Raw genomic sequence first — 56491 nt, 5'->3', positions numbered from 1 at the left:
GACTGACGGGCCTTGGCCACGGTATCGGCCCAGGTGTCGATGACCTTGTCCAGATCATTGCGGTTGTTCTGCATGGACTGGGCGAACTGATCGCGGAACAGCTTGCCGACGTTGATGCCATTGATGATCAGGTTGCGCATCTTCCAGCTATCGTCCTGGCTGACCATGGTGTAGGACAGCGGGTAGACGGTGCCATTGCCGTCCTTGATCTCCATGTTCACCGCCGCACGCTGCGGATCCTGCTTGCCGCTGGGTGGCAGCACGCGAATATCCTGATTGTTGTATTCGAGCAGGGCGTTGCCGTAGAACTGCATCAGGCTGCGCTTGAAGTTCTCCTGGAAGCGCTGCATCTGCTCAGGCGTGGCCTGGCGCGAGTAGCGCACGGTCATCACCCCGCGGGAAATGCCGTCGACATCCACCACCGGACCGAGAATTTCGTTCAATGCGGCGTAGAAGGCCGCTGGTTCCTTGCGGTATTGCTCCTTATTGACCTTCAGATCCTCCAGCAGAGTGGTGGTGGTCTGCTCCACCACCTGGTGGGCACTCGGGGCAGCGACAGCCAGCAGCGGCAAGGCCGCCAGCAGCGCGAACAGGCTGTTACGCAGGGTCTTGAGCATAATGGGGGCCCTCATTATTTGGCTTCGTCTTTATTGACCGAATTGAGCAGGAATTTACCGATCAGGTCTTCCAGCACCAGCGACGACTGGGTGTCATAGATGGTAGCGCCATCGACCAGCACTTCTTCGTCACCGCCAACGCTGATGCCGACGTACTTCTCGCCGAGCAAGCCGGCGGTCAGGATCGATGCAGTCGAATCGATGGGCAGGTTGTTCACGCTGTCATCCAGCGAGAGGGTAACGCGGCCGGTGTAGCTGTCGCGGTCCAGATCGATTGCGGTCACTTTGCCGATGGTCACCCCGGCCATGGTCACCTTGGCCCTTACGGTTAGACCGGCGATATTCTCAAAATGCGCATAAATCTTGTACGTATCGTTGCCGCTGCCCACCGTCAGACCACTGACGCGCAACGCCAGCAGCAGCAGGGCCAATAACCCGGCCAACAGGAACAGGCCGACACCAATCTCCAGTGTGCGGTTTTGCATCAGAAGTCTCCAAACATCAAAGCGGTCAGAATAAAGTCCAGCCCCAACACGGCGAGTGAGGCGTAAACCACTGTTTTTGTGGTGGCGCGGCTGATGCCTTCCGAGGTCGGCTCGCAGTCATAGCCCTGAAAAACGGCAATCCAGGTGACGACAAAGCCGAACACGATGCTTTTGATCAGCCCATTGAGCACGTCTTCACGAAACGAAACACTGTTCTGCATGTTGGCCCAGAACGAACCTTCGTATACGCCGAGCCAGTCGATCGCGACCATCGCCCCGCCCCAGATACCGACCACGCTGAAGATCACGGCGAGCAACGGCATCGAGATGAAGCCGGCCCACAGGCGCGGCGCGACTATGTACTTGAGCGGATCGACACCGATCATTTCCAGGCTGGACAACTGCTCGGTGGATTTCATGTTGCCGATTTCCGCGGTCAACGCAGAACCCGCGCGCCCGGCGAACAACAAGGCGGTGACCACCGGACCGAGCTCGCGCAACAAGGTCAGGGCGACCATCTGCCCGACCGCCTGTTCCGAACCGTAGTCGGACAGGATATTGAACCCCTGCAACGACAAGACCATGCCGATAAAAACCCCCGACACGACGATGATCGCCAGGGACATGACGCCTACCGAGTACAACTGCTTTACCAGCAACTGCAGCGGGTTACCGGCAGAACTGCGGCCAAACAAGGCACGCAGCAGAAACACCGTCGAGCGCCCAAGGGTGGCCACCGCATCGATACCGGCGCGACCAAACAGACGGATCTGCTCGAGCGTAGATGTCTTGCGCATCAGCGCCCCCCCAATAAATCGTCGCGGTAGTCTGCCGCCGAAAAATGGAACGGCACCGGCCCGTCGGGGATGCCTTGCATGAACTGGCGAACGCGCGGGTCATCCGAGTTCATCAATTCGTCCGGCGTGCCTTGGCCGAGCACCTGGGCATCCCCCACCAGGTAGATGTAATCGGCAATGCTGGCGGTTTCCGCCAGGTCGTGGGACACCACGATGCTGGTCATACCCAGGGCATCGCTGAGCAAACGAATCAAGCGCACCAGCACCCCCATGGCAATCGGATCCTGGCCAACGAAAGGTTCGTCGTACATCAGGATCTGTGGGTCGAGGGCAATCGCCCGCGCCAGCGCCACGCGGCGCTTCATGCCGCCGGACAGCTCATCCGGCATCAACTCGAGCGCGCCACGCAAACCCACCGCCTGCAATTTCATCAGGACAATGTCGCGAATCATTTCTTCAGGCAGCTGGGTATGCACGCGCAGCGGAAAGGCGACGTTCTCGAACACATCCAGGTCGGTGAACAGCGCACCGCTCTGGAACAGCACGCCCATCTGCTTGCGCATGTCGAACAGCTCGTTGCGCGAGAGGCTCGGCAGGTTCAACCCATTGACCCACACCTCACCCTTGCTCGGCCTGAGCTGCGCGCCGATCAGGCGCAACAGCGTGGTCTTGCCACAGCCGGAAGGCCCCATGATGCCGGTGACCTTGCCGCGCGGGATGCGAATCTCTATGTCTTTGAAAATGTCCCGGTCGCCGCGCTGAAAACTGAGGTTTTTCAGCTCGACCGCGTAGTGTTGTTCGGCACTCATCTCGACTCCTTGGATGCAGCCTCCCTGACAGACGTCCGCCAGCGCTGCAAAGGCACCGCAGTTGCCAGACCGGCCGAAATAGCCGCGCACTATAACATTGTCGAATTACCCCGCCCAAGACCGAACATTTGCTTACAGAACACCGGTCACACCACTGCACGCGCCCGGCAAAAGCGCTCAAGCCCTGCCGTCGGACGATTCAAAGGTGAGCGCGCGAATCTTTCCCGCTATAATCGCCGCCTTTTACTCGACCTGCCGATTAAAGACGCCATGAGCCAGTCCAACGAGCTGATCAAGTCCGCACAACGCACCATTCGCCTGGAACTCGAGGCGATTGAAGAGCTGTTGCCACGCATCGACAGCAATTTTATTCGCGCCTGCGAACTCATTCTGGCCAGCAAGGGCCGCGTGGTGGTGGTCGGCATGGGCAAATCCGGGCATATCGGCAACAAGATTGCCGCCACCCTGGCCAGCACCGGCACCACCGCCTTCTTCGTCCACCCGGCCGAAGCCAGCCATGGCGACATGGGCATGATCACCCGCGACGACGTAGTGCTGGCCCTGTCCAACTCCGGCTCGACCGCGGAAATCGTCACCCTGCTGCCGCTGATCAAGCGCCTCGGCATCTGCCTGATCAGCATGACCGGCAACCCGGATTCAGCACTGGCCAAGGCTGCCGAAGTCAACCTGGACGCCCGCGTGTCCCAGGAAGCCTGCCCACTCAACCTGGCCCCAACCTCTTCCACCACCGCCTCCCTAGTGCTCGGCGATGCCCTGGCCATTGCCCTACTGGAAGCCCGCGGCTTTACCGCCGAAGACTTTGCCTTCTCCCACCCCGGCGGCGCCCTGGGCCGACGCCTGCTGCTGAAGGTGGAGAACGTCATGCATGCCGGCGCCAGACTGCCGAGCGTGCGGCGCGGCACCTCGTTGCGTGACGCCCTGCTGGAAATGACCCAGAAAGGCCTGGGCATGACCGTAGTGGTCGAGGACGATGGACGCCTGGCCGGGGTCTTCACCGATGGCGACCTGCGCCGCACCCTGGATCGCGGCATCGATGTGCGCCAGTCGAAGATCGATGACGTGATGACCGTGCACGGCAAAACCGCCCGCGCGGAGATGCTCGCCGCCGAGGCACTGAAAATCATGGAAGACCACAAGATCAGCGGACTGGTAGTGATCGACAACGACGACCGCCCGGTCGGCGCGCTGAATATGCACGACCTGCTACGCGCCGGAGTAATGTGATGAGCCCTGATGCGATGAACCCTGACCTGCAACAACGCGCCCAGGCAATCAAACTGGCGATTTTCGACGTCGACGGCGTGCTCACCGACGGCAAGCTCTACTTCCTGGTCGACGGCAGCGAGTTCAAGACCTTCAACACCCTCGACGGCCACGGCATCAAGATGCTGATCGCCTCGGGCGTGCGCACCGCCATAATCACTGGGCGCACGACTCCGGTGGTCGAACGCCGGGCCAAGAACCTGGGCATCCAGCACCTGTACCAGGGCCGCGAAGACAAACTGGCGGTACTCGACGAGCTTCTTGGCGAACTCGGCCTAAGCTATGAGCAAGTCGCCTATCTGGGTGACGACCTGCCCGACCTGCCGGTGATCCGCCGGGCCGGCCTGGGCATGGCAGTTGCCAGTGCCGACCCTTTTGTCCGCCAACATGCCCATGGCGTGACCCGGGCCCGCGGCGGCGAAGGTGCAGCCCGCGAATTTTGCGAACTGATCATGCGCGCCCAAGGCAGCCTCGACGCCGCCCAAGCCGCCTACCTGTAGAGCCCACTATGCTGCGCAAACTGCTGCCCCCCGTCCTTTACGCTTTCGCGGCCGCGCTGCTGGCCGCCGTCGGCTATTGGAACATCAACCCCGACAGCTTTTCCGAGCGTCCGGCACAAGCCGGTGCCGAAAAGGCCATCGACTTCTATGTGGTCAACGCCACCACCGTGCAATACCAGGCCGACGGCAAGCTGCATTATGAGCTGACCTCGAGCAAGCTGGAGCACATCAAGAGCAGCGACATCACCCTGCTGACCAACCCCTTCCTGCACCTGTATCGCGGCACCGAACTGCCCTGGCAGGTCAGCAGCGAGCGCGCCGAGGTGGCCCCCGAGGGCAAGGAAGTCGAGTTGATCGACAACGTGCGCGTCGAACGCACCGATGCCAAGGGCCGCCCGACCATCCTGACCACCAGCCGCCTGACCGCATTCCCGGATAAGGAATATGCGCAGACCGAGCAAGCCGTTAGAATCGTCGCAGCCAATGGAGTGACCACGGCACAAGGAATGAAAGCGTATTTGAATGACGGCAGGATGCTCCTGCTGTCCAACGTAAGAGGCCAGCATGAGGTTCGTTAAAACCTTCCCCTTTCTGCTCAGCTTGAACGTCGCACTCGCAAGCACCGGCGCCTGGGCACTGCCCACCGACCGCGAGCAGCCGATCCGCGTACAGGCCGACAGTGCCGAACTCGATGACCGACAAGGCGTCGCGGTGTACCGCGGCGATGTGATCATCACCCAGGGCACCCTGAAGATCACGGGCGACACCGTAACCATTACCCAGAACACCCAGGGCGACATCGAAGTCTTCACCTCGGTCGGCAAACCCGCCTATTACGAGCAGAAGCCCTCCGCGGACAAACAGATCGTCAAGGCCTATGGCCTGACCATCCAGTATTTCGCCGCCAACGAACGCATCATACTGGTCGACCAGGCCAAGGTCATTCAGGAAGGCAACACCTTCGAGGGCGAGAAAATCGTCTACGACACCCAGCGCCAGATCGTCAACGCCGGCCGTGCCACCGGCACCAACGTCACCACGCCGCGCCCACGCATCGACATGGTGATCCAGCCGAAGAACCCACCAGCCGAACAGCAGGCGCAGTAGCAATGGCCACTTTGAAAGCCCAGCACCTGGCCAAGAGTTACAAAGGCCGCCAAGTCGTGCGCGATGTCAGCCTGAGCATCGACAGCGGACAGATCGTCGGCCTGCTCGGCCCCAACGGCGCTGGCAAGACCACCTGTTTCTACATGATCGTCGGCCTGGTGCAAGCCGACCAGGGCCGCGTACTGATCGACGATCACGACGTCAGCCACCAACCGATGCACGGCCGCGCCCGCGCCGGTATCGGCTACCTGCCACAGGAAGCCTCGATTTTCCGCAAGCTCAGCGTGGCCGACAACATCATGGCCATCCTCGAGACCCGCAAGGAGCTGGATCGGAGCAGCCGGCGCAAGGAACTGGAAAGCCTGCTGCAGGAATTCCATATCAGCCATATCCGCGACAACCTCGGCATGAGCCTGTCCGGCGGCGAACGCCGCCGGGTGGAAATCGCCCGCGCCCTGGCCACCGCGCCAAAATTCATCCTGCTCGACGAACCTTTCGCCGGCGTCGACCCGATCTCGGTCGGCGACATCAAGCAGATCATCCACCACCTCAAGGCCAAGGGCATCGGCGTACTGATCACCGACCACAACGTCCGCGAGACCCTGGACATCTGCGAAACAGCTTATATCGTCAGCGATGGCCAACTGATTGCCGAAGGCGATGCCGCCGCTATTCTGGCCAACCAACTGGTCAAAGACGTTTACCTGGGGCACGAGTTCCGCCTGTAACAGCGGTTTTTCTCAACCGAACAGCAGCCAGAGCTAGGCAAACCACTGCGGATCAGGCATATAATTTGCTTCCTTGTGGCGCTGCGGCGCCCTGTAGTGGATTGCGCACAGACGCCGGCAAATAAGGTCTGCAATGAAACCATCGCTAGTCCTGAAAATGGGCCAGCAGCTGACGATGACCCCGCAGCTGCAACAGGCCATTCGCCTGCTCCAACTGTCCACCCTGGATCTGCAACAAGAGATCCAGGAGGCCCTGGAGTCCAACCCGATGCTCGAGCGCGAAGAAGACGGCGACGACTTCGACAACTCGAACCCCCTGGCCGATGGTGCCGAAAACCCAGCGCCCGCCCCTCAGCAAGAAGAGTCCTACCAGGACAACAGTCACCAGGAAACCCCACAGACCGTGGACAACCTGGAAGAGGGCGAATGGAACGAACGCATTCCCAACGAGCTGCCGGTCGACACCGCCTGGGAAGACGTCTACCAGACCAGCGCTAGCAGCCTGCCGAGCAACGACGATGACGAGTGGGACTTCACCACCCGCACCTCGTCTGGCGAAAGCCTGCAGAGCCATCTGCTCTGGCAACTCAACCTGATACCGATGTCCGACAAGGATCGACTGATCGGCATCACCCTGATCGACTGCATCAACCACCAGGGTTATCTGGAAGAAAGCCTTGAGGAAGTCGTCGAAGCCTTCGACCCCGAACTGGACATCGAACTCGACGAAGTGCAAGCCGTCCTGCACCGCATCCAGCAGTTCGAGCCGGCCGGCATCGCCGCTCGCGACCTGCGCGAATGCCTGCTCCTGCAACTGCGTCAGCTGCCGGCCAAGACGCCCTGGCTGAGCGAGGCCCAGCGCCTGGCAGGCGATTACCTGGAGCTGCTCGGCAGCCGTGACTACGGCCAGCTGATGCGCCGCATGAAGCTCAAGGAAGACGAACTGCGCCAGGTCATCGAACTGATCCAGAGCCTCAACCCGCGCCCCGGTTCGCAGATCGAGTCGAGCGAGCCGGAATACGTGGTGCCCGATGTCATCGTGCGCAAGCACAACGAGCGCTGGCTGGTGGAGCTGAACCAGGAAGCCATGCCGCGCCTACGGGTCAACGCGCAATACGCCGGCTTCGTCAAACGCGCCGACTCCAGCGCCGACAACACCTTCATGCGCAACCAGTTGCAGGAAGCGCGCTGGTTCATCAAGAGCCTGCAAAGCCGCAACGAAACCCTGATGAAGGTCGCCACCCAGATCGTCGAGCACCAGCGCGGCTTTCTCGACTACGGCGACGAGGCGATGAAACCGCTGGTGCTGCACGACATCGCCGAAGCCGTGGGCATGCACGAATCAACCATCTCGCGGGTCACCACGCAGAAATTCATGCACACCCCGCGCGGTATTTACGAGCTGAAATATTTCTTCTCCAGCCATGTCAGCACCTCTGAAGGCGGCGAATGCTCGTCGACGGCGATCCGCGCCATCATCAAAAAACTGGTCGCGGCGGAAAATGCAAAAAAGCCGTTGAGTGACAGCAAGATCGCTGGTTTACTGGAGGCACAGGGCATACAAGTAGCCCGCCGCACAGTCGCAAAATACCGTGAATCGCTTGGTATAGCGCCATCCAGCGAGCGCAAGCGATTGATGTAAGGTGGCACTCAACAAAAGACCAACAGACAAGGCATACAACACACCCGGCCTCACTCTCTCGGCAGCAGCCACAGCGCCAAGCCGCGAAGAGCGAGAGTGGTTTTGCCAGTGCCTTCCACGTCAAAGTGTTTCGGTGGCCGGCCCGATGGCCTGCCTCTCATACACAGCAACAAGGAGAAGCGGTATGCAAGTCAACATCAGTGGACACCAGCTGGATGTGACCGACGCCCTGCGCGGCTATATCGACGAAAAGCTCGGTCGATTGGAGCGCCATTTCGACAAGATCACCAACGTGCAAATCACCATGGAGGTCGAGAAGCTCAAGCAGAAAATCGAAGCGACCCTGCATATTGCTGGCGGCGAAGTGGTAGCCAATGCCGAGCACGACGATATGTATGCCGCCATCGACCTACTGACCGACAAACTCGACCGTCAACTCATCAAGCATAAGGAAAAGCAGATCGACCGCCAGCAGGGCGCTTTGGCCCGCTGAGATCGCCTCCCTTCTATGATCCGACTCGAAAACATCCTGACCCCCGGCCGTTCCTTGGTGAACGTGCCGGGAGGCAGCAAAAAACGCGTACTCGAACAGATCGCCAACCTGGTGGCACGCGAACTGCCCGACCTGGATGGCCAAGACATTTTCGAAAGCCTGATCGCCCGCGAAAAACTCGGCTCGACCGGTTTCGGTAATGGCATCGCCATTCCGCACTGTCGCCTGCCGGGCTGCAACGCACCGATCAGCGCCCTGCTCCGACTGGATGCGCCAGTGGACTTCGACGCCATCGACGGCGCTCCCGTCGACTTGTTATTCGTCCTGCTGGTACCGGAAGCGGCCACCGACGAACACCTGGAACTGCTGCGCCAGATCGCCAGCATGCTCGACCGCAGCGATGTGCGTGAGCGTTTGCGCCAAGCCCAGAACAGCGACGCGCTGTATCAGGTCGTGGTGGACATACAAAGCCAGCTCAACCGGAGCTGACCATGCGTTTGATCATCGTCAGCGGTCGCTCCGGCTCCGGCAAAAGCACCGCCCTCGATGTCCTTGAGGACAATGGCTTCTACTGCATCGACAACCTGCCGGCGGGCCTGCTTCCCGAACTGGCAGAGCGCACCCTGCAGGATACCGAACTGCTGCATCCGCAAGTCGCCGTCTCGATCGACGCGCGCAACCTGCCCAGCCAACTCAAGCGCTTCCCGGAAATACTCGAAGACGTTCGCGCGCGGCACATCAAGTGCGACGTGGTCTACCTGGATGCCGACGAGGAAACCCTGCTCAAACGCTTTTCCGAGACCCGCCGGCGCCATCCGTTGACCAACGAGAATCGCTCGTTGGCCGAGGCCATCGCCGATGAAAGCCTGATCCTTGGTCCGATCACCGACCTCGCCGACCTGAAAATCGACACCACCCATCTCAATCTCTACCAGTTACGCGACAGCCTGAAACTGCGCCTGCTCAATCAACCGGAGCCAGGCACGGCCTTTCTGGTCGAGTCGTTCGGTTTCAAGCGCGGCATGCCGGTGGATGCCGACCTGGTGTTCGATGTGCGCTGCCTGCCCAATCCCTACTGGAAACCGGATCTGCGCGATTTCTCCGGCCTCGATCAGCCGGTGGCCGATTATCTGGCGGCGCAGGCCGATGTCGAAGAAATGTTCCAGGATGTCCTCGCCTACCTGAAGAAATGGCTGCCCCGCTTCGCCGCCAGCAACCGCGCCTATGTCACAGTCGCGATAGGCTGCACGGGCGGTCATCACCGCTCGGTATACCTGGCCAACCGCCTGGGCGAGACCCTGAAACCTGTTCTGAAAAACGTCCAGGTTCGCCACCGCGACCTTAGCTAAGGAACCTGCCGCGATGCCTTCCTGCGAAATCACCATCATCAACAAACTGGGCCTGCACGCACGTGCCGCGGCCAAGTTCGTCGGTGTCGCCGGGCGCTTCCCCTGCCAGGTCAGGGTGGGCCGCGCCCCGGAGAGCCTGGTGGACGGCAAAAGCATCATGGCCGTGATGATGCTCGCGGCCGGCAAAGGCACGCCGATTCACCTGCACACCGAAGGCGAGCAGGGCGATGACGCCCTCAATGCCCTGACCGAACTGATCAACAACTACTTCGACGAAGGCGAATAACCAGTCACGCGTAGGGTGCGCCGCGCGCGCCACTGCTTAAAAACCTGGTGGGCACCGCGCACCAGGCCTGCTGCAAATAGCCCTAGCTACCCGCCACCGTCATCTTCTCGATCAACACCGAGCCGGTGCGGATGTTGCTGCGCAACTCCAGATCGCTGCCCACTGCGACTATCTGCTTGAACATGTCGCGCAGGTTGCCGGCGATGGTCACTTCCTGCACCGGGAACTGGATCTCGCCGTGCTCCACCCAAAAGCCGCCAGCCCCGCGCGAATAGTCGCCGGTGACCATATTCAGCCCCTGCCCCATCAACTCGGTGACCAACAGACCACGGCCCATGCGCTTGAGCAGCGCTTGCTGGTCTTCCACGCCATGGCTGACGAACAGGTTATGCACGCCACCGGCGTTGGCCGTGCTGGGCATGCCCAGCTTGCGCCCCGAATAGGTGCCGAGCACATAGGAAACCAGCTCGCCACCGTCGACGAACGACTTGGCGTAGGTGGCCAGACCGTCGCCATCGAAAGCAGCGCTGCCCAAGGCCCGCGGAATATGCGGCCGCTCATCGAGGCTCAACCACTCGGGGAACAACTGCTGGCCCAGGGTGCCTTCGAGGAAGGATGACTTGCGGTACAGGTTGCCACCGGAAATAGCCGCGAGGAAATGCCCGAACAGCCCGGTGGCCAGTTCGGCGCAGAACAGCACCGGCACTTCGCAGGTCGGCACCGGACGGGCGCCGAGACGACTGACCGCCCGCTGTGCGGCACGCTGGCCGATGCCCGCGGCATCGGCCAACAGCTCGCCCTGGCGATTGACGTCATACCAGTAATCGCGCTGCATCTGCCCGCCATCTTCGGCGATCATCACGCAGCTCAAGCTGTGCCGGGTGCTGGCATAGCCCGCGACAAAACCATGGCTGTTGCCGTACACCCGGCAGCCCTGGTGGGTATTGAGGGTGGTACCGTCGGCGTTCTTGATCCGCTGATCCGCGGCAAAGGCTGCCGCTTCGCAGCGCAACGCCTGCTCGACCGCCTGCTCCGGGCTGATGGCCCAGGCGTGATAGAGATCCAGTTGCGGTAACTCGCGCGCCATCAGCGCGGCATCGGCCAAGCCTGCCGCCTCATCTTCGGAGGCATGCTTGGCAATCGCCAAAGCCGCCGCCACGGTCTCGCGAATAGCCGCGTCGCCACTCGCCGAGGTGCTGGCCGAGCCCTTGCGCTGGCCGACATACAGGGTGATGCCGAAGCCCTGGTCACGATTGAACTCGACCGTCTCGACTTCGCCCTGGCGCACCGAGGTGGACAGGCCCTGCTCCACCGATACGGCCACCTCACAGGCGCTGGCGCCCTGTTTCTTCGCCTCGGCGATGATCTGCTCGACCTGGGCCTGCAACTGCGGCACGGCCTCGGGGCCGACAACGTCTACTGCACTCATAACCACTCCTAAGAATCTGTCCGGGATCTACTGCAGGCTTCGCGCGTGATGCTGCGAGCCGAACGCTTGCAGTTGGATACTTGCTATCATGGCGGCGTTTTCCACTGGATCACCCCCATGCCTGAATATCTTGACGACTTCTCCGGCGAGAAGAGTAAAACCCAGGTCAAGCGCGAGCTGCACGCCCTGCAAGACCTGGGTCAACGCCTGACCACCCTGAAGCCCGACCTGCTCAACAAACTGCCATTGACCGACGAATTGCGCCGCGCCCTCGAAGAGGCGCCCAAGCACACGGCCAACTCCGCAAAAAAACGCCATGTGCAGTTTATCGGCCGGCTGATGCGCGATCAGGACATCGAAGCGATTCTTACCCTGCTCGACCAACTGGATGCCTCAACTCGCCAGTACAACGAACGCTTTCATGGCCTGGAACGTTGGCGCGACCGTCTGATCAACGGCAGCGACGACACCCTGGCAGCCTTTGTTGGCGACTATCCTGAAGCAGACCGACAGCACCTGCGGCAGTTGATTCGCCAGGCTCAGCACGAACTGGCACAGAACAAAGCACCAGCGGCCTCGCGCAAAATCTTCAAATACATCCGCGAACTGGACGAAACCCAGCGCGGGCTGCGCTGATCCTGCCGTGAGGGTGGGTTGCGCCTTCGGCTAACCCACCCGACGTACTAGGAGCCTGTTCCACCGACGGTAATCGCATCGATTTTCAACGTCGGCTGGCCGACGCCGACCGGCACCGACTGGCCGTCCTTGCCGCAGGTGCCGACGCCGCTGTCCAGGGCCAGGTCGTTGCCGACCATCGACACCCGGCGCATGGCCTCGGGGCCATTGCCGATCAGGGTCGCGCCCTTGACCGGCGCGGTGATCCTGCCGTCTTCGATCAAATAGGCCTCGCTGGTGGAGAAGACGAACTTGCCGCTGGTGATGTCGACCTGGCCGCCGCCGAGGTTGGCGCAGTAGATGCCCTTCTTCACCGAACGGATGATTTCTTCCGGGTCGCTCTCTCCGGCCAGCATGTAGGTATTGGTCATGCGCGGCATCGGCAGGTGCGCGTAGGACTCGCGACGACCGTTGCCGGTGCGTGCCGCCCCCATCAGGCGGGCATTCAGCTTGTCCTGCATGTAGCCCTTGAGCACGCCGTTCTCGATCAGCGTGGTGCACTGGGTCGGCGTGCCTTCGTCATCCACACTGAGCGAACCGCGCCGGCCGACCAGGGTGCCGTCATCGACGATGGTGCACAGGCTGGAGGCGACCTGCTCGCCCATGCGCCCGCTGTAGGCGGAGCTGCCCTTGCGATTGAAGTCGCCTTCCAAGCCATGGCCGACCGCCTCGTGCAGCAGCACACCGGACCAGCCGGCGCCCATCACCACCGGCAAGGTGCCGGCCGGCGCGGGAATCGCCTCGAGATTGACCAGAGCCTGGCGCAGCGCCTCGCGGGCGTAGCCCATGGCGCGATCCTCGCTCATGAAATAGCGGTAGTCGCTACGCCCGCCCCCGCCATGCCCGCCACGCTCGCGGCGGCCGTTCTGTTCGACGATCACGCTGACATTGAAACGCACCAGCGGGCGAGTATCGACGCCCAGGCTGCCGTCCTGCGCCGCCACCAGGATGCGATCCCAGACCCCGGCGAGGCTGACCGTGACCTGCTTGATCCGCGGATCGAGGGCACGCGTGGCCACATCGACCTGCTTGAGCAACTCGACCTTCTGCGCCCGGCCGATCACGTCCAGCGGGTTGTCCGGCGCATACAAGGCGCTAACCTGCGGGCTGCTGAAGGCCTGCACCCGCGCGCTCTGCCCGGCCCGGGCAATCGAGCGGGCCGCGCGGGCGGCCTGGCTCAGCGCCTCGGCGGTGATGGCGTTGCTGTAGGCAAAGCCGGTTTTCTCGCCGGACTGGGCACGCACACCGACGCCCTGATCGAGGTTGAAACTGCCCTCCTTGACGATGCCGTCCTCCAGCACCCAGGTCTCGGAGACTTGGCTCTGGAAATACAGGTCGGCCGCATCGATACCGGGGCCGGACAACTCGCCCAGCACCCCGGGCAGATGATCGAGGGTCAAGCCGCCCGGGCCCAACAGGTGCTCACTGACCGATAGCAACATCTCGCTCATAACTGCTTTATCCCGTTCATGACTGCTTCATCTCGTTCATGACTATTTCATCTCGTTCATGACTGTTCATCTCGTTCAAGACTGCTCCAAACCAGGCAGCCGTGGTTCGGCTGCGGCCAAAAATCGTTTATGCCGGCTCACCGGCATGCGTTGGCGAATCGCCGCCTGCTCGGCGGCATCGCGGCTAGCCAGCAAGACCGCCGCGCCTTGCGCCTGCTCGGCCAATACCCGGCCCCAGGGGTCGACGACGGCCGAATGGCCGAAGGTCTCGCGGCCGCCCGGATGAGTGCCGCCCTGGCCGGCGGCCAACAGGTAACACTGGGTCTCGATGGCACGGGCGCGCACTAGTATTTGCCAATGCGCCGCCCCGGTCAGCGCGGTAAAAGCCGCCGGCACGCTGATCAACTCCGCTCCGGCGTCACGCAGGGCGCCATACAACTCAGGAAAACGCAGGTCGTAGCACACCGTCAAACCCAGGCGCCCAACGGGCGTATCGGCCACCACGATTTGGCTGCCGGGAGCGAAATCATCGGACTCGCGGTAACGGCCCTGATTGTCGCCGACCGCCACATCGAACAGGTGCAATTTGTCGTAGCGGGCCACCTGCTCGCCATGCTCGTCGAGCAACAGGCAGCACGCTCGTGCCTTCGCCTCGGGCTGGCCCGCGGGCGGCAAGGGCAAGGTACCGGCCACTAGCCATAACTTGAGGTCGCGGGCGGCCTGCTTCAACCAGGGCAGGATCGGCCCTTCACCACGCGCTTCGCTGCGGCCCAGCGCGGCCAAGTCGCGGCGGCCCATGGCGGCGAAGTTTTCCGGCAATACCGCCAGACGAGCCCCGCCCGCGGCAGCCTGCTCGAGCAGGCGCCGGGCCTGGGTCAGATTGGCCGGCACATCGTCCTGGCTGACCATTTGAATCACCGCGAGGGTCATGCGTTCTCCAACTCGACGGGGGGAACTTCAGCTTACAAGCCATGGCCAGCGACTGCATGGCCTGCTTCAACCGTTTTTCAACGGCCTGTCAGCGCGATTTCTCGAAGGGCTTGTCGAAGCTAATCTGCGGATCCTGCCAGCGCCCCTTGACGCTGTATTGCACGCTGGCAAAGCGTGCCACCCGATCGCCCAGCAGCTTGTCCACCACGAACAATGCCCCGCCAATCGCTGGCGCGCCTACGATTAACGCCGCCAGTGGCAAGTTATTGCTCACCGGCAAGGTTACCCGCAACTTGGCATCGACCAGGTCATCGGCCATGTTCAGGGTGCCGTCCAGCTCCAGATTGCTCGATGGCCCGGTCAGGGTTATGGGTTTGCGGGTGACGTACACCCCATCGGTGGCGACCAGCAAGCCCTTGACCCGGTCGTAGCTCAAGCCCTTGCCGAGCAAGTCGGAAAAATCCAGGCGCAGGCGGCGGCCAATCGAATTGAAGTTGAGCAGACCAAACACCCGTAGCGCCGATGCCGGGCCTTGCACCTCGGTGAACTGACCCTTGCGCAAGCTCGTGTCCATACTGCCGGAAAAGCGCTTCAGGCTGACCCAGGCCGGCGAACCCGGCCAACGACCATCGACATCCAGATGAAAGCTTTCACTGCTGGCCGTCGGCGCAAAATTCCAGGCCAGCAGCACATCGGCCAGATCCTTGCCCTGCATGCGCCCCTTGTACCAGCTGCTGCTGGCCTCTGCCGTGCCCTGCCAACCGGCGCTACCGCTCAGCTGCAAGCCTTTCAAGTCCAGATCAAGGTCGTGGAACTGCACCCCGGTGGCGTTCGGCCGCGCTTTCAGCGACCAGGCCCCCAGCGGCTCGGTACCTTGCAGCACCTGGGCGATGTGCAGGTCGAGGGCCGGTATCTGCCGCGGGTCGACGCCAAGCAACGGATCCGGCTTGTCCTCGACCATGGCATCCTTGGCGGCGGCCGCCGGCAAACGCAGGTACGCCAGATTGACGGCGATTGGCGCCGCATCGGCATCCGGCAAGTCGACCCGACCTTTCAACAACGGGCTATCCAGGCTCAGCAACCAGACCGCAGGCGCACGCTTGAGCTGTATCGCGAGGTTGTCGAGCGTGCTGCCAAAACCGCTGAAGCGGCCGATGCGCAGCTGCGCGTCCTTGAACAACTGCTGCGCATCGTCGGGCGCCACACGGGCATAGGGTTTCAGCGCCGCCTGCCAGGTCGACCAATCCAGCTCGCTGACTTGCCCGCGCAGCCGCACACCCTTGGCTGCCGGCAACAGCGCCGGGCCGTCGCCCAGGCGCAGCTCGCCACGGCCCTCGGCAAACCGCCCGGGCGGCGCGGCGAAGGCCAGGCTCGCCAGTGCGGCATAATCCAGCCAATAGCGCCGCTCGTCGCCACTCAAGGTCATACGCCAATCGGCATAGCTTTCCTCGCTGGCGCTTTTGCCAAATGGCGCCGGCAGCGCGACCGTCAGCCCCCGGAGATTGGAGTCCACGCGCAGCTGGCTGTCGGCACCGTCCAGATTCAGACGCAGGCGATAGGGCAAGGTACCGCTCAGAGGCAGCGGTGCGGTCACGCCCAGCCAGGCAGTCAAACGATCCAATGGCACCTGGCCGAGGGCTTCGATGCGCGTACGAGCACGGCCGCGGACACCTTCCGCCATGGCCTTGCCCCGTAGCGCATGGCCGAGTGCCTGGGCGCGGATATCCGGGGCACTCAAGCCGCTGGCCGTGTTGTAGCGAAAAGCCCCCTGCAGTTGGCTGAGTTCCAGCTCGGGATTACTCAGCTTGAGCCGGGCACCTGCGGTGGCGAAGTCGACTATCACGTCCGCCGGCTGCCCCTTGCGCAGCGGCAGATCGAGCTTGAGCTTGCCCGATAGCGGCCCCTCGCCCTGCCAGCCGGCGAACGTCTCGGCCGTGCCCATGGGCGCCTCCTGGAGAATCTTCAGGGCATCGACGACGCTGCTCTCCAGCTCGCTATTCAGCAGCAGCCGCGGAACCTGCTCCGGCGCGACGTGGGCAATGTCCGCCGCGGCGTTGCGCACTCGGCTGTCGAGTATGCGCCCCTCGACCACCCGCACCCGCACCCCGCTGTCTTCGATAAACACATCGCCACGCGCCGCGCGCAGTGCCGGCCAACCCGGCTGGTAGGCCAGTTCCGCGTCCTCCACGGCGAAGAACAGGCTGAGGCTGCGCGCCGCATCGGCGGCGCCCTTGTTCAGCGAACCCTGATATTGAAAATAGCCTTCGTTGACTTTGCCGCCGCGAATCGCGGTTTTCAGCCAGTCAGCCAGTTCCGCGCTAAACCCTGGCGCGCGGGTCGGCAGGTATTTCTCGGTATAACGCGCATCGCCGTTGCGCAGCCCGACGCGCAGATCCATGTAGTCCTCGGCCGCGGCATCGAACATCAGGCGGATCAGGAAGTCGCCGGCAACCGGCCCCTCGTCGCCGACCACCTGCAGATAGGGGCTGCGCAGGGTGAAGGCCTGCTCATCCAGGCGCCAGGTCAGCCGGGCATTGGCCTGACTATAGCGCCAGGGTTTGGGAAACAAGGTGGCCAGGTGCAGGGAGAAATTCTCGCTGGCCAAACGCAGCTCGCCCTGGCCCAGGTCACCGGTCAGGCTGCCGCTGATATTTTCTGCCGCGGGTGAGGCCAGGTAGGCGGCAAAGCCGATGCGCTCGAGATTGGCGGCGAACTGCAGACGCTGGTCGCCCGCAGCCCGGGGCCGGTAATCCAACTGGAGGTTGCGCAAGGCACCCTGCGGTTGCAGGCTTTCGAGCAGTGCCAGGCTCTTGTCCGGCAAGGGCGCCAGGGCCTTGACCAGCGGCAGCAACGGCGCCAGATCGAGGTGGTCGGCGCCGAGCGACCACTGCTCTTCGGCTTCGCGACTGTCCTGACGATGACGGATACCCAGCTGCACCTCGCCCCAGCGGGTCTCGCCCTGACTCAGCGCCAGATCGTCCAGGCGCAGTTCGAAGCCCTGCTCGGTGCGCTCGAAATAGGCATTGAGGGCGAGGTTCTGCACCTGCACCGCCTCACGCTCGCGGTAGGCACCCACCACTTGCGGCGCATGCAGGCGACTGACCGCACGCTGCAAGGCGCCGTCCGCCCAGGCTAGCCAGAGCTCGCCGCCGGCCTGCAACTGCTCGAGGCGCCACTCGCGCGTCACGCTCGGCGGCAGCCAGCGCGCCCAATCGCTTTGCGGCAGGCTCAGGTACAAGTCGGCCCGCACCTCGCGCCAGCGCTCGGCCTGCATGCGGGTGCGCACTTGCAGCGCCACGGGCTGGCCATCGGGGAGCAGCAGGCGCGCATCCAGACGCTGGCGACTGGCGCCATTGCGCAGGGTCAGGTTGACGTAGGTCAGGGTCACGGCCGGCCGCTCACGGGCCTCCAGGGTCACCTGACTGTTAAGCAGCGACAGACGGTTCACCGCTTGCAACTGCTGCAATACCTGCGCGACATCCAAGGCTGCAGGCGCACTGCGCTGCGGCAGCCCCTTCAAGACCCAGGCGCCCTGCTCGTCCTGCTGCAGGCCGAACTGCAAGCCATCCAGCTCCAGCTTGGCCAGCCGGGGTTCGCGCGCGGACAAGCTGGCCAGCACGTCCGGCACCAACCGCACCTGATCCAGACGCAGCGCGCTGGCACCTTCGCCCAGTTGCACGTCATGGGCGATCAACAGTGGCGCGAAGCCCTGCCAGCGCCCTTCCAGCCGACCGATGCGCAACGGCATGCCGAGCGCCGCGCTGGCCCGGTCTTCGGCATCCAGACGATACTCGGCGACCCACGGCACCAGCTCGCGGCCGAGGCTGACATACAGCGCCGCCAGCACCAGGCCCAGCGCGCACAAGCCCAGCCCCAAGCGCAACGCCACCACCGACCAGCGAGCCAGAAACGCCATTCAGTTCATACCTTGAACACGGCCGACGGATTCACAGCAGCACCACATCGTATTGCTCCTGGGAGTAAATCGTCTCGACCTGAAACTTGATGGTGCGGCCGATAAAGGCTTCCAGGTCGGCGACATTGCCCGACTCTTCGTCGAGCAGGCGATCCACCACCTTCTGGTTGGCCAGCACCCGATAGCCCTCGGCCTGGTAGGCCCGAGCCTCGCGCAGGATCTCGCGAAAGATCTCGTAGCAGGTGGTTTCCGGGGTCTTCAGCTTACCGCGCCCATCGCAGCAGCTGCAGGGTTCGCAGAGTATCTGCTCGAGGCTCTCGCGGGTGCGCTTGCGGGTCATCTGCACCAGGCCCAGTTCGGTGATGCCGATGATATTAGTCTTGGCGTGATCGCGCTCCAGCTGTTTCTCCAGGGTCCGCAACACCTGGCGCTGGTGCTCTTCGTCTTCCATGTCGATGAAATCGATGATGATGATGCCGCCGAGGTTGCGCAGGCGCAGCTGACGGGCGATGGCGGTGGCCGCTTCGAGGTTGGTCTTGAAGATGGTTTCTTCGAGGGTGCGGTGACCGACGAAGGCACCGGTATTGACGTCGATGGTGCTCATCGCCTCGGCCGGGTCGATGATCAGGTAACCGCCGGACTTCAACGACACCTTGCGCTCCAGTGCCCGCTGGATCTCGTCTTCGACGCCGTACAGGTCGAAAATCGGCCGTTCGCCCGGGTAGTGTTCCAGACGATCGGCGATTTCCGGCATCAGTTCGGCGACGAACTGGGTGATTTTCTGAAAGGTTTCCCGCGAGTCGATGCGGATCTTCTCGGTACGCAGGCTGACCAGGTCGCGCAGGGTACGCAGGGCCAGGCTGAGGTCTTCGTAGATCACCGAAGGCGCCGGCGCACTCTGCTTCTGCGCCGCGATCTGATCCCATAGGCGGCGCAGGTAGCGGATATCGACCAGGATCTCGTCGGCGCCCACGCCGTCGGCGGCGGTGCGCAGGATAAAGCCGCCGGCCTCGGCGATGCCTTCGGCCGCGACGCAATCGGCCACCACTTGCTTGAGCCGTTCGCGCTCGGCTTCGTCCTCGATCTTCAAGGAGATGCCGACATGGCTGGTGCGCGGCATGTACACCAGGTAGCGCGAGGGGATCGACAGCTGGGTGGTCAGGCGTGCGCCCTTGCTGCCGATCGGATCCTTGGTCACCTGCACCACCAGGGCCTGGCCTTCGTGCACCAGGGCGCTGATGCTTTCCACCGCGCTGCCTTCGCGACTGGAAATTTCCGAGGCATGGATAAAGGCGGCGCGATCCAGGCCGATGTCGACAAACGCCGCCTGCATGCCCGGCAGCACCCGCACCACCTTGCCCTTGTAGATGTTGCCGACGATCCCGCGCTTCTGCGTGCGCTCGACATGCACCTCTTGCAATACGCCGTTTTCCACCACCGCCACGCGCGATTCCATCGGCGTGATATTGATCAGAATCTCTTCACTCATGGGTCTATCTCTGGTCCGACGAAGCGGCAAGCCGGGGAACACAAGCCTTCAGCGAAAGCCTCCACTCACCCGCGGCCGGCACCCTCTTGACTGTGGACTGGCAACGGCTGCCAGCACGGAATAGCAAACTCGGTGAGCAACTCGGCGGTTTCGCACAGGGGCAAGCCCACCACTGCCGAATAACTGCCCTGCAACTGGCTGACGAACACTGCCGCCAACCCTTGAATAGCATAACTGCCCGCCTTGTCCCGGGGCTCGCCAGTGGCCCAATAGGCCTCGATCTCGTCACGGCTCAACAGGCGGAAGCTGACCCGGCTGCTGACCACCCGCGCGGATATTTTCACGCTCGACGCCAGGGCCACCGCCGTCAACACCTGATGCTCGCGACCGGACAACGCGCTCAGGGTGGCCAGCGCCTCGTCGCGATCCAGCGGCTTGCCGAGAATGCGCCCATCGAGAATCACCGCGGTATCGGCGCCGAGCACCACCGCATCCCGCCGATCCGCCAAGGCGGCCAGGCCAGCCTGCGCTTTGGCACGGGCCAGACGCTCTACATAGGCGCAGGGAGACTCTTCTGGCAATGGATTTTCATCGACGGGGACGCTTTGCGTGATGAAGGGCACGCCGATCTGAGTCAGTAGCTCGCTCCGGCGCGGCGACCCGGAGGCCAGATAAAGCGTGCTCATGCAGACGTCTCCCTGTCGAGTTCGTGCAGGGCCAGCCCCGCTCAATTGACGCTGAGGCGTTTGTGCACACCACGCAGGATGACACAGACCCACGGCCACAGCAGTGCGCTGACCAGTGCCGGCAAAACGAATGCCAGGGTCGGCGGACGGCTACCGGTCAAGGCATTGAGCCACAGCTGAACCAGTTGAGCCAGACCGAACACCACCAACAGCACCATGCTCTGCTGCCACATGGGGAACATGCGCAAGCGCTGCTGCAGGTTCAGCACCAGGAAGGTCACCAGGGTCAGGATCAGGGCATTCTGCCCCAGCAGCGTACCGTTCAGCACATCGGCCAGCAAACCGACGCACCAGGCGCTGGCCATGCCCACCCGATGGGGCAAGGCCAGCACCCAGTAGGTCAGGAACAACGCCAACCACAGTGGCCGGCCGACCTCCATGAACTTGGGCAAGGTAGCCACGCTGAGTAATAGGGCCAGGGCCAGGCTGAGCCAGATCACCCAGACGTTGCGCGCACGCAGAGCGATCATTGGCGAGGTTCCGCTGCAGGGGAAGGGGAAGTAACTGGCGCATCACTCGCGGCAGCAGAGGTTGCAGGGGCCAGTGGCGACGCACCAGCCGCTTGCTCGCGGGCCTGACGATCCGCCGCCTCCTGCGCCTCGGCCGAATCGCTGGCGCGCTGCTCGGGGGTACGCGGGTCGGTGAACACCAGCAGCATGTAGCGGCTGCGATTCAGGTTGGCGGTCGGCATGGCGCGGACAATCGCAAACGGCTGGCCGGAGTCGTGAATCACCTCGGTGACGACGGCCACCGGGTAGCCCGCGGGAAAACGCTGGCCCAGCCCGGAGCTGAGCAGCAGGTCGCCTTCCTTGACGTCCGCGGTATCGGCCACATGACGCAACTCCAGACGTTCCGGGTTGCCGGTGCCGCTAGCGATGGCGCGCAGGCCGTTGCGGTTGACCTGCACCGGAATGCTGTGGGTGGTGTCGGTGAGCAACAGCACCCGCGAGGTATAGGGCATCACCTCGACCACCTGGCCCATCAGGCCGCGCGCATCGAGCACCGGCTGACCGAGCAACACGCCATCTTTGGCGCCCTTGTCGATCAGGATGCGGTGGGTAAAGGGATTGGGGTCGATGCCGATCAGCTCGGTGGCCAGCACATCGTCATCGACCAGTGCCGAGGAATTGAGCAGCTCGCGCAAGCGCACGTTCTGCTCGGTCAGTGCCGCCAGCTTCTGCAGGCGCCGCTGCAGCATCAGGCTTTCGGCCTTGAGCTTCTCATTCTCGGCGGTCAGCTCGCTGCGCGAGCTGAGCCCCTGGGTGGCGCTGTCCCACAGGGTCACCGGCAAACGGCCGAGCCAGTAGACCGGTTCGACAATCAGCCCCAGCTGGCTGCGCAGCGGCTGCAACACGGTGAGTCGCGCATCCACCAGCATCAGCGCAGCCGATAGCACAGTGAACACCAGCAGGCGCACACCGAGCGAAGGACCTTTGGCAAATAGCGGCTTTATGGCGAGCTCCTCGCAACGTCTGGCAAACAAAAAGCTGCAAGCGAGTGAAAACCCGGCTTGCAGCTCGAGGCTTGGAGCCGATGGGTTACTCCGTGGACAGCAGATCCATGGTGTGACGATCCATCATGTCCAGAGCCTTACCGCCGCCGCGGGCGACGCAGGTCAGCGGGTCTTCGGCAACGATCACCGGCAGGCCGGTTTCCTGGGCCAGCAACTTGTCCAGATCACGCAACAAGGCGCCGCCGCCGGTCAACACCAGACCGCGCTCGGCGATATCCGAAGCCAGCTCCGGTGGCGACTGCTCCAGCGCGCTCTTGACCGCCTGCACGATGGTGGCCAGGGACTCCTGCAGGGCTTCCAGCACTTCATTGGAGTTGAGGGTGAAGGCGCGCGGCACGCCTTCGGCCAGGTTGCGCCCGCGCACGTCGACTTCGCGAACTTCGCCGCCCGGGTAGGCGGTGCCGATTTCCTGCTTGATCCGCTCGGCGGTGGACTCGCCGATCAGGCTGCCGTAGTTGCGCCGCACGTAGGTGATGATGGCTTCGTCGAAACGATCGCCGCCAACCCGCACGGATTCGGCGTAGACCACGCCGTTCAGCGAAATCAGGGCAATTTCCGTGGTGCCGCCGCCGATATCGACGACCATCGAGCCACGTGCCTCCTCCACCGGCAGGCCGGCACCGATAGCCGCCGCCATCGGCTCTTCGATCAGGAACACTTCGCGGGCACCGGCGCCCAGGGCCGACTCACGAATGGCGCGGCGCTCCACCTGGGTGGATTTGCACGGCACGCAGATCAGTACGCGCGGCGAAGGCTGCAGAAAGCTGTTCTCGTGCACTTTATTGATGAAGTACTGCAACATCTTCTCGCACACGCTGAAGTCGGCGATCACGCCATCCTTCATCGGCCGGATAGCCGCGATATTGCCAGGGGTGCGACCGAGCATGCGCTTGGCTTCGGTACCGACCGCAACAACGCTCTTCTGGTTGCCGTGGGTACGGATGGCTACGACCGAAGGCTCGTTCAAAACGATACCGCGCTCGCGCACATAGATCAGGGTATTGGCAGTGCCCAGGTCGATCGACAGATCGCTGGAAAACATGCCACGCAGTTTTTTGAACATGGGATAGGGACCCTAGGCAACGCGTGGGTAAAAGCAACGCGCGGGTAACGCGCAGGTAATGTGTGCATAAAGCACGCGCGAGTAACGCGCAGGTAATGCATGCATAAAGCAAGCGCGAGTAACACGCAGGTAAAAAGTGCGGCAAACTCTAACAACGACAGGGATTTTGAGCAAGGCGCCAATATGTTAGATTGCCTGTTTTTCGGGGCTTTACAGCCCATCATCGCGGCCTTTGACCACCCGCTCATAGAATCCGTTCCCTGCCCAACTCGGCAGACCGTTGAAAAATGTTGCGCGCGACGGCCAGACCAGCTGAAGTCAGCCGAAAAAGCGCAGTGGACGAGTTGTACATGGGCGTTTTGAGGCTAACTTCAATGCCGCATAGCCGAGCACAGTAGCTATTCCACGGCCTGTTAGGCATGGCGACCCACGCACATTTCAATTGGCTGCCCTCTACTGGAGAACCTCAATGGCGCTTGAACGCTCCGAGGTGGAAAAAATCGCCCATCTGGCCCGACTGGGCCTGAATGAAAGCGAAATTCCACGTACCACCGAGACCCTCAACAACATTCTCGGCCTGATCGATCAGATGCAAGCGGTCGACACCACGGGGATCGAGCCGCTGGCGCACCCCCTGGAAGCGACCCAGCGCCTGCGCGCCGACCTGGCGACCGAAGAAAACCACCGCGACGCCTACCAGGCGATCGCCCCGGCCGTCGAGAACGGCCTGTACCTGGTTCCCAAGGTGATTGAGTGATGCATCGACTGACCCTGGCTGAAATCGCCCGCGCCCTGGCGGCCAAACAATTCTCCGCCGAGGAGCTGACCCGCGACCTGCTGCAACGCATTGCGCAACTCGACCCGCAGCTCAACAGCTTCATCAGCGTCACCGAAGAGCTGGCCCTGGGGCAGGCCAAGGCCGCCGACGCCCGCCGCGCCGAGGGCGAAAGCGGCGCCCTGCTCGGCGCGCCGATCGGCCACAAGGATCTGTTCTGCACCCAAGATGTGCTGACCAGCTGCGGCTCGAAAATCCTCCAGGGCTTCAAGGCGCCGTACAACGCCACCGTGGTGGAAAACCTCGCCGCCGCCGGCTGCGTGACCCTGGGCAAGCTGAACATGGACGAGTTCGCCATGGGCTCGGCCAACGAATCCAGCCATTACGGCCCGGTGAAGAACCCGTGGAACCTTGAACACGTGCCCGGCGGCTCTTCCGGCGGCTCGGCCGCGGCGATCGCCGCACGCCTGCTGCCGGCCGCCACCGGCACCGACACCGGCGGCTCGATCCGCCAGCCGGCGGCGCTGACCAACCTCACCGGGATCAAGCCGACCTACGGGCGGGTATCCCGCTGGGGCATGATCGCCTACGCCTCCAGCCTCGACCAGGGCGGCCCGCTGGCGCGCACTGCCGAAGACTGCGCGCTGATGCTGCAGGCCATGGCCGGCTTCGACCCGAAAGATTCCACCAGCGTCGACCAGCCGGTCGATGACTACCTCGCGGCATTGGCCAAACCGCTGAATGGCCTGCGCATCGGCCTGCCCAAGGAGTACTTCGGTGCCGGCCTCGACAGCCGTATCGCCGAGGCGGTGCTGACCGTGGTCGAGGAGCTGAAAAAGCTCGGCGCCACCATCAAAGAAATCAGCCTGCCAAATATGCAGCACGCGATCCCCGCCTATTACGTGATCGCCCCGGCCGAAGCCAGCTCCAACCTGTCGCGCTTCGACGGCGTGCGCTTCGGCTACCGCTGCGAAAACCCGGTCAACCTCGAAGACCTGTACAAGCGCTCGCGCGGCGAAGGCTTCGGTGCGGAAGTGAAACGGCGCATCATGGTCGGCACCTACGCACTGTCGGCCGGTTACTACGATGCCTATTACCTGAAAGCGCAGAAGATCCGTCGGTTGATCAAGAACGATTTCGTCAGTGCCTTCAACGAAGTGGACGTGATTCTCGGCCCGACCACGCCGAACCTGGCCTGGAAACTCGGCGAGAAGAACCACGACCCGGTCGCCGCCTACCTGGAAGACATCTACACCATCACCGCCAACCTCGCCGGCATTCCCGGCCTGTCGATGCCCGCCGGCTTCGTCGACGGCTTGCCGGTGGGGGTGCAACTGCTCGCACCGTATTTCCAGGAAGGACGCCTGCTCAACGTGGCGCACCAATATCAACAGGTCACTGATTGGCACACTCGCGCGCCAAGCGGATTTTGAGGACGACTCACATGCAATGGGAAACCGTGAACCGTGATCTGCCTGGAAATCCACGCCCAGTTCAGTGCCAGCAAGTCACTGACTGGCATCAACAAGTCCTGAGCGGATTCTGAGGAACACTGATATGCAATGGGAAACCGTGATCGGGCTGGAAATCCACGCACAGCTCAGCACCCAATCGAAGATTTTTTCCGCCAGCGCCATCGCCTTCGGCGCCGAACCCAACACCCAGGCCAGCCTGGTCGACCTCGGCATGCCCGGCACCCTGCCGGTACTCAACGCCGAAGCCGTACGCATGGCCTGCAAGTTCGGCCTGGCGATCGACGCGCACATCGCGCCGAGCAACGTCTTCGCCCGTAAGAACTACTTCTATCCGGATCTGCCCAAGGGCTACCAGACCAGCCAGATGGATCATCCCATCGTCGGCAAGGGCTTCCTCGACATCACCCTGGAAGACGGCAGCAGCAAGCGCATCGGCATCACCCGCGCGCACCTGGAAGAAGACGCCGGCAAGAGCCTGCACGAAGACTTCCACGGCATGAGCGGCATCGACCTGAACCGTGCCGGTACGCCGCTGCTGGAGATCGTCTCCGAACCGGATATCCGCAGCGCCAAGGAAGCGGTGGCCTATGTCAAAGCCATCCACGCCCTGGTGCGTTACCTCGACATCTGCGACGGCAACATGGCCGAAGGCTCGCTGCGCTGCGACTGCAACGTCTCGGTACGCCCGAAGGGCCAGGCCGAGTTCGGCACCCGCGCCGAGATCAAGAACGTCAACTCCTTCCGCTTTATCGAAAAAGCCATCAACCACGAAGTGCAACGGCAGATCGAACTGATCGAAGACGGCGGCAAGGTGGTGCAGGAAACCCGCCTGTACGACCCGAACAAGGACGAAACCCGCTCCATGCGCAGCAAGGAGGAAGCCAACGACTACCGTTACTTCCCCTGCCCCGACCTGTTGCCGGTGGTGATCGAGCAGAGCTTCCTCGATGAAATCCGCACCAGCCTGCCGGAGCTGCCGGTGCAGAAGCGTGCGCGCTTCCAGGCGCAGTTCGGCCTGTCCGCCTACGATGCCGACGTACTGGCCGCCAGTCGCGAACTGGCCGACTACTTCGAGGCGGTCAATGCCGTCTGTGGCGATGCCAAGCTGGCCGCCAACTGGGTGATGGGCGAGCTGTCCAGCCTGCTCAATGAACTGGGCATTGAGATCGGACAGTCGCCGGTTTCCGCCGCACAACTGGGCGGCATGATTCGGCGCATTCAGGACAACACCATCTCCGGCAAACTCGCCAAAGATGTTTTCAAGTTCATTGCTCGTGGCGATGACCAGATCCAAGGCGATGACCTCAATAGTGCTGATCGCATCATTGAGCTGCATGGCCTCAAGCAGGTCACCGACAGCGGCGCCATCGAAGCCATGCTCGACGAGGTGCTGGCGGCCAACGCCGAGCAGGTCGAACAGTACCGTGCCAGCGACGAAGCCAAGCGCGGCAAGATGTTCGGCTTCTTCGTCGGCCAGGCGATGAAAGCCTCCAAAGGCAAGGCCAACCCCGGCCAGGTGAACCAACTGTTGAAGCAGAAACTCGAAGGCTGAAGCCATCGAAACCGATCAGCGCCGGGCTTGCCCGGCGTTTGTCTATCTGGAGATACCACCGATGCCACGCTGCGTCCTGCTACTCGCCCTGTTCGCCCTACTCGCCGGCTGCGCCAGCCAGGGCCAGGTAGACCCGCACGGTTACCGCGCCGAAGGTCAGGCGTCCTATTACGGCGCGCGCCACCACGGCAAGAAAACCGCCAGCGGCGAGCGCTTCGACCAGCACGCCCTGACGGCCGCGCATCGTAGCCTGCCCTTCGGCAGCAAGGTACGGGTCACCAACCTGCGCAACGACAAGAGCGTGGTGGTGCGCATCAACGACCGCGGCCCCTACGCCAGAGGGCGGATTATCGATTTGTCGCGCCAAGCCGCGGAGCAGATCGACATGCTGCGCGCCGGCGTGGTGCCGGTGCGCGTGCAGCAACTGGGCGAGTGAACATAGTTGTTTACAAAGAAGACGCGATAGCCCCGATCGCCCTCTGGCGTACCGCAAGCCGATGATTAAACTAGCGCCACTTTTCTGGAGCCCTTTGCAATGACCCTGATGACCTTCGTCTACCTGATTGCCGGCCTGGTATTGCTGGTGGCCGGCGCCGAGGTGCTGGTACGCGGCGCCGCCAAACTGGCGGCGCAATTCGGTATCCCGCCGCTGGTGATCGGCCTGACCGTGGTGGCCTTCGGCACCAGTGCGCCGGAAACCGCAGTCAGTGTGCAAGCCGCGCTGAATGGCAGCGGCGACCTGGCCATCGGCAACGTGCTCGGCAGCAACATTGCCAACATCCTGCTGATCCTCGGCCTGACGGCCCTGGTCGCGCCGCTGATCGTCTCGCGCCAGTTGATCCGCCTGGACGTGCCGATCATGATCGGCGCCAGCCTGGTGGTTTACGCCCTGGCCTGGGACGGCAGCCTGAGCCCGCTCGACGGCGCCCTGCTGTTCGGCGGCGTGCTGGCCTACACCGGCTTCCTGATCATCAGCAGCCTCAGGGACAAGAACACCGGCGCAGATGACGAGTTCGCCAAGGAGTTCGGCCTGCACGAAGCGCCCAAGCCCTATGCCTGGCTGATCAACCTGGCGTTGATCGTTGTCGGTCTGGTGTTGCTGGTGAGCGGCTCCAACTTCCTGGTCGAAGGCGCGGTCAGCCTGGCCCGCGCCCTCGGCTTGTCCGAGCTGATCATCGGCCTGACCGTGGTGGCCATCGGCACCTCGCTGCCGGAGCTGGCCACCTCGCTCCTCGCCGCCATCCGCGGCGAACGGGATATCGCCGTGGGCAATATCGTCGGCAGCAATATCTTCAACCTGCTCTGCGTGCTGGGCCTGGCCTCGCTGGTCTCGCCGCTACCGATCTCGATTTCGCCGAACGCGCTGGCCTTCGACTTCCCGGTGATGATCGCGGTGGCCGTGGCCTGCCTGCCGATCTTCTTTGCCGGCTACCGCATCAGCCGCTGGGAAGGCCTGCTGTTCCTCGCCTACTACGCCGCCTACACCCTCTACCTGCTGCTGTTCGCCACCGGCCGGCCGTTCGCCCAGACCTTCGGCAACGCCATGCTCGGTTACGTACTGCCGCTGACGGCCGTGACCCTGGTGGTGATCGCCGGGCGGGCCTGGCGCAAACAGCACCTGGCCTGACCGTCAGATCCAGCCGGCCCATTGCAACAGCAGCAAACCGAGGTTGATGGTCACCACCGCGGCCAGGGTGGTGATCACGATGATCGCCGCCGCCAGCTGATGATTGCCACTCACCGCTCGCGCCATGACGAAACTGGCGGCGGCCGTGGGACTGGCGAAATAGAGAAACAGGATCGCCAGGTCGGCCTGGCGAAAGCCCCATAGCCAGGCGCCCAGCGTGGCCAGCAAGGGCAGCCAGACCATTTTCATCAGGCTCGAACTGATGGCAATGCCGCTGCTCTCGCGTAACGAGGCCAGACTCAGGGTGCCACCGATGCAGATCAACGCCAGCGGCAGGGTCATCTGCGCGAAGTACCCGGCCGAAACCATCAACCAGTCCGGCAATGGCAGCCGCCAATAGGCGATCGGCATGGCCACCAGCACCCCGATGATCAGTGGGTTGCTGAAGATGCTTTTACAGATGATCCAGGGGTCGGATTTGACGTTCGGGCTGTAAATCGCCAGCACTATGGCCGACAGCGTGTTGTAGCAAAGGATCACCACCCCGCCCAGCACCGCGCCGACCGACAAGCCGTAATCGCCGTACAGGCTGGTGGCCAGTGCCAGGCCGACGATGCCATTGTTGCCGCGAAACGCACCCTGGGTGTAGATCCCGCGATCCACCTGCGGCCAGCGCCAGATGGCCCAACCCCAGGCGAGCAGGAAACACACCAGGGTCGCCAGTACAAAGTAGCCGAGCAGCGCCGGCTGCAAGGCCGTGCTCAGATCCGCCTTGACGATGCCGAGAAACAGCAGCGCCGGCAGGGTGCCGCGAAACACCAGCGACGACGCGGTGTCGATAAAGGCGTCGTCGATCCAGCCCAGACGCTTGAGCCCCACCCCGAGGAACAGCATCGAGAAGACCGGCGCGGTGATGGCGAAGGTTTGCTGGACGACAGCGAGCATGGCAGCCCCTGGGCAGGAGGATTACTTAGGGGGCTAATCATAACAACAGGCGCGGGGCGACAGTGCTTCGGATCGAATCCGGCTATATCTCAGGGGCGGGGAAAGTATCGGCTGCCGTCGCGAGGCCGCGCCCAAACCTAGCGCGAGCGTCTGGCGGCGGCCGTAGCAGATTAGCCGCCGCTCAGCGCTTTACCGGACGCTTCTGCAACTTGCGTTGCAGGGTGCGCCGGTGCATGCCCAGGGCGCGGGCGGTGGCGGAGATATTGCCTTCGTGTTCGGCCAATACCCGCTGGATATGCTCCCACTGCAGGCGATCCACCGACATCGGGTTTTCCGGCACCAGGGTATCCAGATCCGCATGCTGGGTCAGCAGCGCGGCCAGCACATCGTCGGCATCGGCCGGCTTGCACAGATAGTTGCAGGCGCCGCGCTTGATCGCCTCCACCGCGGTGGCGATGCTCGAATAACCGGTGAGGATCACCACGCGCATCTCCGCATCCAGTTCCAGCAACTTGGGCAACAACACCAGACCGGAATCGCCTTCCATCTTCAAGTCGAGCACCGCGTAATCCGGCAGATCCTGCTCGGCCAGGGCCAGACCCTCTTCGGCGGAACAGGCCGTCGAGACGCGCAGGCCGCGACGACTCATGGCCCGCGCCATCACCCGGGTAAAGGTCGGATCATCGTCGACCAGCAGCAGATGGGGCTGTTCTTCGCCTTCGAACAGGACTTCGTCGTTCATACTCAATGCTTCCTCAGGCTCTGCCATAGGCGCGCGGCAACTTGAGCTCGGTGAGCGTGCCGCCCTCTTCGTGGTTATACAGCTTTACCGTGCCGCCGGCACGGGTGACGCTGGCCTGGCTGAGGAATAAACCCAGCCCGAAGCCCTTACCCTTGGTGGTGAAAAACGGCCGACCGAGCTGTTCGGCAATGGCCAGCGGCACCCCGGCGCCAAAATCGCGAATGCTCAGGCGCAGCCATTGGTGATCCCAGTCGAGACGAATGTCCAACTTGTCCGGGCAGGCGTCGGCGGCGTTGTTCAGCAGGTTGAGCAGCGCCTGGGTCAGATCCGCTGGCGGCATGAGCCGCGGCGGCGTGCCCAGCCCCAGGCACTGGTAACGGTAGCTGGCTTCGGGGCGCATCAGGTGCCAGCGCTTGAGGGCGGTTTCCAGCCATTCGACACAGGATTGCTCGATCACCGTCTGACGCCGATCCGCCTCGGCCGCACGCACCAGTTGTTGCAGGGTCTGCTTGCACAGCCTGACCTGCTCCTGCAGCACCGCCAGGTCTTCCTGCAATAGCGGATCCTGATGTTCGAGGCGCAATTCCTTGATCAATACGCTCATGGTCGCCAGCGGCGTACCCAATTCATGAGCCGCCCCGGCGGCCTGGGTGGCGACCGCCAGCAACTGCTGGTCGCGCAGGCCTTCCTCGCGGCGCTCGGCGCGCAGTTCTTCCTGATCGCGCAGCTCCTCGGCCATCTTGGCGACGAAGAAGGTAATCAGCCCCGCGGCCAGGGCGAAACTCAGCCACATACCGTAGCTCAACAGGCTTTCGCGAGGGCCTGGCGGCAAGTCCAGCGGGCTCGCCCACACCAGCAGCAGGGTGTAGCCGGCCAGTGCCAGGCCCGCCAAGGTGATGGTGAACAGCCAGGGCAAGGTCGCCGCGGCGATGGTCAGCGGCACGAGGAAATAGGAGACGAACGGGTTGGTCGAGCCGCCCGAGTAATACAGCAGCACGCCATGAATGATCAGATCGCAACCCAGCTGCACCGCATATTCCAGCTCGGTGACCGGCCACGGCCCACGCAGCCGCAAGGCGGTCAACAGGCACAACGCCAGCGAGACCGTCAAAGTGATGCTCAGCTGCTGCCAGGGCAGCGGCAGCAAGCCCGACTTGAAGGCCAGGCCCACCGCGCCGGCCTGAGCGACCAGAACCAGAATACGGATCAGGGTCAGGCGCCAGAGATTTTGCCGACTGGCCGACAACAACTGTACGGGTGCGAGCATGGACTCTCCAAAAAGGGCTCGTGTGCCGAGCCCGAGGAGTATAACCAAGGCTTCAGCTGACCAGCTGCGGCAACGCGCCGCAGCCGCTGTGCCACTCGGCGTGGTAGCGCAACACCGAACGCAGCAGGAAGCGGAATTAACCCGAATAGTCGCAGTGCTTCGTCTACCCTCAGCAATACTTCACCCACCTCGCTCACAAGGAATCGTTATGCAGCCATTGTCCCGCCTCGCCAGTGCTCTCACCCTCAGCGCCGTTGCCCTGCTCAGCCTTGCGGCACACGCCGAAGAGACTCGCTACAACCAGATTGCCCTGCGTGCCGAGGTCAATCAGGAAATCGCCCACGACCTGATGCACGTCACCCTCTATAGCGAAGCGCAAGACAGCGACCCCGCCGCACTGGCCGCGCAGATCAGCACAACCCTCAACGCCAGCATTGCCCAGGCACGCAAGGTCAAGGGCGTCAGCGTGGCCATGGGCAGCCGCCACAGCTACCCGGTTTATTCTGAAAACCAGGGGGGCGAGAAAGGCCCGCAGATCAGCGCCTGGCGCGAACGCGCCGAACTGCGCCTGGAAAGCGCGGACTTCGCCAGCCTGTCGCAGCTGACCGGCGAACTGCTCAAGGATCTGAAGATGGGCGGCATGGACTTCAGCATCGCCAACGCCACCCGCAAAACCCATGAGGACGCCCTGCTCAAGGATGCCGTCGCGGCGTTCAAGGCCCGCGCCCAACTGGCCACCGACGCGCTGGGCGGCAGCGGCTACAAACTGGTCAGCCTGAGCCTGAACAGCGGCGGCTTTGCACCGCCGATGCCGATGCGCATGCACGCGATGAAAGGCGCGGCGATGATGGAGGCCGCGGTGACGCCGGAAATCGAAGCCGGCACCAGCCAGGTGACGATCAACGCCGACGGCGTGATCGAAGTGCAGATGCCCTGAGCGCATGCAGCGCCGTTATCGGAAGATAGCGGCGTCTTGGCATTTTTTCGCCACGCAATTGCTTAAATGCGACAACTACGTACAACTCGCCCACAGTTGCTACGCTCAATGCGTTCTGCCTCTTGCCTGCGGCTCATGCCATGCATAGCTTCAGCCAAGGTCTCCACAAGAGTCCCCTCACGCGAACAACCACAACAATCAATGAGGTCACTATGCGTAAAAACGCCTTCATCCAGGCTTTTGTCGTTGCTGGATTGATTGCCAGCACCCCGCTCGCCCAGGCCGCGAGCAACCTGGTGTTCTGTTCCGAGGGCAGTCCGGCGGGCTTCGACCCGGGGCTGTATACCACCGGCACCGACTTCGATGCCTCCGCGGAAACCGTGTTCAACCGCCTGACCCAGTTCGAGCGCGGCGGCACCGCGGTCATCCCCGGCCTCGCGCAAAAGTGGGACATCGCCGCCGATGGCCTGAGCTACACCTTCCACCTGCGGCCCGGGGTGAAGTTCCACAGCACCGGCTACTTCAAACCGAGTCGCACCTTCAACGCCGACGACGTGCTGTTCACCTTCCAGCGCATGCTCGACAAGGAGCATCCGTTCCGCAAGGCCTACCCGACCGAATTCCCCTACTTCACCGACATGGGCATGGACGCCAATATCGCCCAGATCGAGAAGCTCGACGAGCTAACCGTCAAGTTCACCCTCAACCAGGTGGACGCCGCCTTTATCCAGAACCTGGCGATGAGCTTCGCCTCGATCCACTCGGCCGAGTACGCCGGGCAGTTGCTCGAGGCCGGCAAGGCCGCCGAGATCAACCAGAAGCCGATCGGCACCGGCCCCTTCGTGTTCAACCGCTACCAGAAGGATTCGCAGATCCGCTTCAAGGGCAATAAGGATTACTGGAACCCGGATGAGGTCAAGATCGACAACCTGATCTTCGCCATCAACACCGACGCCTCGGTGCGCATGCAGAAGCTCAGGGCCGGCGAATGCCATGTCACCCTGTTCCCGCGCCCGGCCGACCTCGAGGCGCTGCAACAGGATCCGAACATCCAGATGCCGTCGCAGCCGGGCTTCAATGATGGCTATATCGCCTACAACGTGAAGCACCCGCCATTCGACCAGCTCGCCGTGCGCCAGGCTCTGGACATGGCGGTAAACAAGCAGGCGATCATCGACGCGGTGTACCAGAGCGCCGGCCAACTGGCGGTCAACGGCATGCCGCCGACCCAGTGGTCGTATAACGACAGCATCAAGGACGCCGCCTACGATCCGCAGAAAGCCAAGCAGCTGCTCCAGGCTGCCGGCGTCCAGGAAGGCACCGAGATCACCCTGTGGGCCATGCCGGTGCAGCGCCCCTACAACCCCAACGCCAAACTGATGGCCGAGATGCTGCAAAGCGATTGGGCCAAGATCGGCCTCAAGGTGAAGATCGTCACCTACGAATGGGGCGAGTACCTCAAGCGCACCAAGGCCGGCGAACACGACGCCATGCTGATCGGCTGGAGCGGCGATAACGGCGACCCGGACAACTGGCTGGGCACCCTGTACGGCTGCGATGCAGTGGACGGCAACAACTTCTCCAAGTGGTGCTTCGAGGACTACGACAAGTTGATCAAGGCGGCCAAGCGCACCTCCGACGTGGCCGAGCGCACCGCGTTGTACCAACAGGCCCAGGTGATTCTCAAGCGTGAAGTGCCGATCACTCCGATCGCCCACTCCACCGTCTATCAACCGATGCGCAAGAACGTGCAGGACTTCAAGATCAGCCCCTTCGCGCTCAACGCCTTCTACGGCGTCAGCGTCGAGTAACCCTGCGCCAAGACGTTGCCGAGCGCACCCGCTCGGCAAGCGGGCAACGGCGGCCTCTCCGGTCGCCGCTTGGCCGTAGCCAAGACTTCGCGGAGCGTACGGATGCCTGCACTCATCTGGCCCCGGGCGACCGACCGGCTCGCCATCCCTCGCACCACCCAACAACAGTGTCGGGCCATGCAGCCTGACGCAGGCCCACCCCCACTGGAGCTCTGACGCGCATGCTGTACTTTATTGCCAGACGTCTGGGATTGCTGATTCCCACCTTCTTCGGCGTCACCTTGCTGACCTTCGCGCTGATTCGCATGATCCCCGGCGACCCGGTGGAAGTGATGATGGGCGAGCGCCGGGTCGACCCGGTCATGCACGCCGAAGCCATGGAGCGCCTGGGCCTGAACAAGCCACTGTACGCCCAGTACCTCGACTACATCGGCCAACTGGCTCGGGGCGACCTCGGCGAATCGCTACGCACCCGCGAAAGCGTGTGGAGCGAGTTCCTCACCCTGTTCCCGGCGACCGTCGAACTGGCCGTGGCCGCCCTGCTGTTCGCCGGCAGCCTGGGGCTGGTCGCCGGGGTCGTGGCCGCGCTCAAGCGCGGTTCGCTGTTCGACCACGGGGTGATGGGTATTTCCCTGGCGGGCTATTCCATGCCGATCTTCTGGTGGGGTCTGCTGCTGATCATGTTCTTCTCCGTCGGCCTGGGCTGGACCCCGGTGTCCGGGCGCATCGACCTGCTCTACGACATCGAGCCGGTGACGGGCTTCATGCTGATCGACACGCTGCTGTCGGAGGAGGAAGGCGCCTTCGTCGATGCCCTGCACCACCTGATCCTGCCGGCCATCGTGCTCGGCACCATCCCGCTGGCGGTGATTGCGCGCATGACCCGCTCGGCGATGCTCGAAGTGTTGCGCGAGGACTACATACGCACCGCCCGCGCCAAGGGTCTGTCGCCGGCCCGGGTGGTGTTCGTGCATGGCCTGCGCAACGCGCTGATCCCGGTGCTCACGGTATTCGGCCTGCAGGTCGGCGCCCTGCTCGCTGGCGCGGTACTGACCGAAACCATCTTCTCCTGGCCGGGCATCGGCAAGTGGCTGATCGAGTCGATCGGCGCGCGCGACTACCCGGTGGTGCAGAACGGCATCCTGCTGATCGCCTGCCTGGTGATTCTGGTCAACTTCGTCGTGGACATCCTCTATGGCCTGGCCAACCCCCGCATCCGCCATCAACGCTAAGAACCTGTCCATGACCTGCTGCGCGTCGGCGATACCGCGTCAAAAACGTCTGATAAATGCTCATTTGCAAAAGCAAACTGCGCTTTCTCAGCCATTTTTTCCTTGTCTCGCGCTAGCTCGCGAGGCCATGAACAGGTTCTACGGAGCCCGCTATGACAGCTGAAACAGTAAGTAATCTGGATACATCGCTGCTCTACCCCTCGCCACTGAAGGAATTCTGGCAGGCCTTCGCCCATAACAAGGGCGCGCTCGCCGGCTTGCTGTTCATGGTTCTGCTGGTGCTCTGCGCGCTGTTCGCGCCCTGGCTGGCGCCGTTCGATCCCAGCGAACAATTCCGCGACTTCATGCTGACCCCGCCGGCCTGGCTGGAAGGCGGCCAGTTGCAGTTCCTGCTGGGCACCGACGAACTGGGCCGCGACCTGCTCTCGCGCTTGATCCATGGTGCGCGGCTGTCGTTGCTGATCGGCCTGGCCTCGGTGCTGCTGTCGCTGCTTCCCGGCATCCTCATGGGCCTGATTGCCGGCTTTTTCCCGCGCCTGCTCGGCCCCACGATCATGCGCCTGATGGACATCATGCTGGCCCTGCCCTCGCTGCTGCTGGCGGTGGCCATCGTCGCCATCCTCGGCCCGGGGCTGATCAACACCATCTTCGCCATCGCCATCGTCTCGCTCCCGTCCTACGTGCGCCTGACCCGCGCCGCGGTGCTGGGCGAACTGAACCGCGACTACGTCACTGCCGCGCGCCTGGCCGGCGCCAGCCTGCCGCGCCTGATGTTCGTCAGCGTGCTGCCCAACTGCATGGCACCGTTGATCGTGCAGGCCACCCTGAGCTTCTCCTCGGCGATTCTCGATGCCGCGGCGCTGGGCTTCCTCGGCCTCGGCGTACAACCGCCGACCCCGGAGTGGGGCACCATGCTGGCCTCGGCGCGCGACTACATCGAGCGCGCCTGGTGGGTGGTCAGCCTGCCCGGCCTGACCATCCTGCTCAGCGTGCTGGCGATCAACCTGATGGGCGACGGCCTGCGCGATGCGCTCGACCCGAAACTCAAGAATGCCGTGTGAGGATGCCCGAATGACTATCGAAGTAGCCTGGATGCAATCCGGGAAAAATCTGACGGCCACCCCCGGATTGCATCCGGACTACGGTACGGAGGGCCGACCATGAGCCTGCTCAACATCAAGAACCTCAGCGTGCGCTTCGGCGATGCCAACGCCGTGCCGGTGGTCGATGGCCTCGACCTCAGCGTCGACAAGGGTGAGGTGCTGGCCATCGTCGGCGAATCCGGCTCGGGTAAATCGGTGACCATGATGGCGCTGATGGGCCTGATCGACGCCCCCGGCATCGTCCACGCCGACAGCCTGCAATTCGACGGCACCGACATGCTCAAGCTCAAGGGCCGTCAGCGCCGGCGCATCGTCGGCAAGGATCTGGCGATGATCTTCCAGGATCCGATGACCGCCCTCAATCCCAGCTACACCGTGGGTTTCCAGATCGAGGAGGTACTCCGCCAGCATCTGGGCCTCAAGGGCAAGGCGGCGCGCCAGCGCGCCCTCGAACTGCTGGAGAAAGTCGAAATCCCTGCCGCCGCCAGCCGCCTCGAGGCTTACCCGCATCAGCTCTCCGGCGGCATGAGCCAGCGCGTGGCCATCGCCATGGCGATGGCCGCCGAGCCCAAGCTGCTGATCGCCGACGAACCGACCACCGCCCTCGACGTGACCATCCAGGCGCAGATCATGGCGTTGCTGCTCGACCTGCAACGCGAGCAGAACATGGGCCTGGTGCTGATCACCCACGACCTCGCCGTGGTTGCCGAGACCGCCCAGCGCGTCTGCGTCATGTATGCCGGCCAGGCCGTGGAAGTCGGCAGCGTGCCGGGGCTGTTCGACGCCCCGGCGCACCCCTATAGCGAAGCCCTGCTCGCGGCGATTCCCGAACACAGCCTGGGCGCCCGACGTCTGAACACCCTGCCCGGCATCGTGCCCGGGCGCTTCGACCGCCCCCAGGGTTGCCTGCTCGCCCCGCGCTGCCCCTATGCCCGGGACAACTGCCATGCGCAGCGGCCAGGCCTGGACGATCATCCACGCGGCGCGGTGCGTTGCTTCTATCCGCTCAATCAGGAGATCGCGTGATGCCTGCCGTACCGAGCCACACCAGCGTGCTCAGCGCTCGCGAGCTGACCCGTCACTACACCGTATCCCGTGGCCTGTTCGAGGGCCACGCCAGGGTGCAGGCACTCAACGGCGTGTCCTTCGAACTGCAGGCCGGCAAGACTCTGGCCGTGGTCGGCGAGTCCGGCTGCGGCAAGTCCACCCTGGCGCGCGCCCTGACCCTGATCGAGGAGCCCAGCTCCGGCTCGCTGCAGATCGCCGGCCAGGAAGTCAGCGGCGCCAACAAGGCGCAACGCAAGCAACTGCGCCGCGACGTGCAGATGGTGTTTCAGAACCCCTACGCCTCGCTCAATCCGCGGCAGAAGATCGGCGACCAGCTGGCCGAACCATTGCTGATCAACACCCAACTGTCGCGCGCCGAGCGTCGGGAAAAGGTGCAGGCGATGATGCAGCAGGTCGGCCTGCGCCCCGAGCATTACCAGCGCTACCCGCACATGTTTTCCGGCGGCCAGCGCCAGCGCGTGGCCCTGGCTCGGGCGATGATGCTCAACCCCAAGGTGTTGGTGGCGGACGAGCCGACCTCGGCGCTGGACGTGTCGATCCAGGCCCAGGTGCTCAACCTGTTCATGGATCTGCAGGAAGAATTCAACACCGCCTATGTATTCATCTCGCACAACCTCTCGGTGGTGCGCCATGTCGCCGACGACGTGCTGGTGATGTACCTCGGCCGCCCGGTCGAGATAGGCGCCAAGAGCCTGATCTACAGCCGCCCGCTGCACCCCTACACCCAGGCCCTGCTCTCCGCCACGCCAAGCATTCACCCGGATCCGAGCAAGCCGAAGATCAAGATCGTCGGCGAACTGCCCAACCCGCTGGCGCCCCCCAGCGGCTGCGCCTTTCACCAGCGCTGCCCCTATGCCAGCGAGCGCTGCAGCGTGGAGCAACCGCAGCTGCGCCTGCTCGATGCACGGCAGGTGGCTTGCCATCACGCGGAGACGATCAATGGTTAACGACCGAAAAACCGATAAAACTCGCGCAGTTCGGCCTGGGCCTCGCCAATCTCGACCGGGCTGAAGCGCAGCTCGTGGTGCGGCGGGCACTGGGCCAGGCGGGCCTGATCCAGCGGGTGCAGCCAGCCGAGGACGGGGTAGCCGCCCATGGTCTGGTGATCGGCCTGGAGGATGATCGGCTGGCCGTCGGGCGGCAGCTGGATCGCGCCGCGGCCGACGCCTTGCGACCACTGCCGCGTCGGCGCGCATAGCGCCGCGCCGAGCAGGCGCGCGCCCATGCGGTCGGACTGCGGGCTGAGCTGCCAGCGCTGGGTGAAGAATGCCTGCAGTTGAGCCGGTTCGAAGTTCGGCGCAGCGCCGCCAATGATCACCCGCAATTGGGCGGCGGCCCGGTAGTCCGGTTGGTACGCCCAGGGCACGCTGGCCCCGCGCGCCAAGCTGGCCGCCAGGCAGGGCAGCAGATCGCCGGCGCGCAACGGCCGACCCAATCCATCGAATCCGCCCAGGCCTTCGCGCAATTGGGTGCTGACGCTGCCCAGCAGCGGCGGCGCAGCAAAGCCGCCGGCCACCGCCAGATAGACACGCTGACCACTGCGGGCGTAGCCCAGCTGGAGACGCTGCCCGGCCCTGACCGGGAAGCACGACCAGGGTGGCAGCGGCGCGCCGTCGAGCGTCGCCGCGACCTGCGCACCGGTCAGCGCCAGCCAGGTATCCAGTTCGCTCTCCAGCTCGAGATAACCCAGGGCGATCTCCAGCAACGGCGTGCCCCAGGGATTGCCCAGCAGGCGATTGGCCCAGGCCGCCGCGTGCAGATCCAGCGGCCCGGCCGGCGACACGCCGAGGTGCTGCCAGCCGTGCCGACCGCCATCCTGCAGCAGGCTCAGCGGCCCCGGCTTGAGTACCCGCAAGCCGCTCATAACGGCCCGCCCTCGGCACGAAAGCGCGGTTCGTCGACCGCCACGAAACGCACCCGGTCACCCAGTGCCAGCGGACAGGGCGGCTCGCGCCGGGCATCGAACAAGCGCCAGGGGCACAGGCCGAGCAGGTGCCAGCCGCCGGGCGAAGCCTGCGGGTAGATCGCGGTCTGCCGTTCGGCGATGGCCAGGCTGCCGGCCGGCACCCGGGTACGCGGGGTGGCGCGCCGCGGCAAGGCCAGGCGTTGGTGCAACTCGCCCAGGTAGGCGAAGCCCGGGGCGAAACCGATGGCGCCGACGCGGTACTCGCTGGCGCTGTGCAGCTCGATCACCTGCTCGACGCTCAGCCGGCACTGCCGCGCCACTTCGGCCAGATCGGCGCCGGCATACCAGATCGGGATCTCGTGCAGGCGTCCGGCGTCTACCGGCAAGGGCTCGGCGAGCCAGCGCGGCAGTAATGGGCTCAGGCGCGCGGCCAGTTGCAGGTGATCGGTGCGGCTCAGGTCGTAGTGCAGCAGCAGGCTGGTCCAGCTCGGCACCAGATCACGCAGCAGCGGCCCCAGTTCGGCGCGGATGCGCTCGGCCAGCAGCGCGATGCGCAACGGCAACTGCGCGTCTGGCTGCTCGGCCAGCACCAGCAACAGCGCTTCGGCGCCGGCCGGTTCGAGGCGCATCAGGTGGCGTCCAGCAGCGCCCGCAAGCGCCGCAGCACGGCCAGCGACTCGGCGTTGTCGCCATGCACGCAGAGGCTGTCGGCACAGAGTTGCAGCGGCTTGCCGTCGATATCGGCAAAGGCTTCGCCCTGGGCGATGGCCAAGGCCTGATCGAGAATCCGCTGCGGATCGCGGTGCAGCGCATTGGCCAGCCGCCGCGGCGCCAACTGACCGTCGGCCAGGTAGGCGCGGTCGGCGAAGGCCTCGAAGATCAGCGGCACGTCGGCGGCGTCGGCAAATTCCAGCTCGCGGCGGTTGTCCAGCAGCGCCAGCACCATCAGTGGCATGCCCTTGCGGTAGCTGGCGCAGGCATCCAGCACCGCGGCGAGCAGGGCATCGTCGCGCACCAGGTCGTTATACAGCGCGCCATGGGGTTTGACGTAGGCCAACTGGGTGCCGGCGGCGCGGCAGAAGGCATCCAGCGCGCCGATCTGATAGAGCACCTGGGCGGTGACCTCCTCCGGCGTGCAGGCCAGATGCCGACGGCCGAAGCCGACCAGGTCGGGGTAGGCCGGGTGCGCGCCGATGCTCACCCCATGCTGCACCGCCAAGGCGACGGTGCGCTGCATGGTCAGCGGATCGGCGGCGTGAAAGCCGCAGGCCAGGTTGGCCTGATCGACCAGCGGCATGGCCAGAGCATCGTCGCCCATGTTCCAGGCGCCGAAGCTCTCGCCCATGTCGCAATTCAGCAGGATTCGTCTGTTCATGGGCACAAGCTTAGAGCCGCATCAGCGCGACGGGAAGCCCGCCGACGCTCAATAGACATCCCGACGATAACGCCCCGCATCGATAAGCGCAGTGACGCCCTCCTCGCCGAGCAATTCATGCAGCGCACTATCGACCCCGGCCGCCATGCCCTCCAGGCTGCCACACACATAAACAGTAGCGCCGTCGGCCAGCCAGTCGCGCAGCAGGTCGGCGGATTGGCGCAGGCAATCCTGCACGTAGACTTTGCCCGCCTGATCGCGGGAGAAGGCCAGATCGAGGCGGGCCAACTCGCCGCTGGCCAGCCAGCCCTGCAACTCGTCGCGGCAATAGAAGTCATGGGCCGCATTGCGCTCGCCGAACAGCAGCCAGTTGCGCCGCTGGCCGGCGACGATGCGCGCCTTGAGCAGGCTGCGCAGGCCGGCCAAACCGGTGCCGTTACCGATCAGGATCACTGGCCGCGCATCGAGCGGCGCATGGAAAGCGCGGTTAGGCCGCAGCCGCGCCAACAGCTGGCCATGCAGCGGCGCGTATTCGCTCAACCAACCGGAGCCCACTCCGAGCGAGCCATCGGCATGCCGCTGCTGGCGCACGATCAGCTCCAAGACCCCGTCGCTGGGCAAGGAAGCAATCGAGTATTCACGCGGCGCCAACGGCAGCAACGCCTCGCACAACGCCTGGGCATGCAGGCCGACCAGGTGCGGGAAATTGTCCGGCAGCTGCTTGCCGCCGAGCGCCTGCTGTAACGGCTGACGCACCCCGTCGAGGCTGACGGCCTGACTGCCGTCCAGCCCGTGGGCCTGCAACCAGGCCTGCACCTGGGCCTCGCCCTGGCGTGGCAACAGCTCGAGGATATCGCCGGCGCACCAGTCGAGCGGCCGCTCGGCGTGCAGCCCCAGCAGATAGGTCGGCGCACCCTGACTGCCGGGGTTGAGCAGCTCGCGCCGGGTCAGCGTGAACAGGCCGTAGGGCCGTGCGGTATGGCCGAATGGCTGCGCACCGGTCAACTCGCCGAGCTGACGCTGCCAGTCGGCCAGCGCAGCCGCGTCGCCAGCGTCCACCTGCACCGGAGCGAACAGACTGTGCGCCCCCTGGCGCGCCAACCAGCCATGCATGCGCTCGGCAAAGCCGCAGAACTGTGCGTACTGGCGATCGCCGAGGGCGAGCATGGCGTAGCGCAAGTGCGGCAGACTCAAGACCTGAGCGAACAGTTTGCGCTCGAAGCCACGGGCGCTGTCCGGCGCCTCACCGTCGCCGAAGGTGCTGACCACGAACAAGGCACGCCGCGCCTGAGCCAGCGCCTGCTCATCCAGCCTGGCCAGCGGCTGCACATTGACCGAGCAGCCAACGGCTTGCAGTTGCCCGGCGGTTATCCAGGCCAGCTGCTCGGCGAAGCCACTCTGGCTGGCGAAGCCGATCAACCAGCTGGTTTCACTCGGCGCCGCCGACGGCAAGTCGCCGCGCGCGGCCAGTACCGCACGCTTCCTGCGCCGACGATCGAGATACAACAGCCAGCCGGTGACGGCGAACAACGGCATGGCGGCGCTGGCCAGCAACATCAGGATGCGTCCGGGCAGGCCGAAGTAGCTGCCGACATGCAACGCGTAAATGCTGCTCAGCAACTGGTCGCCGAACGCCTGCTCGCGGTAACGCCGGTGGCGGCCCGGCACGCCGCTCTGCGGATCGAGGCTCAACTGGTTGAACGCGCGCTCGTGCGGGGCGTCGTGCAGCAGGTAGAGCACCGTCGCCGGCTGGCCGGCAGCCAGCGGCAGACGCAGGCTATAGGCACTCAGTTGCGGCCCGGCGGCGCCTTGCAGGCCGCGCCATAACGCCGGGTAATTGACCTCGGCTGGCGCCTCGGCGGCGAGCGGCGGCCCATGCCGCCCGTGCGACTGGTTGGCCGGTTCACTGCTGAGCAGGCCGGTCAGCCCTGCGCGATACCAGTCGTAGGACCAATACAAACCGGTCAGCGCGGCGCTCAGGTAGAACAGCAGGCACCAGGTACCGACCACCGCATGCAGATCCCAGTTGAAGGCACGGCCGCGCTTGGCCCAGTCCAGGCTCAGCCAGACGCGCCAGCTCAAGGCCCGGCGCGGCCAACGTAGATACAAGCCGGAGAGGCAGAAGAAGATCAGCGCCAGGGTGCAGACGGCAGTGACTTGCTTGCCGTAGTCGCCCAGGGCGAGAAAGCGATGCAGGCGCAGCATCAGCTCGAAGAAACCCTGCCCGCTGGGCCGGGCCAACAGCTCGCCGCTGTAGGGGTCGAAGTAGCGCATGGGGCCGCGTCGCTGGCCCGCCGCCGGGGCGAAGAACACCCGCGCGGCAGTGTCGCCACGGGTATCCACCCACAGTCCGGAAACCGTCTTGCCCTCTGCCGCCTGGATCTTGCTGACCAGCTCGGCCGGCCCCAGCACACCGGACTCACGCACCTCGACCCGCAAGACCTGTGGGTTGAGCGCCGCCATGATCTCGCCCTCGAAGGCATACAAGGCGCCGGTTACGCCCATCAGCGCCAATACCAGGCCGGCACTGATGCCGAATAACCAGTGCAATTGAAACAGGGCTTTCTTAACCATCGACGGGGCTCGGCGCGACCATGACTCGAACGCCCAATGCGCCCGATAATTTTGAGAACGAATTCTATTTAATAAACACAATCAACCGCAAACAGTCCGTTACGCCTTTTAAAAAAAAAGGATCCCGCAAGGGATCCTCTTTTTTAACCTGAAGCGTGCTGGCGATTAAACGCCCGAAGCTTCAGCCGCTGCCACGTCTTTGATCGACAGCTTGATACGGCCGCGATTGTCCACGTCCAGTACCAGTACCTTCACTTCCTGGCCTTCTTTGAGAATGTCGGTGACCTTCTCGACGCGCTGATCGCTGAGCATCGAGATGTGCACCAGACCGTCCTTGCCCGGCAGGATGTTGACGAAGGCGCCGAAGTCGACGATGCGCTCGACCTTACCGACGTAGATCTTGCCGATCTCGGCCTCGGCGGTGATGCCCAGCACGCGCTGACGCGCCGCCTCTGCCGCTTCCTTGGTTTCGCCGAAGATCTTGATGGTGCCGTCGTCCTCGATGTCGATCGAAGCCTTGGTCTCTTCGCAGATGGCGCGGATGGTGGCGCCACCCTTGCCGATCACGTCGCGGATCTTGTCGGTGTCGATCTTCATCGCGATCATGGTCGGCGCATTGGCCGACAGTTCGGTACGCGACTGGGCGAGAACCTGGTTCATCTGGCCGAGGATATTCAGGCGCGCTTCCAGGGCTTGGCCCAGGGCGATTTCCATGATTTCTTCGGTGATGCCTTTGATCTTGATGTCCATCTGCAGCGCGGTCACACCCTTGGCGGTACCGGCTACCTTGAAGTCCATGTCGCCCAGGTGATCTTCGTCGCCGAGGATGTCGGTCAGTACGGCAAACTTCTCGCCGTCTTTAACCAGGCCCATGGCGATGCCGGCCACCGGCGCCTTCATCGGCACACCGGCGTCCATCAGCGCCAGGGAAGCACCGCAGACCGAAGCCATGGAGCTGGAACCGTTGGATTCGGTGATTTCCGAGACCACACGAATGGTGTACGGGAATTCATCGGCGCTCGGCAGCATCGCCGAGATGCTGCGGCGAGCCAGACGGCCGTGACCGATTTCGCGACGGCCAGCACCGCCCATGCGGCCACACTCGCCGACCGAGAACGGCGGGAAGTTGTAGTGCAGCATGAAGGGGTCTTTGCGCTCGCCTTCGAGGGTGTCGAGCAGCTGCGCGTCGCGCGCGGTACCGAGGGTGGCAACCACCAGGGCCTGGGTTTCGCCGCGGGTAAACAGGGCCGAACCGTGAGTCTTCGGCAGTACGCCGGCCTCGATGTTCAGCGGACGCACGGTACGAGTGTCGCGCCCGTCGATACGCGGCAGACCGTTGACGATGTTCTCGCGCACGGTGCGGTATTCGACTTCACCGAAGGCTTCCTTCACTTCAGCGGCAGTCGGCTGGCCTTCTTCGCCGGACAGTTTGGCGACGATTTGCTCGCGCAGCTCGCCCAAGCGCTTGTAGCGATCCAGCTTGACGTTGATGGTGTAAGCCTTGGAAATCTCCGCACCGAACTCGCTGCGAATGGTCGCCAGCAATGCGGTGTTTTCCGGCTTGGCCTGCCAATCCCAAGTCGGCTTGGCGGCTTCGGCGGCCAGTTCCTTGACGGCTTTGATCACCGCCTGGAACTCATCGTGGGCGAACAGTACAGCGCCCAGCATCTGGTCTTCGGTCAACTCTTTGGCTTCGGATTCGACCATCAGCACGGCGTCTTCGGTACCGGCAACCACCATGTCCAGGCTGGATGCTTTCTGCTGCTCATAGGTTGGGTTGAGCAGGTAGCCGGTGCTCTCGTGGAACGCCACGCGCGCAGCCCCGATCGGGCCGTCGAACGGAATGCCGGAGATCGCCAGGGCGGCCGAGGTGCCGATCATCGCGGCGACGTCCGGATCGGTTTTCTTGCTGGTCGAAACCACGGTGCAGACAACCTGCACTTCGTTCATGAAGCCTTCCGGGAACAGCGGACGGATCGGCCGGTCGATCAGGCGCGAGGTCAGGGTCTCTTTCTCGCTCGGACGGCCTTCACGCTTGAAGAAGCCACCCGGGATCTTACCGGCGGCGTAGGTTTTTTCCTGGTAGTGCACGGACAGCGGGAAAAAGCCCTTGCTCGGGTCGGCAGTCTTGGCGCCGACCACGGTCACCAATACGCTGACATCGTCGTCAACGGTGACCAGCACTGCGCCGGAGGCTTGACGGGCGATACGGCCAGTCTCGAGGGTAACGGTCGATTGACCGAACTGGAATTTCTTGATTACCGGGTTCACGGTGTTTTCCTTCTCTATTGCCTTTGGGGAAAGCGGTGTATTGCAGAATCGGTGGGCAGTAACGGGAGTCGAACCCGGCGCTGTCCGAACGCGCCCGACTGAAACGCAAAAGCTGGAAGCAGGGCTACACCCCACTTCCAGCTTCGGCAGTCAGCTACGCGTAAGCATTGCTTAGCGACGCAGACCCAGGCGACCGATCAGGGCGCTGTAACGACTGGTGTCCTTACCCTTCAGGTAATCCAGCAACTTGCGACGCTGGTTAACCATACGGATCAGGCCACGACGCGAGTGGTGGTCTTTACCGTTGGCCTTGAAGTGGCCTTGCAGCTTGTTGATGTTGGCGGACAGCAGTGCAACTTGCACTTCCGGGCTACCGGTGTCGCCTTCAGCTTGCTTGTAGTCGTTAACGATCTGGGCTTTTTCTTCAACGCTGAGTGCCATGTGGGCGTCCTCTCAGTTAGGCAACTGCCGCAACAGTTGCAATAGGCCGGGAATCGCTTCCCGTGTTTTTAAGTGAGGTATGACCGTGCCTATTAACAGCCACCCTCGATACGGAATGCCGAAAACCTGAGTCCTCAACCTTCCGCTTCGGTCATGCCGACCGAATCAAGCGACGCGGCGCAATGCGCCCGTCTTCGCTCACTTCACCGATACCGATGAAGCGACCATTGTGATCCTGTACCCGCACCATGCCGAATTTCGGCGCCTCCGGCGCGCGTACCGGCTGCCCTTGCAGCCAGTAGAACGAACTGTGCTCGGAGAACTGCAACAACGGCCAATGCTGCAGGCCACTGTCCACCGCCAGCAGAAACTGATCGACAGCCTCATGGCCACCCTCGGCATGGGCCTGCTCCAGCGCTTCCAGGCTGACCGTCTGAGCCAGCCCGAAGGGGCCCGCCTTGGTTCGCCGCAGCTCTGCGACATGGGCACCGCAACCGAGCAGTTGGCCGATGTCTTCGACCAGGGTGCGGATATAGGTGCCTTTCGTGCAATCCACCGCCAGGCGCGCCTGCTCCGCCTCGCAGCTCAATAATTCCAAGCGCGCAATAGTAACAGAACGCGGCTCGCGCTCCACCACCTCGCCGGCCCGGGCGAGCTTGTACAACGGCTGGCCATCGCGCTTGAGCGCCGAGTACATCGGCGGTATCTGGCTGATTTCACCGCGAAAACGCGGCAACAAGGCTTCGATATCGGCACGACCAACGGTCACCGGGCGACGCTCCAGCACTTCGCCTTCGGCATCGGCGGTGGTGGTGGTGACCCCCAGTTGCATCAGGGTTTCATAACCCTTGTCGGCATCCAGCAAATACTGCGAGAACTTGGTCGCCTCGCCGAAGCACAGCGGCAACACGCCGGTGGCCAAGGGATCGAGACTGCCGGTGTGACCGGCCTTTTCGGCATTGAGCAACCAACGCACTTTTTGCAACGCCGCGTTGGAACTGAAGCCGCGCGGCTTATCCAGCAGGATAATGCCATCGACCGGACGACGAATACGTTTCACCTGAGCCACGTGCTTACTCCTTGGCCTCGGTTTTTTCGTCGCCGTGCGCAGCGTCTTCACTGACGGCCCGCTCGATCAACGCCGACAACTGCGCCCCACGCACCACGCTTTCGTCGTAGTGGAAACGCAAGTTAGGCACGCTGCGCAACTTCATTGCCTTACCCAGCTGCATGCGCAGGAAACCGCTGGCATCGTTGAGTACCTTGACGCTTTGCGCCACGCCATCGACGCCTTCCACTGGCTCAGCGCCCATCACGGTGACGAAGACCTTCGCGTGACTCGCATCGCGACTGACTTCCACCGCGGTAATGGTCACCAGCCCGCCTAATCGTGGGTCTTTGATTTCCAGGCGAATCAGCTGCGCCAGTTCACGCTGCATCTGGTCGCCGATACGCTGGGCACGGCTATATTCTTTGGCCATTTCTACTACCTTCCACTCGCCACGATGCCTTGAAAAGCATCGGACCTAAAAGCGGCAAACGCCCGGCCGAGCAAAAGCAGGGCCGGGCGTTGCATGTTGCAACTCGCGCCTTACAGGCTGCGAGCCACTTGGACTTTCTCGAACACTTCGATCTTGTCGCCGACCTTAACGTCGTTGTAACTCTTCACGCCGATACCGCATTCCATGCCGGCACGCACCTCGGACATATCGTCCTTGAAGCGGCGCAGGGATTCCAGCTCGCCTTCGAAGATCACCACGTCTTCGCGCAGGACGCGAATCGGACGGTTACGGTGTACAACGCCTTCGACCACCATACAACCGGCGACCGCGCCGAACTTCGGCGAACGGAACACGTCACGCACTTCGGCAATGCCCAGGATGTTCTCGCGAACGTCGCTGCCGAGCATGCCGGTCAGGGCTTTCTTGACGTCTTCGATGATGTCGTAGATCACGTTGTAGTAACGCATATCCAGACCTTCCTGCTCGACGATCTTGCGCGCGCCGGCATCGGCCCGCACGTTGAAGCCGAACAGTACCGCGTTGGAGGCCAGCGCCAGGTTGGCATCGGATTCGGTGATACCACCGACGCCGCCACCGACCACCCGCACCTGCACTTCATCGTTACCCAAACCGCCGAGCGAGCCCTGCAGCGCTTCCAGGGAACCACGGACGTCGGATTTGAGGACGATATTCAGCGTCTTCTTCTCTTCCTGGCCCATGTTCTCGAAGATGTTTTCCAGCTTGCCGGCGTGCGCACGGGCCAGCTTGACTTCGCGGAACTTGCCTTGACGGAACATGGCCACTTCCCGGGCCTTCTTCTCGTCAGTCAGCACGCTCATCTCGTCACCCGCTTCCGGGGTGCCGTCCAGGCCGAGGATCTCGACCGGAATCGACGGGCCAGCTTCCTTGATCGGCTTGCCGTTTTCATCGAGCATGGCGCGAATACGGCCGTAGTTCGAACCGACCAGAATCATGTCGCCTTGGCGCAGCGTACCGTCCTGAACCAGCACGGTGGCAACCGGGCCACGACCTTTGTCGAGACGCGACTCGACCACGACACCGCGACCAGGAGCGGACGGGGTGGCTTTCAATTCGAGCACTTCGGCTTGCAACAGAACCGCTTCCAGCAGGTCGTCGACGCCGGTACCGACTTTCGCCGAGACCGAGACGAATGGCGTATCACCACCCCATTCTTCGGACGTCACCCCGTGCACGGACAGTTCGCTCCTGATGCGATCGAGATCGGCACCCGGCTTGTCGATTTTGTTCACCGCGACGACCAGCGGCACACCGGCGGCCTTGGCATGCTGAACGGCTTCAACGGTTTGCGGCATCACGCCGTCGTCCGCCGCCACCACCAGGATCACGATATCGGTCGCCTGGGCACCACGAGCACGCATCGCGGTGAACGCCGCGTGGCCCGGAGTATCGAGGAAGGTGACCATGCCGCGGTCGGTTTCGACGTGGTAGGCGCCAATGTGCTGAGTGATGCCGCCGGCTTCGCCAGCGGCAACCTTGGCACGCCGGATGTAGTCGAGCAGCGAAGTCTTACCGTGGTCGACGTGGCCCATTACGGTCACGACCGGCGCACGGGCGAAGGTCTCGCCTTCGAACTTGAGCGACTCGGCCAGTTGGTCTTCCAGGGCGTTATCGCTGACCAGCTTGACCTTGTGGCCCAGCTCTTCGGCGATCAACTGGGCAGTTTCCTGATCCAGCACCTGGTTGATGGTCACCGGAGTGCCCATCTTGAACATGAACTTGATGACTTCAGCCGCTTTAACCGACATCTGCTGGGCCAACTCACCGACGGTGATGGTTTCGCCAATGGCGACATCACGCACAATCGGGCCAGTCGGGCTCTGGAAACCATGCTGATTGCGTTTCTTCAGCTTGGCCTTGCCACGCCCACCACGACGGTGACTGTCGCTTTCTTCGTCGATGCTGCGCGGCGCCACACGGGGCGCCGGAGCCTTCTCCTTGACCGCCGGCCGATGCTGGGCGGTCTTGCGCTCCCCACGCCGGTCGGCATCTTCATTGCGCGGCTTGTCGGGACGGCGCGGCTCGTCTTTCTTGCGTTCTTCAACCGCCACAGCGGCCACTGGCAACTCGACCGGTGCAACGGCGACGACTGCAGCGGCCTCATCAGCCTTGGCAGCAGGCACTGCACGTTGCGCCTCATCCGCAGCGCGACGCTTGGCTTCTTCTTCCGCCTTCAGCCGCGCCGCCTCTGCGACCGCACGCTGCTCAGCCAGCTCACGCTGCTTCTCGGCTTCGATCTCTTCAGGGCTGCGCTTGACGAAGGTTTTCTTCTTGCGCACTTCAACGCTAATGGTCTTGCTACCCGCCACCCGCAGGGTGCTGGTCGTTTTGCGCTGCAAGGTAATCTTGCGCGGCTCTTCAACCTTCACGCCGTGGCTGCTTTTGAGATGGGCAAGCAACGCTTGCTTCTCGTTATCGGTGACAACTTGCTCGGCACTGCTGTGCGGCAAACCCGCCTCACGCATCTGCTGCAGCAGGCGCTCTACCGGTGTGTCGACCACTTGGGCCAGTTCTTTCACCGTGACTTGCGACATGCACTTCTCTCCTCAGGCCGTAAAACTTACTCGAACCAATGGGCTCGGGCGGCCATGATCAGCTTGCCGGCACGCTCTGCGTCGATGCCGTCGATGTCGAGCAGGTCGTCAATCGACTGCTCGGCCAGGTCTTCGCGGGTAACCACACCGCGCACTGCCAGTTCCTGCGCCAAGCCTTTGTCCATACCCTCGAGAGAGAGCAGGTCTTCGGCCGGGTGGGCGTCTGCCAGTTTTTCTTCTGTGGCGATGGCCCTGGTCAACAGGCGATCCTTGGCCCGTGCCCGCAGCTCGCTGACGATTTCTTCATCGAAACCATCGATGCTGAGCATCTCCTCCATCGGCACATAAGCGATTTCTTCCAGGCTGGTGAAACCTTCCTCGACCAACACCTGGGCCAGCTCCTCGTCGACTTCCAGCTCGTCGATGAAGCGCTGCAGAATGTCGCCGGTTTCTGCTTGTTGCTTGGCCTGAATGTCCGCCTCGCTCATGACATTGAGCGTCCAGCCAGTCAGTTGACTGGCCAAACGAACGTTCTGACCGCCGCGGCCAATGGCTTGCGCCAGGTTGTCTTCGCCAACGGCGATGTCCATGGCATGGGCATCCTCATCGACAATGATTGCGGCGACTTCGGCCGGCGACATGGCGTTGATTACAAACTGCGCGGGGTTGTCGTCCCACAGCACGATGTCCACCCGCTCGCCGGCCAACTCGCCGGACACGGCCTGCACGCGCGAACCACGCATGCCGATGCAGGCGCCTTGCGGGTCGATACGCTTGTCTTTGGAACGCACGGCCAACTTGGCGCGCGAACCGGGATCGCGCGCGGCAGCCATGACCTCGATCAGCTCTTCGGCGATTTCAGGCACCTCGATGCGGAACAATTCGATCAGCATTTCCGGCGCGGTGCGCGAGAGGATCAACTGCGGACCGCGGTTCTCGGTACGGATCTCCTTGAGCAAGGCACGCACCCGGACACCCACGCGGAAAGTCTCACGCGAAATGATGTCTTCGCGCGCCAGCAGCGCCTCGGCATTGTTACCCAGATCGATGATCACGCTGTCGCGAGTCACCTTCTTCACAGTGCCGGAGATGATTTCGCCCAACCGCTCACGGTAGGCTTCAACCACCTGAGCACGCTCGGCCTCGCGCACTTTCTGCACGATGACTTGCTTCGCGGTTTGCGCAGCAATGCGACCGAACTCGATGGACTCGATCTTTTCCTCGAGCACATCGCCGACTTTCGCAGCGGCCTCAACCGCCCGCGGCATATCGACGGTAACTTGATGCGCGGGGTCATCGAAATCAGCCTCTTCGACCACCGTCCAGCAACGGAAAGTTTCGTAGTTGCCGGTCTGGCGATTGATCGCCACACGCAACTCGACTTCGTCCTCGAAACGCTTTTTGGTGGCAGTGGCCAAAGCCAATTCCAACGCCTCGAATATCACGCTAGCCGGTACGCCCTTTTCGTTGGACACCGACTCAACAACCAGCAGTACTTCTTTGCTCATCGTACGCCTCGCCTTTCGCAATCCATTGGATCCGCGGGATCCGCGTCTCAATCAAACCTGGGGATAATATTGGCTTTGTCGATCAAATCGATCGGCAACAGGAACTCATGGTCATCCACCTGCACCACCACGTCCTGTTCCTCCACACCGCGGAGGAGACCCTGAAAGTTGCGGCGCCCTTCGAAAGGCGAGCGCAGCTTGATTCGCACCTGCTCGCCGGCATGACTGGCGAACTGTTCCAATGTGAACAGTGGCCGATCCATGCCGGGCGAAGACACCTCGAGGGTGTACTCCGCACTGATCGGATCCTCGACATCGAGAACACCACTGATCTGCCGACTGACCTTCTCGCAATCTTCGATGAAAACACCATCGGCATGATCGATATAAATTCGCAGCAAAGAATGCCGCCCTTGCGACAGGAACTCGATACCCCAGCATTCATAGCCGAGTGCTTCGACTACCGGGGCCACCAAGGCCTGCAACTGTTCTAGCTTGCTCGACACCTGAGCCCCTCGCGCATGCTGTGCAAATGAAAAATGGGCGAAACGCCCATCCCTTCAACCCGCCTCTAAAGGCCGGCAAACCTGTCTCCCAGCTAGCAAAAAGCCCCTGAAAAGGGGCTCCGCTGCTGCCGGTTGCGGGGGCTGGATTAACCAACGACCTTCGGGCCACGAGCCCGACGAGCTACCAGACTGCTCCACCCCGCGTCAAAGCTGGGGCCGAAGTATACGACCGAACCCTCGCAAGGGTCAACCAGCGCTTCAGCAACAAGAAAGCCCGCATATTGCGGGCCTGCTTGTAAATTGGTACCGAGGAGGGGACTCGAACCCCTACAGCCTATGGCCACTACCACCTCAAGGTAGCGTGTCTACCAATTCCACCACCTCGGCAAAATCAGGTACTGCGTACTACTTGTTACTGCTCTGGAGCCTGAGGCACTTCAACCGCTTCGACCGCCGGCTTTTGCTCTTCGAGCACTGGTACATCTTCAACGGCAGGGCTGGCCTGCTGTACTTCCAACACCACTGGATCAGGCAAACCCACCTGAGTCAATGCATCAGCTTTTTCTTTAGCAAAGAACGCTAAGCCCAAGCTAGTAGAGAAAAAAGCGACGGCGAGTATAGCAGTAACACGACTCAAAAAGGTAGAGGAACCTTGACTACCGAAAACGGTAGCTGAAGCCCCAGAACCAAAAGAGGCACCCGCGTCCGCGCCCTTGCCCTGCTGCAACAAAACCAGCGCAACAACACCGATCGCACCCAGCAGATGAAACACTACTACGACTGTTTCCAGCATTTTGTCAGCTTCCTGCGGCGCGACAAATCGCACCGAACTCATCCGCATTCAGAGAAGCCCCACCAACGAGCCCCCCATCGATATCCGGCATACCGAACAACTCGGCTGCATTGGCGGCCTTCACACTGCCGCCATATAGAATTCTCACACCACTCGCCACTTCAGCATTCTGCGCGGCCAACTGCGCACGAATAGCAGCATGCACATACTGCGCCTGTTCAGGCGACGCCGTCAGGCCCGTACCAATAGCCCAAACCGGCTCATAGGCAACCACCGCCCGGGCAAAGGCCTCGACGCCCAACGCCTCGATAACGCTCGCCAACTGCGCCCCAACCACTTCAAGGGTCTGGCCGGCCTCACGCTGCTCAAGAGTCTCACCCACACACAACAACGGGGTCAAACCGCAGAACTGCGCCGCAGCAAACTTGCGCCCGACCTCGGCATCAGTTTCATCAAGCAACAAACGCCGCTCCGAATGACCCACCAACACCAGAGCACAACCCGCATCCTGCAACTGACTGGCGGCAATCTCACCGGTCAACGCACCCTGCGCAGGATCGACCGCACAATTTTGCGCACCGACCTCAATCCCCTCGCCTGCCAAGCCGTCCAGAACCTGAACGACATGCAAACAGGAGGGAAAAACCGCAACCTCGACGCCAGCAGATAACACCTGCCGACGCAAACCGTTGATCAGCTCTGCGACGCTGGCGCGGGTACCGTGCATTTTCCAGTTACCAGCTACCAAGGGGCGACGCATGCTTTACCTCATCGGTCAAAGAGGGCGCAGATGTTACCCAACAGCACCGGGACTGGCAAGCTAATCAAACACAGACTTCAGCAACAATCTTAGCCAATTCATCGGCATAGCCGCGCACCTTGGCTTCATCGTCGCCTTCCACCATCACCCGCAGCAAAGGCTCGGTACCGGACTTGCGCAGCAGCACGCGGCCACGGCCCGCCATTTGCTCGGTCACCCGCGCACTGGCATCCCGCACCGCCGGGTGCTCGAGCGGGTCAAGCGCGCCAGCAAAGCGCACGTTGATCAACACCTGCGGACACTTACGCAACCCTTGCCGCGCCTCGGCCAAACTCTGCCCCCGACGCCGGAGCGCCAGCAGCACCTGCAACGCGGCGATGATCGCATCCCCCGTAGTGGTGTGCTGAAAACACACCAAATGCCCCGAGTTCTCCCCCCCCATTTGCCAGTTGCGCGCCAGCAACTCGGCAACCACATAGCGATCGCCAACCTTGGCGCGCACAAAGGGGATATCCAGATCGGCCAGCGCCAGCTCCAGGCCGAGATTGCTCATCAGCGTGCCTACCACACCACCCTGCAGCTTGCCGCGCTCCTGCAGGTCACGCGCAATGATGAACAACAGCTCATCGCCATCGACCAAGGCTCCGCTGTGATCAACCATCAGCACGCGATCCGCGTCGCCATCGAAGGCGATACCCAGATCGGCCTGCTGCGCCACCACCGCGGCCTGCAGAGCTTCGACGTGAGTCGAGCCACAATCGGCATTGATATTCAGCCCGTCGGGCTGAGCCGAGAGCACCGAGACCTCGGCACCCAGCTCGCGGAACACGCTAGGCGCGACCTTATAGGCCGCGCCATTGGCGCAATCGAGCACTATCTTCAGCCCGGCAAAATCGGTACTGGTCGGCACGCTGCTCTTGCAGAACTCGATATAACGCCCCGCCGCATCGTTGATCCGCGAGACCTTGCCCAACCGCCCCGATTCGACCACGGTCATAGGCGTATCGAGCAACTCCTCGATCATCAGCTCGATCTCGTCAGGCAGCTTGGTGCCCTGCCCCGAAAAAAACTTGATGCCGTTGTCATGGTGCGGATTGTGCGATGCACTGATGACGATACCCGCCTCGGCATGAAAGGTACGCGTCAGGTAGGCGATGGCCGGTGTCGGCATCGGCCCCAACAACAGGACATCGGCACCCGCCGCAGACAATCCCGCCTCCAGCGCCGACTCGAACATATAGCCGGAAATCCGCGTGTCCTTACCGATCAGGATGCGACACTTACCCTGCTTGCGAAATGCCATGCCAGCCGCCCAGCCGAGCTTGAGCATAAAATCCGGAGTGATGGGGAACTCGCCGACACGCCCACGAATACCGTCGGTACCAAAATATTTTCTAGCCATGACCAGGTTTCCTTGATTACTTATTCAGCTGCTTCGACTGCAGCCAGCATGCGCACCACATCGACGGTTTCCGCCACATCGTGCACCCGCAAAATGTGCGCCCCCTTAGTTACCGCCAAGGCCGCCAGGGCAAGACTGCCATAGAGACGCCCACCCACCTCGTGACCCAGCACCCGGCCAATCATGCTCTTGCGCGAGACGCCGACCAACAGCGGCCGGCCCAACGCATGCAGCGACTCCAGGTGCTTGAACAAGCTGAGGTTATGCTCCTGAGTCTTGGCGAAGCCAAAACCCGGATCGAGAATCAGCCGCTCAAGGGCAATCCCCGCCGCCGTACAGGCCGCCATGCGTTCGACCAGAAAGTCGTGCACCTCGAGCAACACATCGGCGTAGCGAGGGTTCTCCTGCATGGTGGTCGGCTCACCACGCATGTGCATCAGGCACACCGGCAAACCGCTATCGGCTGCGGCATCCAGCGCCCCATCACGCTGCAACGAGCGCACATCGTTAATCAGGCCCGCACCGAGGCGCGCCGCCTCACGCATCACCGCGGGCGTCGAGGTATCCACCGAGATGATCACATCCAGCTCGGCAGCGATGGCTTCGACAATCGGCGCAACGCGCTCAAGCTCCTCAACTGGCGAAACCGCTCGCGCCCCGGGACGCGTCGACTCGCCGCCGACATCGATCAGGGCGGCGCCAGCCCGCCACATCGCTTCCGCATGGCGCAACGCCGTGTCGCGCTGCCCGAAACGGCCGCCATCGGAAAAGGAATCGGGAGTGACATTGAGGATACCCATCACCTGGGGACGGGTTAAATCAAGAAACCGACTGCCACAAGGCAGCCGGTTCAGATGGCGCACTTCAGACATCCTGATCCTTAATGCTCGGCAGCAGGATCACCGATAGGCTTCTCGGGACGATCCGTTTCGTCGGGACTGGCGGCCGCTGGCGTGCCGGCATCACCACCACCGCTCCAGTCGCGCGGCTCACGCGGGATACGGCCATTCATGATCTCTTCGATCTGCTCGGCATCG

54 protein-coding genes and 2 tRNA genes (2 of these 56 running past the window's edge) are annotated in these 56491 nt (G+C 63.1%); 22 read left to right on the top strand and 34 right to left on the bottom strand.

Annotated elements, in window-relative coordinates:
* The 4 genes in view from P8H27_RS05080 to P8H27_RS05065 are tightly spaced (at most 14 nt apart) and all read right to left on the bottom strand, a layout consistent with a single transcriptional unit that may run on beyond the window.
* Positions 1-617, bottom strand: partial view of a phospholipid-binding protein MlaC gene (locus P8H27_RS05080; RefSeq protein ID WP_289635607.1) — the 5' portion only. Its footprint begins 16 nt before the window's first position; only the first 617 of its 633 coding nucleotides appear in the window; its start codon is at positions 615-617; its stop codon lies beyond the left edge, outside the window.
* A gap of 14 nt (positions 618-631) precedes the next feature.
* Positions 632-1102: an outer membrane lipid asymmetry maintenance protein MlaD gene (mlaD, locus tag P8H27_RS05075; RefSeq protein WP_289635576.1), complete on the bottom strand. Its 471-nt coding sequence runs from the start codon at positions 1100-1102 to the stop codon at positions 632-634.
* Positions 1102-1899: a lipid asymmetry maintenance ABC transporter permease subunit MlaE gene (gene mlaE, locus P8H27_RS05070; RefSeq protein ID WP_289635575.1), complete on the bottom strand. Its 798-nt coding sequence runs from the start codon at positions 1897-1899 to the stop codon at positions 1102-1104. The genes mlaD and mlaE overlap by 1 nt, the downstream gene beginning before the upstream one ends.
* A complete protein-coding gene (locus tag P8H27_RS05065; RefSeq protein WP_289635574.1) occupies positions 1899-2708 on the bottom strand; it encodes an ATP-binding cassette domain-containing protein in 810 nt (269 codons plus the stop codon). Before P8H27_RS05065 ends, mlaE begins: the two co-directional genes overlap by 1 nt.
* A gap of 270 nt (positions 2709-2978) precedes the next feature.
* Here P8H27_RS05065 and P8H27_RS05060 point away from each other — a divergent pair, with 270 nt between their 5' ends.
* The 10 genes from P8H27_RS05060 to P8H27_RS05015 all read left to right on the top strand — a co-directional run bounded on the left by P8H27_RS05060 (position 2979) and on the right by P8H27_RS05015 (position 10097).
* On the top strand, positions 2979-3953 hold the full coding sequence (locus tag P8H27_RS05060) for a KpsF/GutQ family sugar-phosphate isomerase (RefSeq protein WP_289635573.1): 975 nt from the start codon (positions 2979-2981) through the stop codon (positions 3951-3953).
* Between the two features lie 14 nt (positions 3954-3967).
* Positions 3968-4492: an HAD family hydrolase gene (locus P8H27_RS05055; RefSeq protein WP_289635605.1), complete on the top strand. Its 525-nt coding sequence runs from the start codon at positions 3968-3970 to the stop codon at positions 4490-4492.
* Positions 4493-4500: 8 nt separating this feature from the next.
* Complete coding sequence (gene lptC / locus P8H27_RS05050) at positions 4501-5070, top strand: LPS export ABC transporter periplasmic protein LptC (protein ID WP_289635571.1); 570 nt, start codon at positions 4501-4503, stop codon at positions 5068-5070.
* Positions 5057-5599, top strand: a complete 543-nt coding sequence (lptA, locus tag P8H27_RS05045; protein ID WP_289635570.1) for a lipopolysaccharide transport periplasmic protein LptA — start codon at positions 5057-5059, stop codon at positions 5597-5599. Before lptC ends, lptA begins: the two co-directional genes overlap by 14 nt.
* A gap of 2 nt (positions 5600-5601) precedes the next feature.
* A complete protein-coding gene (gene lptB / locus P8H27_RS05040) occupies positions 5602-6327 on the top strand; it encodes an LPS export ABC transporter ATP-binding protein (protein ID WP_289635568.1) in 726 nt (241 codons plus the stop codon).
* Between the two features lie 133 nt (positions 6328-6460).
* The gene (locus P8H27_RS05035) at positions 6461-7969 is read left to right on the top strand and encodes an RNA polymerase factor sigma-54 (RefSeq protein ID WP_289635567.1); all 1509 of its coding nucleotides are present in this window, start codon (positions 6461-6463) and stop codon (positions 7967-7969) included.
* A gap of 184 nt (positions 7970-8153) precedes the next feature.
* A complete protein-coding gene (gene hpf, locus P8H27_RS05030) occupies positions 8154-8462 on the top strand; it encodes a ribosome hibernation-promoting factor, HPF/YfiA family (RefSeq protein WP_289635565.1) in 309 nt (102 codons plus the stop codon).
* 15 nt (positions 8463-8477) lie between these two features.
* Positions 8478-8951 (top strand): PTS IIA-like nitrogen regulatory protein PtsN, encoded by a 474-nt coding sequence (gene ptsN / locus P8H27_RS05025; RefSeq protein ID WP_289635563.1) that lies wholly within the window; start codon positions 8478-8480, stop codon positions 8949-8951.
* 2 nt (positions 8952-8953) lie between these two features.
* Positions 8954-9811, top strand: coding sequence for an RNase adapter RapZ (gene rapZ, locus P8H27_RS05020; protein WP_289635561.1), 858 nt, complete (start codon positions 8954-8956; stop codon positions 9809-9811).
* A gap of 13 nt (positions 9812-9824) precedes the next feature.
* On the top strand, positions 9825-10097 hold the full coding sequence (locus tag P8H27_RS05015; protein ID WP_289635560.1) for an HPr family phosphocarrier protein: 273 nt from the start codon (positions 9825-9827) through the stop codon (positions 10095-10097).
* 82 nt (positions 10098-10179) lie between these two features.
* Here P8H27_RS05015 and pmbA read toward each other — a convergent pair whose 3' ends face one another.
* Positions 10180-11526: a metalloprotease PmbA gene (pmbA, locus tag P8H27_RS05010; protein WP_289635559.1), complete on the bottom strand. Its 1347-nt coding sequence runs from the start codon at positions 11524-11526 to the stop codon at positions 10180-10182.
* Between the two features lie 117 nt (positions 11527-11643).
* Here pmbA and yjgA point away from each other — a divergent pair, with 117 nt between their 5' ends.
* A complete protein-coding gene (gene yjgA, locus P8H27_RS05005; RefSeq protein WP_289635556.1) occupies positions 11644-12162 on the top strand; it encodes a ribosome biogenesis factor YjgA in 519 nt (172 codons plus the stop codon).
* 47 nt (positions 12163-12209) lie between these two features.
* On the opposite strand, the gene tldD is transcribed toward yjgA, so the two are convergent.
* The 8 genes from tldD to mreB all read right to left on the bottom strand — a co-directional run bounded on the left by tldD (position 12210) and on the right by mreB (position 23309).
* Positions 12210-13652: a metalloprotease TldD gene (gene tldD / locus P8H27_RS05000; RefSeq protein ID WP_289635554.1), complete on the bottom strand. Its 1443-nt coding sequence runs from the start codon at positions 13650-13652 to the stop codon at positions 12210-12212.
* Positions 13653-13727: 75 nt separating this feature from the next.
* Entirely contained in the window at positions 13728-14582 is an 855-nt protein-coding gene (locus tag P8H27_RS04995) for a carbon-nitrogen hydrolase family protein (RefSeq protein WP_289635552.1), read from the bottom strand.
* 88 nt (positions 14583-14670) lie between these two features.
* Complete coding sequence (locus P8H27_RS04990; protein WP_289635550.1) at positions 14671-18498, bottom strand: YhdP family protein; 3828 nt, start codon at positions 18496-18498, stop codon at positions 14671-14673.
* 31 nt (positions 18499-18529) lie between these two features.
* Entirely contained in the window at positions 18530-19987 is a 1458-nt protein-coding gene (gene rng / locus P8H27_RS04985) for a ribonuclease G (RefSeq protein ID WP_289635548.1), read from the bottom strand.
* Positions 19988-20052: 65 nt separating this feature from the next.
* The gene (locus P8H27_RS04980; RefSeq protein WP_289635546.1) at positions 20053-20673 is read right to left on the bottom strand and encodes a nucleoside triphosphate pyrophosphatase; all 621 of its coding nucleotides are present in this window, start codon (positions 20671-20673) and stop codon (positions 20053-20055) included.
* 41 nt (positions 20674-20714) lie between these two features.
* A complete protein-coding gene (mreD, locus tag P8H27_RS04975) occupies positions 20715-21203 on the bottom strand; it encodes a rod shape-determining protein MreD (RefSeq protein WP_289635544.1) in 489 nt (162 codons plus the stop codon).
* Positions 21200-22150 carry a rod shape-determining protein MreC gene (gene mreC, locus P8H27_RS04970; RefSeq protein ID WP_374761328.1) on the bottom strand — a complete coding sequence of 317 codons (951 nt, stop codon included), beginning with the start codon at positions 22148-22150 and terminating at the stop codon, positions 21200-21202. The genes mreD and mreC overlap by 4 nt, the downstream gene beginning before the upstream one ends.
* Before the next feature lie 121 nt (positions 22151-22271).
* Positions 22272-23309 (bottom strand): rod shape-determining protein MreB, encoded by a 1038-nt coding sequence (mreB, locus tag P8H27_RS04965; RefSeq protein WP_079203152.1) that lies wholly within the window; start codon positions 23307-23309, stop codon positions 22272-22274.
* Positions 23310-23778: 469 nt separating this feature from the next.
* On the opposite strand from mreB, the gene gatC reads away from it, so the two are divergent.
* From gatC to P8H27_RS04940, 5 genes are all read left to right on the top strand, one after another.
* Positions 23779-24066, top strand: coding sequence for an Asp-tRNA(Asn)/Glu-tRNA(Gln) amidotransferase subunit GatC (gatC, locus tag P8H27_RS04960; RefSeq protein WP_289635540.1), 288 nt, complete (start codon positions 23779-23781; stop codon positions 24064-24066).
* Positions 24063-25517, top strand: coding sequence for an Asp-tRNA(Asn)/Glu-tRNA(Gln) amidotransferase subunit GatA (gatA, locus tag P8H27_RS04955; protein WP_289635539.1), 1455 nt, complete (start codon positions 24063-24065; stop codon positions 25515-25517). The genes gatC and gatA overlap by 4 nt, the downstream gene beginning before the upstream one ends.
* Positions 25518-25626: 109 nt before the next feature.
* Positions 25627-27111: an Asp-tRNA(Asn)/Glu-tRNA(Gln) amidotransferase subunit GatB gene (gene gatB, locus P8H27_RS04950; protein ID WP_289635603.1), complete on the top strand. Its 1485-nt coding sequence runs from the start codon at positions 25627-25629 to the stop codon at positions 27109-27111.
* A 61-nt stretch (positions 27112-27172) separates the two neighbouring features.
* Positions 27173-27547, top strand: coding sequence for a septal ring lytic transglycosylase RlpA family protein (locus P8H27_RS04945; RefSeq protein ID WP_289635537.1), 375 nt, complete (start codon positions 27173-27175; stop codon positions 27545-27547).
* 99 nt (positions 27548-27646) lie between these two features.
* Positions 27647-28738 (top strand): calcium/sodium antiporter, encoded by a 1092-nt coding sequence (locus P8H27_RS04940; RefSeq protein WP_289635535.1) that lies wholly within the window; start codon positions 27647-27649, stop codon positions 28736-28738.
* 3 nt (positions 28739-28741) lie between these two features.
* On the opposite strand, the gene P8H27_RS04935 is transcribed toward P8H27_RS04940, so the two are convergent.
* The 3 genes from P8H27_RS04935 to P8H27_RS04925 all read right to left on the bottom strand — a co-directional run bounded on the left by P8H27_RS04935 (position 28742) and on the right by P8H27_RS04925 (position 31692).
* On the bottom strand, positions 28742-29683 hold the full coding sequence (locus P8H27_RS04935; RefSeq protein ID WP_289635534.1) for an AEC family transporter: 942 nt from the start codon (positions 29681-29683) through the stop codon (positions 28742-28744).
* Positions 29684-29864: 181 nt separating this feature from the next.
* A complete protein-coding gene (locus P8H27_RS04930) occupies positions 29865-30425 on the bottom strand; it encodes a response regulator transcription factor (RefSeq protein ID WP_289635533.1) in 561 nt (186 codons plus the stop codon).
* Between the two features lie 13 nt (positions 30426-30438).
* Complete coding sequence (locus tag P8H27_RS04925; RefSeq protein ID WP_289635531.1) at positions 30439-31692, bottom strand: ATP-binding protein; 1254 nt, start codon at positions 31690-31692, stop codon at positions 30439-30441.
* 208 nt (positions 31693-31900) lie between these two features.
* Between P8H27_RS04925 and P8H27_RS04920 the strand changes: the two genes are divergently transcribed.
* The 6 genes from P8H27_RS04920 (at position 31901) to P8H27_RS04895 (ending at position 38790) form a co-directional block, all read left to right on the top strand.
* Positions 31901-32629 carry an SIMPL domain-containing protein gene (locus P8H27_RS04920; protein WP_289635530.1) on the top strand — a complete coding sequence of 243 codons (729 nt, stop codon included), beginning with the start codon at positions 31901-31903 and terminating at the stop codon, positions 32627-32629.
* A gap of 212 nt (positions 32630-32841) precedes the next feature.
* The gene (locus P8H27_RS04915) at positions 32842-34440 is read left to right on the top strand and encodes an ABC transporter substrate-binding protein (RefSeq protein ID WP_289635529.1); all 1599 of its coding nucleotides are present in this window, start codon (positions 32842-32844) and stop codon (positions 34438-34440) included.
* A 221-nt stretch (positions 34441-34661) separates the two neighbouring features.
* Positions 34662-35672 carry an ABC transporter permease subunit gene (locus tag P8H27_RS04910; RefSeq protein WP_289635528.1) on the top strand — a complete coding sequence of 337 codons (1011 nt, stop codon included), beginning with the start codon at positions 34662-34664 and terminating at the stop codon, positions 35670-35672.
* Between the two features lie 152 nt (positions 35673-35824).
* Complete coding sequence (locus tag P8H27_RS04905) at positions 35825-36733, top strand: ABC transporter permease subunit (RefSeq protein ID WP_289635527.1); 909 nt, start codon at positions 35825-35827, stop codon at positions 36731-36733.
* A 99-nt stretch (positions 36734-36832) separates the two neighbouring features.
* Complete coding sequence (locus P8H27_RS04900) at positions 36833-37801, top strand: ABC transporter ATP-binding protein (RefSeq protein ID WP_289635526.1); 969 nt, start codon at positions 36833-36835, stop codon at positions 37799-37801.
* Positions 37801-38790 carry a peptide ABC transporter ATP-binding protein gene (locus P8H27_RS04895; RefSeq protein WP_289635525.1) on the top strand — a complete coding sequence of 330 codons (990 nt, stop codon included), beginning with the start codon at positions 37801-37803 and terminating at the stop codon, positions 38788-38790. Before P8H27_RS04900 ends, P8H27_RS04895 begins: the two co-directional genes overlap by 1 nt.
* Here P8H27_RS04895 and P8H27_RS04890 read toward each other — a convergent pair.
* The 18 genes from P8H27_RS04890 to ftsH form a co-directional block, all read right to left on the bottom strand.
* Complete coding sequence (locus P8H27_RS04890) at positions 38787-39707, bottom strand: biotin-dependent carboxyltransferase family protein (RefSeq protein WP_289635523.1); 921 nt, start codon at positions 39705-39707, stop codon at positions 38787-38789. The genes P8H27_RS04895 and P8H27_RS04890 overlap by 4 nt on opposite strands.
* The gene (gene pxpB / locus P8H27_RS04885; RefSeq protein ID WP_289635602.1) at positions 39704-40381 is read right to left on the bottom strand and encodes a 5-oxoprolinase subunit PxpB; all 678 of its coding nucleotides are present in this window, start codon (positions 40379-40381) and stop codon (positions 39704-39706) included. Before pxpB ends, P8H27_RS04890 begins: the two co-directional genes overlap by 4 nt.
* Positions 40378-41124 carry a 5-oxoprolinase subunit PxpA gene (locus tag P8H27_RS04880; RefSeq protein ID WP_289635522.1) on the bottom strand — a complete coding sequence of 249 codons (747 nt, stop codon included), beginning with the start codon at positions 41122-41124 and terminating at the stop codon, positions 40378-40380. Before P8H27_RS04880 ends, pxpB begins: the two co-directional genes overlap by 4 nt.
* 48 nt (positions 41125-41172) lie before the next feature.
* A complete protein-coding gene (locus P8H27_RS04875) occupies positions 41173-43698 on the bottom strand; it encodes a PepSY domain-containing protein (RefSeq protein ID WP_289635521.1) in 2526 nt (841 codons plus the stop codon).
* Positions 43699-43863: 165 nt separating this feature from the next.
* On the bottom strand, positions 43864-45969 hold the full coding sequence (gene pnp / locus P8H27_RS04870) for a polyribonucleotide nucleotidyltransferase (RefSeq protein WP_289635519.1): 2106 nt from the start codon (positions 45967-45969) through the stop codon (positions 43864-43866).
* Between the two features lie 171 nt (positions 45970-46140).
* Positions 46141-46410 carry a 30S ribosomal protein S15 gene (rpsO, locus tag P8H27_RS04865; RefSeq protein WP_042554902.1) on the bottom strand — a complete coding sequence of 90 codons (270 nt, stop codon included), beginning with the start codon at positions 46408-46410 and terminating at the stop codon, positions 46141-46143.
* 151 nt (positions 46411-46561) lie between these two features.
* Positions 46562-47479, bottom strand: coding sequence for a tRNA pseudouridine(55) synthase TruB (truB, locus tag P8H27_RS04860; protein ID WP_289635518.1), 918 nt, complete (start codon positions 47477-47479; stop codon positions 46562-46564).
* Between the two features lie 4 nt (positions 47480-47483).
* Complete coding sequence (gene rbfA / locus P8H27_RS04855) at positions 47484-47891, bottom strand: 30S ribosome-binding factor RbfA (RefSeq protein ID WP_289635517.1); 408 nt, start codon at positions 47889-47891, stop codon at positions 47484-47486.
* 110 nt (positions 47892-48001) lie between these two features.
* Positions 48002-50485, bottom strand: coding sequence for a translation initiation factor IF-2 (infB, locus tag P8H27_RS04850; RefSeq protein ID WP_289635516.1), 2484 nt, complete (start codon positions 50483-50485; stop codon positions 48002-48004).
* A 26-nt stretch (positions 50486-50511) separates the two neighbouring features.
* Positions 50512-51993 carry a transcription termination factor NusA gene (gene nusA, locus P8H27_RS04845; RefSeq protein WP_289635515.1) on the bottom strand — a complete coding sequence of 494 codons (1482 nt, stop codon included), beginning with the start codon at positions 51991-51993 and terminating at the stop codon, positions 50512-50514.
* Positions 51994-52040: 47 nt separating this feature from the next.
* A complete protein-coding gene (rimP, locus tag P8H27_RS04840; protein WP_289635514.1) occupies positions 52041-52499 on the bottom strand; it encodes a ribosome maturation factor RimP in 459 nt (152 codons plus the stop codon).
* 132 nt (positions 52500-52631) lie between these two features.
* Positions 52632-52703, bottom strand: a tRNA-Thr gene (locus P8H27_RS04835).
* Between the two features lie 97 nt (positions 52704-52800).
* Positions 52801-52886, bottom strand: a tRNA-Leu gene (locus P8H27_RS04830).
* A 25-nt stretch (positions 52887-52911) separates the two neighbouring features.
* A complete protein-coding gene (gene secG, locus P8H27_RS04825) occupies positions 52912-53292 on the bottom strand; it encodes a preprotein translocase subunit SecG (protein ID WP_289635513.1) in 381 nt (126 codons plus the stop codon).
* Between the two features lie 4 nt (positions 53293-53296).
* Positions 53297-54052 (bottom strand): triose-phosphate isomerase, encoded by a 756-nt coding sequence (tpiA, locus tag P8H27_RS04820; RefSeq protein WP_289635512.1) that lies wholly within the window; start codon positions 54050-54052, stop codon positions 53297-53299.
* A gap of 64 nt (positions 54053-54116) precedes the next feature.
* Complete coding sequence (glmM, locus tag P8H27_RS04815; protein ID WP_289635511.1) at positions 54117-55454, bottom strand: phosphoglucosamine mutase; 1338 nt, start codon at positions 55452-55454, stop codon at positions 54117-54119.
* 20 nt (positions 55455-55474) lie between these two features.
* Positions 55475-56326, bottom strand: a complete 852-nt coding sequence (gene folP / locus P8H27_RS04810) for a dihydropteroate synthase (protein WP_289635510.1) — start codon at positions 56324-56326, stop codon at positions 55475-55477.
* A gap of 8 nt (positions 56327-56334) precedes the next feature.
* Positions 56335-56491, bottom strand: partial view of an ATP-dependent zinc metalloprotease FtsH gene (gene ftsH / locus P8H27_RS04805; RefSeq protein ID WP_289635509.1) — the 3' end only. 1760 nt of this gene lie beyond the right edge of the window; 157 of the gene's 1917 nt are visible here — the last part of the coding sequence; its start codon lies beyond the right edge, outside the window; the stop codon is at positions 56335-56337.

It is taken from the genome of Pseudomonas sp. sp1636 (assembly GCF_030376615.1).
GTDB lineage: Bacteria > Pseudomonadota > Gammaproteobacteria > Pseudomonadales > Pseudomonadaceae > Aquipseudomonas.
Note: the sequence above shows the minus strand (reverse complement) of the source record. Positions and strands in the feature narration are given on the sequence as shown.

Excerpts from the sequence above, each read along its gene's own strand:
- P8H27_RS04895 (WP_289635525.1), top strand. The coding sequence starts at position 37,801 with ATGCCTGCCGTACCGAGCCACACCAGCGTGCTCAGCGCTCGCGAGCTG.
- P8H27_RS04920 (WP_289635530.1), top strand. The coding sequence starts at position 31,901 with ATGCAGCCATTGTCCCGCCTCGCCAGTGCTCTCACCCTCAGCGCCGTT.
- infB (WP_289635516.1), bottom strand. The coding sequence starts at position 50,485 with ATGTCGCAAGTCACGGTGAAAGAACTGGCCCAAGTGGTCGACACACCG.
- P8H27_RS04890 (WP_289635523.1), bottom strand. The coding sequence starts at position 39,707 with ATGAGCGGCTTGCGGGTACTCAAGCCGGGGCCGCTGAGCCTGCTGCAG.
- P8H27_RS04905 (WP_289635527.1), top strand. The coding sequence starts at position 35,825 with ATGACAGCTGAAACAGTAAGTAATCTGGATACATCGCTGCTCTACCCC.
- P8H27_RS05065 (WP_289635574.1), bottom strand. The coding sequence starts at position 2,708 with ATGAGTGCCGAACAACACTACGCGGTCGAGCTGAAAAACCTCAGTTTT.
- P8H27_RS04915 (WP_289635529.1), top strand. The coding sequence starts at position 32,842 with ATGCGTAAAAACGCCTTCATCCAGGCTTTTGTCGTTGCTGGATTGATT.
- P8H27_RS04910 (WP_289635528.1), top strand. The coding sequence starts at position 34,662 with ATGCTGTACTTTATTGCCAGACGTCTGGGATTGCTGATTCCCACCTTC.
- yjgA (WP_289635556.1), top strand. The coding sequence starts at position 11,644 with ATGCCTGAATATCTTGACGACTTCTCCGGCGAGAAGAGTAAAACCCAG.
- P8H27_RS04880 (WP_289635522.1), bottom strand. The coding sequence starts at position 41,124 with ATGAACAGACGAATCCTGCTGAATTGCGACATGGGCGAGAGCTTCGGC.
- secG (WP_289635513.1), bottom strand. The coding sequence starts at position 53,292 with ATGCTGGAAACAGTCGTAGTAGTGTTTCATCTGCTGGGTGCGATCGGT.
- P8H27_RS04900 (WP_289635526.1), top strand. The coding sequence starts at position 36,833 with ATGAGCCTGCTCAACATCAAGAACCTCAGCGTGCGCTTCGGCGATGCC.
- P8H27_RS05055 (WP_289635605.1), top strand. The coding sequence starts at position 3,968 with ATGAACCCTGACCTGCAACAACGCGCCCAGGCAATCAAACTGGCGATT.
- P8H27_RS04945 (WP_289635537.1), top strand. The coding sequence starts at position 27,173 with ATGCCACGCTGCGTCCTGCTACTCGCCCTGTTCGCCCTACTCGCCGGC.
- P8H27_RS04935 (WP_289635534.1), bottom strand. The coding sequence starts at position 29,683 with ATGCTCGCTGTCGTCCAGCAAACCTTCGCCATCACCGCGCCGGTCTTC.
- tldD (WP_289635554.1), bottom strand. The coding sequence starts at position 13,652 with ATGAGCGAGATGTTGCTATCGGTCAGTGAGCACCTGTTGGGCCCGGGC.
- lptB (WP_289635568.1), top strand. The coding sequence starts at position 5,602 with ATGGCCACTTTGAAAGCCCAGCACCTGGCCAAGAGTTACAAAGGCCGC.
- P8H27_RS04875 (WP_289635521.1), bottom strand. The coding sequence starts at position 43,698 with ATGGTTAAGAAAGCCCTGTTTCAATTGCACTGGTTATTCGGCATCAGT.
- folP (WP_289635510.1), bottom strand. The coding sequence starts at position 56,326 with ATGTCTGAAGTGCGCCATCTGAACCGGCTGCCTTGTGGCAGTCGGTTT.
- P8H27_RS05035 (WP_289635567.1), top strand. The coding sequence starts at position 6,461 with ATGAAACCATCGCTAGTCCTGAAAATGGGCCAGCAGCTGACGATGACC.
- rng (WP_289635548.1), bottom strand. The coding sequence starts at position 19,987 with ATGAGTGAAGAGATTCTGATCAATATCACGCCGATGGAATCGCGCGTG.
- glmM (WP_289635511.1), bottom strand. The coding sequence starts at position 55,454 with ATGGCTAGAAAATATTTTGGTACCGACGGTATTCGTGGGCGTGTCGGC.
- gatC (WP_289635540.1), top strand. The coding sequence starts at position 23,779 with ATGGCGCTTGAACGCTCCGAGGTGGAAAAAATCGCCCATCTGGCCCGA.
- P8H27_RS04980 (WP_289635546.1), bottom strand. The coding sequence starts at position 20,673 with ATGAGCACGCTTTATCTGGCCTCCGGGTCGCCGCGCCGGAGCGAGCTA.
- mreD (WP_289635544.1), bottom strand. The coding sequence starts at position 21,203 with ATGATCGCTCTGCGTGCGCGCAACGTCTGGGTGATCTGGCTCAGCCTG.
- P8H27_RS04995 (WP_289635552.1), bottom strand. The coding sequence starts at position 14,582 with ATGACCCTCGCGGTGATTCAAATGGTCAGCCAGGACGATGTGCCGGCC.
- ptsN (WP_289635563.1), top strand. The coding sequence starts at position 8,478 with ATGATCCGACTCGAAAACATCCTGACCCCCGGCCGTTCCTTGGTGAAC.
- pmbA (WP_289635559.1), bottom strand. The coding sequence starts at position 11,526 with ATGAGTGCAGTAGACGTTGTCGGCCCCGAGGCCGTGCCGCAGTTGCAG.
- lptC (WP_289635571.1), top strand. The coding sequence starts at position 4,501 with ATGCTGCGCAAACTGCTGCCCCCCGTCCTTTACGCTTTCGCGGCCGCG.
- rpsO (WP_042554902.1), bottom strand. The coding sequence starts at position 46,410 with ATGGCACTCAGCGTTGAAGAAAAAGCCCAGATCGTTAACGACTACAAG.
- rapZ (WP_289635561.1), top strand. The coding sequence starts at position 8,954 with ATGCGTTTGATCATCGTCAGCGGTCGCTCCGGCTCCGGCAAAAGCACC.
- P8H27_RS05015 (WP_289635560.1), top strand. The coding sequence starts at position 9,825 with ATGCCTTCCTGCGAAATCACCATCATCAACAAACTGGGCCTGCACGCA.
- mlaD (WP_289635576.1), bottom strand. The coding sequence starts at position 1,102 with ATGCAAAACCGCACACTGGAGATTGGTGTCGGCCTGTTCCTGTTGGCC.
- lptA (WP_289635570.1), top strand. The coding sequence starts at position 5,057 with ATGAGGTTCGTTAAAACCTTCCCCTTTCTGCTCAGCTTGAACGTCGCA.
- hpf (WP_289635565.1), top strand. The coding sequence starts at position 8,154 with ATGCAAGTCAACATCAGTGGACACCAGCTGGATGTGACCGACGCCCTG.
- P8H27_RS04925 (WP_289635531.1), bottom strand. The coding sequence starts at position 31,692 with ATGCTCGCACCCGTACAGTTGTTGTCGGCCAGTCGGCAAAATCTCTGG.
- mreB (WP_079203152.1), bottom strand. The coding sequence starts at position 23,309 with ATGTTCAAAAAACTGCGTGGCATGTTTTCCAGCGATCTGTCGATCGAC.
- rbfA (WP_289635517.1), bottom strand. The coding sequence starts at position 47,891 with ATGGCCAAAGAATATAGCCGTGCCCAGCGTATCGGCGACCAGATGCAG.
- mlaE (WP_289635575.1), bottom strand. The coding sequence starts at position 1,899 with ATGCGCAAGACATCTACGCTCGAGCAGATCCGTCTGTTTGGTCGCGCC.
- P8H27_RS04940 (WP_289635535.1), top strand. The coding sequence starts at position 27,647 with ATGACCCTGATGACCTTCGTCTACCTGATTGCCGGCCTGGTATTGCTG.
- P8H27_RS04990 (WP_289635550.1), bottom strand. The coding sequence starts at position 18,498 with ATGGCGTTTCTGGCTCGCTGGTCGGTGGTGGCGTTGCGCTTGGGGCTG.
- P8H27_RS04930 (WP_289635533.1), bottom strand. The coding sequence starts at position 30,425 with ATGAACGACGAAGTCCTGTTCGAAGGCGAAGAACAGCCCCATCTGCTG.
- P8H27_RS05060 (WP_289635573.1), top strand. The coding sequence starts at position 2,979 with ATGAGCCAGTCCAACGAGCTGATCAAGTCCGCACAACGCACCATTCGC.
- tpiA (WP_289635512.1), bottom strand. The coding sequence starts at position 54,052 with ATGCGTCGCCCCTTGGTAGCTGGTAACTGGAAAATGCACGGTACCCGC.
- nusA (WP_289635515.1), bottom strand. The coding sequence starts at position 51,993 with ATGAGCAAAGAAGTACTGCTGGTTGTTGAGTCGGTGTCCAACGAAAAG.